This is a genomic window from Psychromonas sp. SP041 (assembly GCF_000470315.2).
GTDB lineage: Bacteria > Pseudomonadota > Gammaproteobacteria > Enterobacterales > Psychromonadaceae > Psychromonas.
On sequence record NZ_CBRF02000003.1, the window covers coordinates 115,344 to 173,014 of the forward strand.

Genomic DNA, 57,671 nt, shown 5'->3' on the forward strand with positions numbered 1-57,671 from the left:
CAATAAAATACTTAAGACATTAAGCCTTTTTAAAATAGTAAAAACACCAGGCCATTAAATGCATCACCATCAAAATACCAGTAACCCAAATAAATAGGATTAAAGTAACTTGTTGTACGGCTAACCAAGTACTGATGTTAAAACCTAAATAAATACTTAAACCGACAAGTAATAAACATAAATTAATGCCCATACATTGCTTACAACGCCCTAACTTCTTTTTAAAGAAAGTCCCAACACAAAGATCACAAGCCATATATCCTCCAATATTACTTATACTAACTGATACGCTAAAAGCCTATTTTCTTGTGTTCCTACTGAATTTTAATTATGGTCTGCTTATTATTTCCTGTAGAGCTAACAATATGACGTATTTTATAAGTATGTTATTACTTCTGATAACGCTTTCAAGCAATGCTGATTCAAACCAAGCTAAAAGTAACAAAGTAATAGAGTCAAAGCCAACAGTAGAAAAACCAACAACTCAAGTTCCACATAATAATGGTACTGGTGGCCTATTAAAAAATACAATAATAGAACCGATTGAAAACTTTAATAGCATTTCAAAAAAAACAATAACGCCTAAAGCAGCGATACCAAAAGCAACTACGTCAAAAATCGCTAGCAAAGAAAAACAACAAACAATATCTCACTCTGCAGCATTACCTACTCAACGCCAACAAAAAGTTGAGATTAAAACCAAAGAAAATATTAAAGAAAGCTTAACAACAGAAAAATAGTAAGCCTTCAACTACCTTTCTCTCGCATCATACTGCAACACAAAAAATCCCATAATATATACCCATTGCCAATCAAAATGCACTATTCAGTCGTTAACTCAGACACCAAGACAAGGCGTAACATGATGACAATGAGGAGTCCTTATCGAATGTTACAACACAGTATTAGTTTTAGAGTTAGCGTCCCACACGACTTGCGGAATTACATTTAAAATCATAAGGTTATATTTTTTACTAGTCAGTGCCGTTAATATTGCGTAGCTCAGGTAAATTATTGAAGCAATAACGGGTTATTGAGAGATAATTTAATGCAGAAATCCACGGAAATAGCGGTATTGTATCCCTTTGCTTATCCAGAACTGAGGTTAACTAGCCCTTCATTGATTAAATACTTAATTATCCTCATTAAACGATTTGACCTAAGGTGAGCTTTAGATATACTGATTATCCCCTTGAATTTAAGACGATGAATAATGAAATATATTGGTGCCCATGTAAGCGCAGCAGGCGGCGTATTTAACGCCCCGAAAAATGCCTATGACATTGGGGCAAATGCCTTTGCATTATTTACTAAAAACCAACGCCGATGGGAAGCAAAAGCGCTCGACGAAAATACGATTCGTAAATTCAAAGCAGCGTGTATACGTTACAAAATTGACTCAAAAAATATTTTACCGCACGACTCCTATCTCATTAATTTAGGTCACCCCGAATCCGAAGCATTAGAAAAGTCACGCATTGCTTTTTTAGATGAAATGCAACGTTGTGAGCAGTTAGGGTTATCCCTATTAAATTTTCACCCTGGTAGCCATTTAAAAAAGATCACAGAACAAGATTGTTTAAAACGTATTGCAGAATCAATTAACTTAGCGCTACAACAAACAACGTCAGTATCAGCGATTATTGAAAATACAGCCGGACAAGGTACTAATTTAGGTTATCGTTTTGAGCACCTCGCCACGATCATTGAACAAGTAGATGATAAGCAACGTGTTGGTGTATGTATCGATACTTGTCATACCTTCGTTTCGGGTTATGATTTACGAGGAGAAAAGGCAACAGAGGCGACCTTTAAAGCCTACTCTGATATTGTCGGATTTGAATACTTACGCGCAATGCACATTAATGACAGTAAAGTACCTTTTGCTAGCCGAGTAGATCGACATGCGCCTTTAGGGGCAGGTGAAATTGGTTGGGATTGCTTTGAGTTTCTAATGAAAGATCCACGATTTAACGGTATACCATTAATATTAGAAACAACCGATGAAACATTATGGCCAACAGAAATAAAACGTTTAAAACAATGGTCCAGTGCTGATTAAAGGCTATTTGTTACTTTTATAGTACTAAATACTTTGAAACTATCTACACAGCGATTATGCTATAAAAGTATCGACAAAATAAGGAAAGTAATATTCATGTTCCAAACACTAAAAGCATCTATTCAAACCTATATGACAGAAGAGCAATGTGCTTTTGTTGAACGCGCATACCATTATGCGTATGCGGCACATGATGGTGTGAAAAGAGCAAGTGGTGAACCTTATATTACTCACCCAGTAGCGGTTGCTGAAATTCTTGCAGGCATGAAGTTAGATTACGAAGCTATCTCAGCAGCGCTCATGCATGATGTATTAGAAGATACTGATACCACACATCAAGAACTAGCCGATGCGTTTAATGACAATGTTGCTCAACTCGTTGAAGGTGTCACCAAACTCGATAAATTTAACTTTGAAAATCGCGAGCAAGCACAAGCTGAAAATATTCGAAAAATGCTTATCGCGATGTCTAAAGACTTCCGAGTTATGCTGATTAAACTTGCCGATCGCATGCACAATATGCGTACGCTTGATTCACTGCGTTTAGATAAACGCCAACGCATTGCACAAGAAACCTTTGAAATATTTACCCCAATTGCAAATCGCCTTGGCTTACATTACCTAAAAAATGAACTTGAAGAGTTAGCTTTTAAAGCACAAAATTCAGCTCGTTATCATGTACTTAAAGAAGCTATCACTAAAGCACGCGGTAACAGAAAAGACTTTATAGAAAGTATTTGTGATGAGATATCAGAGCAATTAACCTCTATGTCGATTGACGCGAAAGTCATTGGTCGAGAAAAACACCTGTACAGTTTATACAAAAAAATGCGTAAAAAAGGCTGCCAATTCCATGATGTAATGGATGTTTATGCATTCCGTATTATTGTAAAAGATTTAGATACTTGTTATCGCGTTTTAGGTCAAATACATCACTTGTACCAACCTAAATTAGAGTATTTCGAAGACTATATAGCACTGCCAAAAACAAATAGTTACCAATCATTACATACTACTTTGATCACCCATCAAGGTGTCAATATCGAAATTCAGATCCGTACAGAAGATATGGATGCAGTAGCAAAACACGGTATTGCTGCGCATTGGAGCTACAAAGAAGGTAAGCAAAGTTCTAATATTTCAGCACAATTACAAACACGTAACTGGTTCCAAGGGTTAACTGAGCAAGAAGACAATAATACTAACTCAATTGTTTTATTAGAAAATATCAAACAAGAGCTAGGTAAAAATGATATTCATGTATTAACACCACAAGGCAAAATCATTGTATTACCAGCTTTCGCAACACCGGTTGATTTTGCTTATGCATTACACACCAACATAGGGCATCACTGTATTGGTGCGAAAGTAGATAATGAATATTCATTATTAAGCCAAAAATTAGAAAGTGGACAAACCATTGAGATCATCACAGCGAAAGAGCCTAATCCAAGCCCTGAATGGTTAAACTTTGCCGCCACGCATAGAGCAAGAAATAGCATACGTAATTACCTAAAGCAATTACCACAAACAGCGACTATTCCAATGGGTAGACGCTTATTAAAACAAGCGTTAAATGCGACGAACCTTACCGATATATCACAAGAGAATATTGATAAGGTCATTGCAGATCATCATTTAGATGGGTTTAACCACCTATTACATGAGATCGGTAGCGGTAAATTATTGAGCATTATCATCGCAAGACGTTTGCGCGGTAATGCCGGTGAATTAACAGAGTCACACCAAAAACAACAAATAAGACAAAGTGCCATCAAGGGAGCTGAAGATATTATGCTTTCTTATGCCAACTGTTGTAAGCCATTACCAGGTGATCAAATTGTTGCTCATACTAGTACAGGTAAAGGTTTGGTCGTGCATGTTAAAAATTGTCACAATGTAATTGGTTTTGAAAGTGAACTCGGTAAGTATATTGCTGTCGAATGGGATATGAACTTTATGAACCAGTATGAATACTCAAGTGACTTGATTATTCAAATGGTTAATCATAAAGCCGGATTAGCAAAAATGTTTAATGTAATAGCAAAAAGTAACGCTAACGTGCAGGATTTACAGACGACTGCGGTGACAAATCAGATTTATTCAATTAATGTGACATTAACAGTCATAAATCGAATACACTTGTCTCGCATTATGCGCCAAATTAAGAAATTAACTGGCGTTAAAAGTGTAAAACGAAGCAATAAAAAATAACAGATTCCGATTAAACTTGTATTAGATGCATTAAAGTATTGTAAAAGAACAAGTTGATTCGGTATTGTTAATATATTAAACATATACCCAATGGATTAGATCACTATGAAAACCGTTAAAATTATGATGTTGATGTTAAGCACCATAATACTAGGTGCTTGCACCGCTGAAACTCAAATTATCCCTCAAAAAGTAAACTTGTCTCAGCTGCAACATAATTGGAAGCTCACTCATGTTGATAATATCCAATTAGCAACGGTCATTAAAAGCACATTACAAATCAATGCTGACAATAAAAGCTCAGGTAATTTAAGTTGTAATAGTTTTTTTGGTGAAGCTAAATTCGTAGACAATCAATTGCGTATCGAAAAAATGGCTAATACACGAAAAATGTGTGACGAGCTAAAAAACAGTGTTGAGATGGATGTAAGCGAAGTTTTAAGTAACTGGGCAAATGTAATGATTGATAACGAAACATTAATTATCAGTAACAAAAAGCATTCATTAACTTATCAACTTGCTGACTCATTAAACTAATATTACTTAATGAAGATTTAATCCCGACTGAATAGTTTAACTATTATTCAGTCGAATATTTTGTAATACTTTTCTTCTATTCGTTTACCAACCACTCGATTATCTGAATATAGACCTGCTACCGTTCAAGGAGCTTTATTCAATTGTTAGTTTTGGAATTCAAATCAAGTCGCAACACTCCTTAAAATTAATACCAATTATATTAAGAGCGACATTAAATACCTACTCTGCGTTTTTTAGCCACTAAAATAGATTAATGATGCATTGTTATTGGTATAAAATCATATCGAATAAAACACACTTCAAATACTCTTTTTTAAAAATGACTACTTTCTGATTATCTTCCCTATTATATATATTTGAACATTTGCTCAAAAAAACCAGAGAAAAATAAGTCTAAATTCAATGAAAAAATACTCAAAAATATAGAGTTGCGTAACAATAATGTCATCATTATATGCTAATTTAACAGACTAGATATTGCTCGAAAAACAATCAAAATAATTTTCAGCAATCATTTAGTTATTTTTATCGAAAGCACCATCACTGGACATTATTTAAATTCAAACCTATAGAGGATTCGAAAATGAGTAATATACATCAACTTAATAGCTTACCGAAACAAACCACCATCAACCTGATTGCATCATACCAGGGCGACTTTAAGCATGATAATTTCAGTTATCACCAATTATTAGAAAAATTACAGCAAACAATTATGCGCAATCAATTTATGAATCAAGAAGATAATGCAGCTTGGATGAATCATAGAGGTAGTGATTATTTAGCAAACCCTAAATTATTTGCCCATGCACCTCTGACTTATTTATGCGTATTTTTAAGTGAAACCTTTAAGCATAATAAACTCAATCAAATTGAGCATAAAATACCGCCAAATGTATTTGAGGCGATATTAAAACGCTTAAATGATTTTAAATAATAACGGTTAATAATGGCTGGAATAATAAAGACAAAGTAATACCAATCATTTCACTCGAGATGGTTTGTGATTAGTACTCATTACATTACACTAGGCCTTACGATAAAAAACAAGAGCAAGTATGGATTCTTTAACTCAAATTGTTTTAGGGGCAAGTGTTTCTGGTGCTGTTGGTATCAAGCCTTTTGGACGTAAAGTATTAATCACAGGTGCATTATTAGGTACCTTGCCTGACTTAGATGTATTGCTGTCTTATGAAACCGCGATTGAAGACTTTACTCTACATCGCGGCTTCAGCCATTCATTATTTACTTTAAGTGCCTTAAGTCTATTTTTATATTGGCTGGCTTTATATTTTAAACCTACATTATCTGCACACAAAAAATCATTATTTTTAGTTATTTTTTTACCGTTAATCACCCACCCTCTTTTAGATGCTTTCACCACTTATGGAACGCAATTATTGTGGCCATTAGATATTCAACCTACTTCTTGGTCTAGCATCTTCATTATCGATCCTCTTTATACATTGCCATTAATACTTGCTGTTATTGGTCTATGGTTTCGAGAGAAAGCTGTAAAGTGGCAAAAAATAAACCGAATAATGTTAGCGTTCAGCTGTGCATATTTAGTACTTGGCCAAGTGCAATTTTGGAATATCCAACAAAGATTAACACACGATCCTATTGCAAAAAGTGGTCACTTATTCATTGCACCAACACCATTTAATACGCTGGTTTGGCAGGTACTTAGCTACCATGACGATAATTATTATGTAAGCTTTACAACAGCATTCAATAACCAACCTTTATCATGGCAAACATACGACACAGGAAGATCATTAATCAATAATTTTGATTCAACAGGGTTGCAACGGTTGGAATGGTTTAGTGGTGGTTTATTACAATTTAAAGAATTGGACAATCAGTTGATCGCTACCGATCTGCGTATTGGTTTAAGAGAGTATTATCCTTTTTCATTCAGGATAGCTGAGGACAAAAATAATTGGCAAGAAATTAAGTCTCAAAAAATGCCAGAGCCTGTTATTAATTTAAGCAAGCTAACTGAGTTAATGCACTTTTTAAGGAATACACAAAAATAGACTTATAATACCAATCACAATAAATAACTTATCTATTTTACTTGTTAGAACAGCTCACTTCCTCGTTGTAAATTTCGTAAAAGGAACAACCATTAAAGAATTAGCATCTTTTGGTTAATTCTCCGATAGACGATTAACGAAGTTAATTTTTGAAAGGCTCAATTTACGCCTTGAATTGAACTGTTTTTCCAGCTCAAAATTTAGACATTATATTTAATGTAATCGGTATAAAATAAAACTTAATGTTTAATTTCAGAGATTATTTGAGAACAAGTTATACCAATGGAATTAAATAAGTGATCAGAGATTGCGCAGGAAAAATTAACACTAATAAGGCGTGAGTTGTAGGAGATAGTTGTTTTCACTTCAAAACTCACAACGCAGTTAGGGGTAATTTTAACCAGCAAGAATGATCACCTTATTAATTCTTTTGGTATTAGTTTGAAAGTAGTATTAATTTAAGCTTAAACAATACCTTGGTACCTTTTACAAAGTATCAACGTATTGTTTAATTTCAGAGAGGAATTCTTCACCATACTTATCTAGCTTAATATGGCCAACACCCGTAATTGAAAGAAACTGAGAATCATTGGTAGGCATTAACTCACTCATCTCCGATAAAGATACGTCACTAAAAATAACGTAAGGAGGTAAGTTTTCTTGATCTGCTATTTTTTTACGTAAATGGCGTAACCTAGCAAATAATTTACTGTCTGCATTGGCAGAAACGCTACGACGTTTTTGTTTCGCAGTCGTTTTTACTAGTTGTAGTCTTGGCACCGCTAACATTAAGCTATTTTCAGATTTTAAGACGGTACGGGCCGCTTCCGTTAGCTGTAACGCAGAACCACGCGTTAAGTTTTGCATTAACAATCCACAGTGAATTAATTGTCTAGCGATACTAAACCAGTGTTCCGTTGATTTATCTTTACCTATCCCAAAAGTCGATAGCTGATCATGACCAAGGCTTTTGACACGGGCAGTTTGAGCGCCACGCAGTACTTCAACTACATGAGTGATCCCAAAGTATTGCCCTGTACGGTAAACACAAGAAAGAATTTTTTGAGCGTCTATCGTCGCATCATAACTTTGTGGCGGATCTAAGCAGATATCACAGTTACCACAGGCTTTAGGGCTGTATTCACCAAAGTAATTTAATACTACGCGACGACGGCAAGTTTGTGCTTCTGCAAAGGCAACCATGGTATTCAGTTTATGTAACTCAATACGAAGTTGTTCTTGGTTTGGGTTCTTTTCTAATAAGCTTCTTATACGCGCAGGATCTGCTGGGTCATAAAATAACATTGCCTGTGCGGGTAAACCATCGCGCCCTGCTCGACCTGTTTCTTGATAATAAGATTCTATATTTTTAGGAATTTCATAGTGCACAACAAAACGCACATTAGGTTTATCAATTCCCATTCCAAAGGCAACAGTCGCCACCACAATTTCGACTTCATCCTTAATAAATAAATCTTGTACGTTTTGACGCTCCTCTAAAGGCAAACCAGCATGATAACAGCGAGAGTTAAGGCCTTTAGCAGCAAGCTTTCCTGCTATCTCTTCTGTGCGTTTACGGCTGGTACAATAGATGATGCCACTTTCGTCTTTATGTTGGTCTAGATAATTAAAGAGTTGTGTTAATGGGCGATATTTTTCAATCAATAAGTATTCGATATTAGGACGATCAAAGCTACGAATTTCTATTAACGGATCCTGAAGCTTTAAACGCTGTAAAATATCTTGTTGCGTTGCGTGATCTGCCGTTGCAGTCAATGCGACTAACGGAATATTTGGAAAATATTCTTTTAGATTGCCTAACAGCGCATATTCAGGCCTAAAATCATGACCCCATGATGAAATACAATGCGCTTCATCTATGGCAAATAAATTGATTGGAAGGTGCTGTAAACGACCGATAAAATCAGGGCGTAATAAACGCTCCGGCGCTACATATAATAGTTTTAACTGACCACGATGTAGAGAATTAATGATGTCGTTTTGTTCTTGATAAGACAAACTAGAGTTAAGGTAAGCAGCTGCTACACCACAGGCTCTTAGTGTGTCTACCTGATCTTTCATTAAAGAGATTAAAGGGGAAACAACAATGCAAATCCCTTCTCTTACTAAAGCAGGAATTTGAAAACACAGGCTTTTACCACCACCTGTTGGCATCACAACTAATGCATCACGTCCTGCAATAAGGTCGTTAATGACCGTTTCTTGACCATCACGAAATTGCTTGTAACCAAACACATCAAATAAAACGTTATGTGCAGTACTCGTCATACTCTGGTTCAAAATATAGCAACCTATTGATAGTCTAAGCGGATAAAAGGGTATGCATTGTAAATCAGCGGCATAAATATTTCAGCCTAAATTTTCTGATTTAGAAGAGGCTATAATGCACTAAATTCCTTGCTAAATATATCCACTTTCTGCCAATCGGTTAATTCTAAGTCTTGTGTTTTATCAGTACTACCACCAGTCATCTTCATAATTAATTGAATTAACAGTGTTTGCCACCAATTATAACGAGAATATAATAAAGCACCTGCAAATACGCCTTTCAGCTGTGGTTGCCATTCTGATAGTTGATCAAACTTTTTCATATAAGCATTATTTTCAGGAATTGCTTTTTCAGGCTTGCGTGCAGTTAAACAAACCACAAAAAAAGCATTCGATATAGCGTCTAACTGTTGCTTATGTTCATTGACAAATTTGATGATATTCGGACGAAAATTACCGTAACGAACAGAAGCACCCACTAATACTTTTTGATACAAAGAGAAATCAATCTGTGTATTATCATCAATGTTTAATACCGTCACATCACCAAGAATAGACTGTTTGATATGATTGATAATTTTTAAAGTTTGCCCATCAACAGAAGAGTATAAAACTAAAGTGTTGTTAGAAATGGTTTCGCTAGGCGTTGCTTCGTTAGGCACTGCTTCACCAGTTATAGCGTCGTTAGATTTAGCTTCAATAGACATAATTTAATTTTTCCAAAATACAGGTGTAAATAATACTAATAAGGTAAAGACTTCTAATCGTCCAAATAACATGGCAATAATCATCACCCATTTAGAGGCATCACTGACATCATTAAAGTGTAACGCAACTTCACCGAGCCCAGGGCCAAGATTATTTAACATGGCAACGACAGAAGAGAAAGCACTGAGCTCATCCATCCCCGTCATCAATAAAGCCAACATACAAACAATAAACACTAAAGCATAGGTAGAAAAGAACCCCCAAACCGCTTCAACTACTCGGTCAGGTAAGGCTTTATTACCTAATTTTATTTTATAAACCGCTTTAGGGTGAACCAAACGTTTTAATTCTCGTTGCCCTTGTAAGTTAAGCAATAAGACTCGAATAACTTTTAAACCACCACCTGTTGAACCAGCACAGCCACCAATAAAACTGGCAAAAATAAGCAAGACAGGTAAAAACAAAGGCCAATCTGAAAATGAAGTCGTCGTAAAACCAGCGGTTGTCGCAATAGAAACGGCTTGGAACATTGCATGTGAAAAAGTTGTTTCGATGGAGTTATAAACATCATGATCTATCAAAACTAGAAAACAGATGCTAGTTAACAAGACTTGAATGAAGATAAAAGCACGTACTTCAGGATCTCGTCGATAAACTTCCAAGCTGAATTTTTTAGCTGAGAAGGCAGTAAAATGTAAGGCGTAATTAATACCGGAAATAATTAAAAAAACCACGGTAATGATATTAATTATTTCACTATCAAAGTGTCCCATACTCGCATCATAAGTGGAGAACCCCCCAATGGATACGGTTGAAAAACTGTGTCCAAGTGCATCAAACAAGCTCATGCCTGCAAGCCAGAAAGCCAACATACAAGCCACTGTTAAGCATAAATAAACATACCATAACGCTTTTGCTGTTTCTGCTATTCGAGGCGTCATTTTAGAATCTTTAACAGGACCTGGCGTCTCTGCTCGATATAACTGCATGCCACCGATCCCTAACATCGGTAACACTGCAACGGCTAATACAATGATCCCCATACCACCGAACCATTGCAGCATTTGGCGATAGAAAAGAATAGATTTAGGTAAATCATTGAGCTCTGCAATGGTCGTTGCGCCGGTAGTGGTTAAACCTGAAAATGACTCAAAAAAAGCCGTGGCCAAATTCATATCAACACTAGAACTCATTAAGAAAGGGATTGCACCGACACTGCCTAGAGTTGCCCAAAAGAGCACGACAATTAAAAAACCCTCCCGGGCTTTTAATTCGCTTTTATGACGTCTATTTGGAATCCAAAAGAAAAAACCAATGATTAAAGTAACAAAAAAAGCGGCCAAAAAGTCATTACCGCCGCCATCTTGGTAGATGTATGCGATAAATACAGGCGGCAGCATAGTTAAACTAAATAACCCAATCAGCATCGCGACGATCCTGATAATAGAGCGAATAGCCACTAGTTAGCCCAGCTCAACAACTGACGTATTAATTTTCTTTGCAATGACTTGTCCCTGCATCAATGATTGTAATTTTTGCTTAAAAATATCGACCTGCTCACTATCTACCTCTATTAACACGACAACTGATTGCTCGTAATTAGCGTTAATAATTCGTCCTGAATTTGATTCCAGTAGATGTTCTAAGGTTGCCATTTGAGAATATGAGCATTGTAACTCAAATCGCTCAAAAAAACGTTTTTCAGATGTAGGCATGGTAGGACACAATTGTTGTAAACCATTGCTATACGCACGCACTAAACCTCCAGTACCTAACTTAATGCCGCCCGAGTATCTAACGACTACCGCAACCAACTCTCCAACATGAGTCCCTTGTAATACGGCTAACATTGGTTTTCCAGCAGTGCCTTTCGGTTCTCCATCATCACTACACCCCATATTAACACTATCATCAGGGCTACCACCGATATAAGCCCAGCAATGATGACCTGCATCTCTATGTAATATTTTCATTTCAGCAAGGAACTTCATTGCAGCTATTTTTCCCTTAGCCGGACAGATAAAAGTTAAAAATCGACTTTTTTTAATCTCTTCTTCAAAAAAAACAGGTTTATTTAAGATAAAATAGGGTTTATTCACTTTCAATTAAAAACCCTTGTGATTGCCAAGCCAGAAAACCACCAGCAACTGAATGAACGTTTTGATATCCCATTTGTTGTAAAGAAGCAGCCGCTAAAACACTGCGAGCACCAGAACGACAAAGTAAATAAATCGGCAATTGCTCAGCAGAGGAGACTTCATTAATTAATGAGTTATAAATAGGTAAGTTACTCAACTGCATTTCTAACACACCACGCGGGACTAAATAACTTCCCTTTGCGTAACCAAGTGCTGTTTCTTCTGTTTCTCTGATATCAATAAACAATAAAGACTGATTGTTTTGTAAATGCTGGTTAACGGTTGCACATTCAACTTCATTAACTTGAGTACGAAATGATTCAACCAGCTCTTTTCCATCTAATAACATATTTATTCCTATTCTTTAGCAGATAAGCAAGTCAGTAATTCTTCAACTTGTGGGAGCGTTAGATTATGTCTATCGAGTTGTTTAATAAACACTTTAATGACTTTTTCATCAAAAGGCTCAATGCTTTTTCCTGTTAACTTATCTTTAGTTGCGAGAATTAACGTTTCATCCGTTTGTGTCACATTTTCAGATAACGAGCTTAATACACAATGGTAACGTAAGCGTGTCTCACTTAAGTGATCACTTAATACTTGTAATGATGCAGTGTTACTCAAGGATAGTATATTACCGTCAAAGGTAATTAAATTCGCAGCTTTAAATTCAACTAATAAGTCTAACACTCTTTTTTCAAGTGCTTCTGATGAGTCTTTTAAAAAATATTCAGCTTCAACAAATCCTAATAACTTAGTGATTAAATCAATTACTTGAATAATATTTATTTCAGCATCTTCACTACTTTTATTATTTAACTTTATTAATGCATAACTGAGCAATGACGGTAACGCAAATACATGTACCACTGTATTACGGTAATAAGTTAAATACGTACTTTGTTGGTGGTCACAACTCACTACATGATTAGATTCAGAAAACTTATTCATCGCTAATGCTTGTTGATAAATTAATTCAGGCGACAGTTTAGGGTAAGTAATTCCCGTACTTTCAGACATCTGAGCTAATAACTGCTGGTGTAACTGTAACAAGGTCAGCATGCGTTGTTTACCTAGTTGATAATTAGCGCTTGCTAATAAAATAGCAGCACATAAAGGCAGTGCATTAACCGCTGTTACTTGGTTAATTCCTTGCATCACATTATTAGCAAGGTGATTAACTTGCAGCTGAAACGCTTGTTCAGATAAAGCTTGCTCACGCCAACTAGGCTGTTGCTGATCAAAATATTGCTTTAGATTAATTGGCTCTCCAAAATTAACAAAAGCACGTCCAAAGTTTTGTAGCTTTTTGAAAATACCTAGCACTTGCCAAGCACTTTCTTTTTCTTTTTTCTGTCCAGAAAGCTCTTTCATGTAAGTGCTTACTTCCATGATATGGTCATAACCTATATATACTGGCACTATCATTACATTTCTTTCAGGCTGATCTAAAAAGGTTTGTACGCTCATCGCAAGCAAGCCCGTTTTAGCGGGCAATAAACGCCCTGTTCGACTACGTCCCCCCTCAGTAAAGAACTCAATGGGATAACCTTGTTTAAACAACATGGCAAAATACGCTTTAAACACCTTCCCATAAAGTGGGTTATCTTTAAAACTACGACGTAAAAAGAACGCGCCAGAACGTCTGAAAATACCACCAGCTGGAAAAAAGTTAAGATTCACTCCGGCTGCAACATGTGGAGGAACTAAACCTTCGCCGTATAACAAGTAAGAAAGTAATAAATAATCCATATGACTGCGGTGACAAGGCATATAAATAATTTCAGCACCGCTTTGTGTAGCATCTCGTACAGCTTGCGCATGGTTAACTTCTATACCTTGGTAAATACCATTCCAGACTTTACTTAAAATAAATCGGAAGACACGTAAAAATCGATATGAAAAGTTACTGCTAATTTCTTCTAAATAAGCATGGCTCTTTTTACGAATAACCGCTTCAGACTCATTACTTTCGATGCTTTGTTGTTTAATTATTTGCTGCATTTTCTCACTAGCAACAACTTGTTTAATCATTTTTTTACGATTAGGGATTTGAGGGCCACGACTAGAACGATGTTGAGTCGAAAAATAATGGAGTGCGACACGCGCTAATTTATAAGCTTGTTGTGTTGAATCGTTATTTTTGCCTAACAACATTTTGACCGAAATAGGCGCGTTGAAACGAATTAGGTGATCATTTCCGGCAGTGAGGATTGACCATAATTTTTGGAAAAAGCTAACATTACTATTGCCAGAAAATGCTTGTCGTGGGTTTTGTACTCCAGGGTTTCGCCCCCAGAAAAAAGTAACGGGAACCAGCTGTACATCAAGATTTTCGTACTTTAGATGTAGGTCGGATAGCTGTTGATATTGTTGTAAATAAGTAGATTGCTCTTGCTGTAATGGCTTTTTGGTAAAAAGGTACCCATCATGCAAATAAATAACCGCAGACAATGTAGTATCATGGACTTGTAAGGGCAGATAAGGGTCCGGTAACGCATGCTCTCGACATGCTTTTTGTAATGCTAATAAGTCATTCGCGCTATTTTGATCTAACACATAAACAATAGGACGCGATAAATCTAATTTTAACTCTATGAGAGGGTTTTGTGGCACAACCACACTCTTTACCCAAAATCGACTAACCATCCGCGACCAAAATGAACCTTTAGCTAACACATACTTTCCTTTTTTATTATTATTTTGTTACTTTATGATGCGAGTTTAACATACCACGCTAGAGCGTATAGGCGTTGCAAGTCGTTCTGCGATAACTAACAAATCATTATCATCAATACACAGCTAATTGATGACCAAACGATGTCTATTTGTTAAAGTGTCAAGCTTAAACCTACGCACATGAGATTACCGGTAAATGCAAAAAAACACTGGATTAAAACGAATATTTTTGGCCTTCGGTTATTCAATAAAAGGGATTAAAAGTGCCTTTAAACATGAAGCCGCTTTTCGCCAAGAAATTTTGTTGGCCGTTATTTTAATTCCTATTGCATTTATTTTAGAAGTATCTCAAATAGAACGTATTCTATTAATTTCACCTGTGGTACTTGTGATCATATTTGAAATAATTAACTCTGCCATTGAAGCCGTAGTTGATAGAGTTGGAACCGAATTCCATGAATTAGCTGGTCGCGCCAAAGATATGGGCTCAGCAGCAGTGTTAATTGCTTTAGCTTTAACCGCTTATATTTGGATAGAAATCCTGTTTTTTTAACCCACTTTACTCATTAGGATTTTAATATGGCGGATAAACCTGCTTTTACTAAACAAAAAAATAATATGAATTCTCCCATTAAAACTGTCCCTCATTCTTTTGAAGCAGAACAAGCGGTTATTGGAGGCTTATTATTAGATAACGATACTTGGTCTGATGTTTCTGAGCGTGTTGTAGATCGTGACTTTTACACTCGAGCACATCGTCTTATTTTTTCTACCATTGAAAAACTCAGCAGTAATGATATTCCTGTTGATATCGTCACCTTATCTGAAAAACTAGAAGATACTCAAGAATTAGAAGGTGTCGGTGGCATCGCTTATTTAGCAGAGCTATTACAAAACACCCCTAGTGCAGCCAACATCAATAACTATGCAGATATCGTACGTGAACGTGCCATTGTTAGAGAGTTAATCGGCGTTGCAAATGATATAGCAGAAGCCGGATATGATACTGAAGGGCGCGATAGTGCGGAGTTATTAGACTTTGCAGAAACTAAAGTATTCCAAATTGCTGAAGCCCGTAATAATCAAAATGAAGGTCCTCAACCTATTAAAGACATTCTCAAGGAGACTGTCGCAAAGATTGATGACTTATGTAAAAACCCACGTGACGGTATTACAGGCCTATCATCGGGTTATAATGATTTAGACCAAATGACCACTGGTTTCCAACCAGGCGATTTAATTATTGTCGCGGCACGTCCATCGATGGGTAAAACCACCTTTGCAATGAACTTAGCAGAGCATGCGGCTTTGAACGCTGACAAACCAACCATTATTTTCTCATTAGAGATGCCTTCAGACCAAATCATGAACCGTATGTTGGCTTCTTTAGGGCGCATTGACCAAGGTAAAATTCGTACGGGCCAATTAGATGAAAATGATTGGGCTTCTTTATCGTCAACTATGTCGATTCTATTAGATCGCGGAAAGATGTTTATTGATGATAGCTCTGGCCTAACTCCGACCGAGTTACGCTCACGTGCTCGTCGTATTGCTCGTGATCATGGTGGAATAAGCATGATCATGGTCGATTACTTACAGTTAATGCGTGTTCCTTCGTTAAGTGAAAACCGTACCTTAGAGATCTCTGAAATATCACGTTCTTTAAAAGCATTAGCAAAGGAATTACGTTGCCCTGTTATTGCCCTATCACAGTTAAACCGTGGTCTTGAGCAACGTGCAGATAAACGCCCAATTAACTCAGATTTACGTGAATCGGGCGCGATTGAGCAAGATGCCGATTTAATTATGTTTATTTACCGAGATGAGGTTTATCACGAAGACAGTGAACATAAAGGCATTGCTGAAATAATCATTGGTAAGCAACGTAACGGCCCAATTGGTAAAGTACGTTTAACGTTCCAAGGGCGTTATTCTCGCTTTGATGATTACACGGGTACGGCTTATCATGGTGATGAGTAACCTGTTAAAAACAAAATACTATCGTTAGAGTTAACGCCAAAAAATAGAGGCACGTAGCCTATAATGAGCAAGCTTAATAAAATATTTCACACCGCAAATATGCAATTAAGCTTGTATCGTTTTTCATTACCTTTTCAACACCCCTTAAATTTTAAAGGACATCATTTAACCGCTCGTGAAGGTTTATGGTTAGTCGGTCATCAAGCGGACGGACAATGTTTAATTGGTGAAGTTTGCCCTCTTCCCGGCTTTAGTAATGAAACACTAGAGCAATGCCAGCAATACCTATTAGGTGCACTTCAAACCGCCTCAAATCTACAAGAAATAAACATTCATCATTTCCCGCTGTTATCGAGTGTCCATTTTGCATTATTTTGTTTACAACAACAGATCCCATGGCATAAAGCAGAGAATAGTGATTTAGTGAACCTAACCAGTGTACCTTTGCTACAAGGCGATTATTCAGAGATACTACTTCGTTATCAACAGTTAACATACCCAACACTAATAAAGCTTAAAGTAGGCCGATTTACGGTTAAAGAAGAAGTGAATGTATTAAAAAAGCTTATTGAGCTTAATCCTAAAATACGTTTTAGATTAGATGTAAATCAACAATGGACTGAACAGCAATACGCGCAATTCTTAACCTTAGTAGACTCGCAATATATAGATTATATCGAAGAGCCTACCGCGTCACTTACTAGTAATATTAACATTTCGAAACAGTTTAACGTGTCGATAGCATTAGATGAAAGTTTATTAATGATTGACTCAATACCCATACATAATTGTATTAAAGCATTGATTATTAAGCCTACACTAATTGGTTGCCCAGAACGGATTGAAGAATTGCTAAAACATGCTCAGCAGCAACAATTAAGTGTTAGTGTCAGCGCTAGCTTTGAATCTCCTGTCGCAATTCATCAGCTTCAACACTTAGCGATAAAATGGCAACAGCAATATAATGTAAAAGTGAGTTTAGGATTAGATACATTACATGCTTTTACAGATAAGCCGAGTGATATAATCACTAAGCTAGAAAACTTACTAATACCTCCTCACCTTAACTCACCAATGCAAGTGACCTGCTTATGGAAATCTTAATAAACGATTGCCCTGTACGCTGGCAAGCTATCCATAATAACCAAGCCATTGCTATCGCATGTGAACAACGACAAATAACCTATCAACACTTAGATAACCTGTTAATTAATTTACAAAAACAGCTAACCGTTAACGTTAATAAAAAAGAAGATAGATTAGAAACAAACTCTTCATCGATAAGATTAGTTTGTATCGCCAGTAATGGCCTTGAATTATTGTTACTACAATTATTATGTATTCGCCTTGGGTGGTTATTTTGCCCTTTAAATCCTCGATTTACTGACGCTGAAATAGCACAACGACTCGCTATATTAAGTAGTTATTATTGCTGGGTTGCTGATGATTCAACACATTTACATTTTAAAACAGTCGATATAGATTTTTATTTACTAGAGAAAGAAACAATTGAAGGTAATGAACGATCAGAGATAACCATTAACCCAAGCCAACCTTGTAATATTATTTTTACTTCAGGTAGTAGCGGTTTCCCTAAAGCCATTATTCATCATTATGAGAATCATTTTTTTAGTGCTTTAGGCTCTCAAGCCCTCATTCCTTTAAACCACTATGACCATAATTTACTATCGTTGCCTCTCTTTCACATAGGCGGTTATGCAACAGTCATTCGCACCATTATTGCTGGCGCTTGTATCCATTTAACCTCATCGGCATTAAATGTATTGATGCTGCAACAACAAAAAATAACCCATTTATCGTTGGTTTCAACACAGTTAATACGCTTATTATCCGATCCTTTTTTTACTGCAAAAGAATGTCCGATAAAACATATTTTATTAGGTGGTAGTACTTTCTCTGATTCCTTATTAACATCATTAACTGCACGCGATTTTGACTATCACTTGAGTTATGGGTGTACTGAAATGGCCTCTCAAGTGGCGACGTCGAACAACAGTAATGATTTACAAGTATTACCTTATAGAGAAGTTAAAATACGAAATAATGAAATATATGTTCGAGGAAAAACTCGTTTATATGGATATTTCCAAGATAATAATATCGTTGTAGTAGATCCTAAAGAATGGATTCAAATGGGTGATATAGGAAAGATAACAGCTAATTACTTACAGGTTTTAGGACGAAAAGATCGGCAGTTTATTAGTGGCGGTGAGAATATTCAGCCAGAAGAAATTGAGCGTATTTGCTTACAACATAAAAGCGTTGAAAAAGTGTATATTTATCCGATTGAAGATCAGAAATATGGGCAACGTATTGCCATTTTTATTGAATTTGTTGAAAATGAAATAACGCGCTTTGAGCAACAAGCCCAAATACTTAAAGCGTATCTAGCAACACAGTTAACACGCTTTAAGCAACCAGATGTTTATTTAGCTTGGCCTCAAATCACTAACCAACAAAGCTTAAAAGTACCAAAAGAAGCTTTCATGGCACAATTAAAGCAACAAAAATTAATTTAATGAACGCTTTAAACGGTGCTCATAAACCAATTGCTCTGCATTTTTAATCAACGAAGATAAACTACTATGACTCCCTGCATTATATTCGACAATACCGGTATCAATAACTAAACGATATGCTTTATTCATTGTTGAATTAAACTTTTTAACATTAGCATCTAAACGAATAAACTTAGTATTATCAATAACTTCATATTCACTGTCATTCATTAACACAATAAATTCATCGTCACCGGTACGTGCAATAATATCCGTTTCTCTGAATGTATTTTTTAAAATATTAGCAAACTGAATTAATAACTGCTCACTCTCTTTCTTACCTTGTGTCTCATTAATTTTCTCCATACCAACTACATTCACATAAAGAGAAAAGTACGCTTTTTTAGCTCGCTGTGCTAAACGAAAATAATTATCCCCTGCGCTAATAAGCCCACGATAATTTGATACTCCCGTTAACTCATCCGTTAGCATTAAGGTATGGTTTTTATCTAACAGTGATTTATTAATAGTGATATCACATATTAGTTCGATAATTCCTTGTACCTTTTTATCAATGGAATAATAAGGTTGGTAGGTTACTTCATAGGTAAGTGCTTCACCAGATGCATTATATTTTATTGTTTCAACTCGTTGATTTAGTTTTAAAATTCTATTTTTATGCAACGAGCAAACATTATTATGGCATTCCAAACAATTAAATATCGCTTCGCAGTCAGCACTTAATAAATCGTTAACATTAAACCCGTTAAGACTTTTATACATTTTGTTAATGTAGGTTGTGCGCCCTTCTAAGTTAAAAATTCGAACACCTAAAGGCAAAATATCCATAAACTCTGTTTGATCAAACAATGATGACTTTAATGAATCGTTTAATAGTTTGTAATTACTGACATCTTCAATATAACCAACCACACCATGTTTTAAAGCGCCTTGTTGGGCAACTTCATAATAAGAAATCTTATAAATTGAATCATCATCTTTTTTCAAGTTATCAGATTCTATTTCAATACACCCGCCCGCTTCATTTATTTCTGAGATAGAGGTTTTAAGTTCATCAGGCTCATACTCATTATGTTGATCTCGCTCGAGCAATTGCTTTTTACTAATATTTAAAAAGCTATAAAACGCTCTATTAGCGCCAAAATATTGGTCGCGACTATCTTTTAAGAAAATAGGGAAAGGTAAAACATCCAAACACTGCTGGTAGGATAATTTCATTTTATAGATAGCAGTAGATTTGGAGATGGCATATAACAAGACTAACCCTAACATCAGTATTAGCATGATTGTAATCGTGTTAAATTCGGTACTTGAAATATACCATTTCATCGCAGGAATAAAGGTTAATACACCACCAACATTATATCCTTCAACATCATGAATAGGCATGAAAACAGCAATACCCTCTTGCCCTTCAACTTGAGCATTAATTGAGAATCGCTTTAATTGCATTAATCTAGATTCTTCTATTGAACTCAGGTTCTTTTTCAACTCCCTTAAATCGGTATCGCTTAAATTCGCTTCAATTAAATTAATATTTTTATTAACAAAGAAGCTGCTTGAAAACTCTGTTTCTTGATAAAATTTATTCTTGTATATTGATGCTAATAAAGGTCGTTTCGCTAACAAATATTGAGACTTTGCATTACTAATATTGCTTAATGCATATTGCACATTAGCCAATGGCATTGCTATTTCGACAACGGCAATGAATTCATTTGATGCATTAAAAACAGGAAAGAAATAACGATATAAATAACGGCCATTTCTTAATGATAACCCAAATGAAGGAGACTGGCTTTTAAGTACTTTACCTAAACCTGTAGTAAGTTGAGCTTCCTGAGCACCACTAGCTTGTTTACTACTATAAGCAGATTGAGCGTTATTTAATAAAAGGTCGCCATTAATTAAATATATTTTCTGCTCTGGAAAATATTTGCTGCTTACTCTAAATTGGGATTGTAATTGGTCGTGAAGCTGCTGTTGAATTAATTGTAAACTTTCAGAGGATTTTTTTGCTTTATTCGCATCGTCTAACAAAGATAAAATCGATTCATTAGTATATTGAAGTTCGAATAATAAAATAGCATTTGATTTAACTCGATCTAATGTAGACACAAAACTGTTGTATACCGTTCGTTCCGCTACATTACGTTGCTGCTGTTGATTTTCATCATCAGACATCAAAAAGAAGGTTGATAAAATTAACGCAAAAATAGCAATAAAAAACACAAAATCAACAGAATAAAAACGCTTTGCTCTTAACATTTAAAACCTAAATAAACCAAATAATATAGGGAATATAACAGGTACTAGAAAAGATTTAACTACAAAATAGTCATTTTCAATAATAGACGGTAGAATAATACTTCCAAAATATAGAGAGTAGTTTATGGATTCATATAAATTAAAACCTAGCTTCATTCACCCAAAGTATTGGCTTGCTTGGTTAGGTATTTTCATCCTTTTTTTAACATCTTTGTTACCCTACTCAACGCTAAATAGATTAGGTAAGTTGCTAGGGCGTATAGCAATTCCTTTCGCTAAAAGCCGTTATGACACAGCACGTCGGAATATTGAACTTTGTTTTCCAGAACTCACACCTGAACAAATAGATAAAAAAGTAAAAGCTAACTTTGAACATACCGGTATCGCATTATTAGAAATGGGTATGGCATGGTTTTGGCCGGCTTGGCGCGTACGTGGCTTATTAAATATTCGTGGACTTGAGCATCTACAACAAGCATCACGACAAGATAAAGGCATTATTTTATTGGGAGCTCACTTTCTTACCTTAGAAATGGGTGGCCGAGCAGCTGGATTATTCCATCCTAGTTATGCTGTCTACCGTAAAAATAGTAATGAAGTATTAGATTATTGGTTTTACCGTGGCAGAATGCGAGAAAATAAAGGAATGCTAGATCGTAAAGATTTTAAATCGATGTTACGTGTTTTGAAAACAGGACAAACATTATGGTATGCGCCAGATCATGATTACGGAAGACATAAAAGTAGTGTTTTTGCTCCTTTCTTTAACGTCGAGAAAGCAAATACGATATCAGGTACTAGTACGCTAGCACGTGTTAAAAATTGTGTTGTCATCCCTGTTTTTTTAAAACGTTTACCGAATAATAAAGGTTACGAGTTAGTTTTTTATGAAGCATTAAATGATTTTCCAAGTAATGATTTAATATTAGATACAACACGCACTAATCAACAAATAGAACGAATGATAAAAGAATGTGATGAACAATACATGTGGTTGCATCGTCGTTTTAAAACGCGTCCAGAAGGCGAGCCTTCATTTTATAATATGCAATAATGATTAATTGAGTGGTATTTTAGACAGTAAAAAAGTGAATTAATTTAACAAATTCACTTTTTTACTGTTATATCTACTCGCTAAACAATTGTTCCCAAACGTTAATAACAACCTTACGTTCTTCAGTAAACTGCTCTATTGCAGCAATACGAGTTTCTTTACCTAAAGATAAACGGTGCCCCGCATCTCGAATATGGCAATAGGCATTAATTAATTCAGTAGCTTGTTGCTGTGTTAATAGCCCTGCTTCCTGACATGCCGCAAAAATACGTAAATTATCTGACCATTTTGTTAATAATTCTGGAAATTTATCAGCATTAGCCAATACTAAATATTGTGCTATAAATTCGATATCAACCATTCCACCTGGTGACTGCTTAAGATCAAACTCATCTTTGGTTGCTCGATTTAAATGATGACGCATTTTCAATCGCATGTCTGATACATCTGTGCGTAATTTATCAACATCACGCTGTTGGCTTAATACCTGCGAACGTATTTCGACAAACTCTTCCGCCATTATTGAATCTATAAATACCGGACGAGTTCTGACTAATGCCTGATGTTCCCATGTCCAAGCATTCTCTTTTAAATAACGATTAAATCCCGCTAAACTGGCCACTAAAGGACCAGAATCTCCTGATGGACGCAAACGCATATCAATTTCATACAAAATACCTGAATTAGTCCGAGCGCTAAATAAGTGAATAATGCGTTGCGCTAAACGAAAGTAAAACAGCTGATTATCAATAGATCGCTCACCACTTGTAACGCCTAATATATTATTTTCATGTAAAAAAACCACGTCCAGATCCGAGTCATAACCTAACTCTAATCCGCCCATTTTCCCGTAACCAATGACCGCGAAGCCTTTTTTGTCGGTTCCTATCACGTTGCTAGGCAAGCCAAATTTATAGGTTATTTGTGCCCAAGCTATCTGCACCACATAATCTAAAATAGCTTCACTGAGACAAGTTAAATGGTCGCTCACTTGCGGTAATTTAATACCTTTCGCGATATCCGCAGTCGCAATATGTAAAAACTGCATTTGTTTAAACTGACGTAATGCTTCCATTTGTTGTTCCATATCGTCTTCTGGGATACGTAACATAAATAACTGCAACTCACTTCTATAACTACCTAACGCTGTAGGGTGATAAAGTTTTTGAGGGTCCAGTAGTTCATCAAGCAAAATAGGATGACGTGCTAATTGAGCAGAGACTCGAGGACTTTCAGAGCATAATTTTAACAGTTGCTTCAACGCCCCTTCATTTTCATTTAATAACTCTAGGTACGCAGTACGACTAACGATATTAAGTAATAAGTGATGAATACGTTCAAATAATTTTTCAGGCTGTGGATAATCACAAATCAATGAAATTAATCGAGGTAGCAATTTATCAATCGTTTCTTGTCCTCGAGGGCCTATAGGGCGTCGAGTTAGATCCGATTTTAATGACACAATCATTTTTGCAAAAGCACTGACTTGTTCTGAACTTACTTCATCACAATCAATACCTTCAGTTAACAATGGTTCTATTTCCTCGCTACTTAATTGTAATTCCCACATTTCTATAAATGTTTCTTCTGCTTCATTTTGTTGCTCTTCAGACTCACCAATAACCCAATTAAATTCATCATGCACATTGACCATGACTTGGCTCAAACGCATATAAAAGCTATCCCAGTCATCAAACTTCATGACTTTAATTAAACGTAATTTATCAAGTTCATTATCTGGTAACGTTTGAGTTTGTTGGTCTCCAATTTGCTGCAATATATTTTCAACAGCACGAAGGAAGTGATAAGAACTTAATAAGCAATCAACACGCTCTTGCGGTAATACATTAATATCTGCAATAACCTGTAATGTTTCTTGTAACCCTTTACATTGTAGTTCAACATTACGACCACCATGAATGAGTTGAAATGCCTGTGCAACAAATTCAATTTCACGAATGCCCCCCATGCCTAACTTAATATTGTCTTTTAATCCTTTGCGGCGAACTTCTGCACTGATCATTGCTTTCATCTTTCGTAATGAATCAATGGCACTGAAATCTATATAGCGTCTAAAAACAAAAGGTTTGAGCATATTTTTTAGCTCTTCCTTGTCTTCTCCTTCTTGTCCTAGCACCCGCGCTTTAACCATTGCATATCGCTCCCATTCACGTCCCTGGGTTTGGTAATAATCTTCTATAGAATTAAAGGTCGTCACTAATGGGCCAGATTCGCCAAAAGGTCGTAAACGCATATCAACTCTATAAACAAAACCATCAACGGTAATTTGGTGCAAAGCGGCAATCAGGCGCTGCCCTAATTTAGTGAAGAAGGCTGAATTTTCAATAACACGTCGTCCACCTTGGGTTGTACCGCGTTCAGGATAAGAAAAAATAAGGTCGATATCAGAAGAAAAGTTAAGCTCTTTACCGCCTAATTTACCCATCGCAAAAATAAACATCGTTTGCTGTTTACCTGACTCTCCGAATGGCGTGCCCTGCTCCTTACATTGCAGCTGATATAACCAATCCAGACCTTGTAGAATTAATTGATCTGCTAATAGTGAAATATGCTCAAAACTTTCTTTTAAAGAGCTTAGATTTAATAGCTCACGCCATGCAATCACGACCATATGTTTACGTCTAAATAGGCGTAAAGCATGGTGTAATTGAGGCTCAGTTTCGGTAACTGCTAATACTACTTTTAATTCATCGATTAAATGACTTTTACGATCTGTACTAACTAATAAGTCGCTCTCAAATAAGAGAGGAATAAGATCTGGCTGCTTTATTAATGCATTAGCAACAAAATCACTCAAAGAAAAGACTTGAAATAACGTTTCCTGTTGTTGCTCGTTCAACGTTGATAAATCAAAACGTTCGCTCAATTGTTGAATGTATTTTTGTGCAGCAGCTTTTAATAAAGGCATAAATTATCCATGCTAAAAATTAGACTATTCATTAACTTAACAGGAGTTTTAAATCCGATCAGTAATTTTTAACACTTAATCATTGAAAAGTGATTTAAAGACCGCATTATTGTAATACGAGTAATGAAATAAATACCGATAGCTCGTAATCTTAAATATGCGTACTCAGTAAAATTTGATTAAACTGTTACTCCATTGTTAAATTAGGTTTGTACAAATAAAAAACATAAACCCATTGACATATAATGCCATGGGAGCTAAATTAACACTCACAAGACATTTAATGTCACACGGTTAAGGGACAAGATGAATATTCATACTATTGCTACACATCTCAACAAGTTAGCAGACGATACCGAAACGGGCTTTAATTTTGACTGCACACCTATTGATGGTGAGATAGATGTACTACAAATAGAAATAATTGGTCGTGAAGAGATACCAATTTTTGTTTCTATTAGTGATAACCAAATTTTATGCATTGCCTACTTATGGGGTGAAGATGAAATCAAATCAGAACTAAAAGCAAATATGATGGAAGCGATGTTAGAAATGAACATTCCGATGCCATTATCTTCTTTTGCTAAAGTTGAAGACAAATACGTTGTTTTTGGCGCGCTATCAATCCACTCAAGCCTTGAAGATATTGAGCTTGAACTCGTCACTCTAAGCGATAACAGCCTTGAAGTGATCAGCGAAATGGATAGTTACTTAAATTAATTCGGAGTTTATAATGAGCATATTTAAAAAAATTATTACTGCCTTACGTGGTGGTGCAACTGAAGCTGGTGAAGCAATTGTAGATGCCAATTCAACAAGAATTTTTGAACAAGAAATTCGTGATTCAGAAAAACACGTTACGATTGCAAAACGTGACTTAACAGAAGTGATGGCGAAGCAAATGCAAGCGGCACGTGAGTTAGCACAGTTACAAGCAAGTATTAAAGAGCACGAAGGTTACGCGATGCAAGCCCTAAACCAGGGTAATGAAGCATTAGCGATTGAAGTTGCTGAAAAAATTGCTGAATTAGAAACAACGGCTGCTGAGCAACAACAAACAAACGAAAGCTTCTTAAAAAGTGCTGATCGTTTAAAAGGGCTGATCAAAAAGAGCGAGCGCCAATTAACTGAATATAAACGTCAGTTAACCATGGTAAAAACAACTGAAAGCGTTCAGAAAGCAACGTCTGCAATTACAGATAACTTTACGGCAAGTAACTCTAAGTTATTAAGTGCAAAAGACTCTCTTGAGCGTATTAAGAAAAAACAAGCAATGTTTGACGATAAATTAAAAGCAGCTGAGCAATTAGCATCTGAAACACCCGATCAAACATTAAAAAATAAATTACAAGAAGCTGGCATTGGTGAACAACAAAACAGTGCACAATCAGTATTAGATCGCTTAAAAAATAAATAATTTATCTTTAAAGTAATGAAAATACAAACACGACCAGCGGATGCTCGTCGTGTTTTTTGCGTTAATAACCATCATTTTTGTGTTGATAACTATCAGTTTTTTTGTGTTAATAACTATAAATAGTCGCCTGCAATAATAACGATACGGTCATATTCATTAAAATATGTTATTTTTCTACCTAATATTTCTATGTAGTATTAACTCAAGTAGTTAATACGGTTAGTTTAAGGATCTCTATGCGCTTTTTAAAATCGTTATTTAATAAAAAACCAGCCGTATCTACTCGTGTTTTAAGTGAACCTAAGCAATTGTTAAACCGTGATATATTCTGTTTCGGTGATAGTTTTGCATTACCAGAAGCGATGCGTAAGCAACAGTTACAAGTTAATGACATCACAACGATTGAGTTTAGTCATGAGCATTACATACAACTTATTAGCCAAGGTGTAAGTGATAAACTGGTTTATGTTAGCTTCCCTAAGAACCCTAAAAATCTGATTAAATGTAGTTTATTATTAAGTCGCGCTGACGTTGAAACATTATTTAATTTAGACGATTTTTCAGAGATTTTTGAAGCACCTGGAAAAGCACGATTAACACCATTAACTGAACAGCATAGTTATGGTGATATGTTAGCGACCGAATATATCCAACAAGATTTTGAAACACCAGGCTACATGCATCAGGCAGATTACCGAGATAGCAAGCCGCCAGAGTTTACCGACCAAGATCATGGTCGTGAGTTTCAATACTTCTCATTAGAAGGTAATAAAGGTTTACGTTTAATAGAAATATTTATTTTTGAAAATGGTGATACCGATGTTTATTTATCTAGCTTACGCCCAGCTAGTGACATTGCGGAATTATGGATAAAAGGAGAGTAATAATGCCCAATGGTGAATTACCTAAAAAATGGCAGCAATCAGCAAAAGTAGTCAAAGCGGTACAAATTGCTTTTGATATGGATAGTAAGCTGCAATATAGCATTCGCCGTAGTGCATTAGACGAAGGTATTAGCCCTTCTGAAAAGATTCGTGACTTATTAGAGTTACCAACGCATAAGAAGCCCAAACGCCCTCGTTTAACGGTTAGTTTGAGTGCCGATGACTATATTCAACTTGGTCTTCGTTATAATATTGCGGCAGAAAATCAGCTTGATATTAAGAAGTGTGTGATTGAAGAACTCACTAAGTTTGCAACTTACAGTGAATACTTTGAAGAAGAGTAATGAGCAATTACGTTATAGAGTTGATTAACTTTTCGTTCGCATAATAAAAAGCACTGGAAACCAGTGCTTTTTATTAATTTATCGTATTAAGTTTTAATGATGATGACTTTAATAACTCACAACTTACAATTACGATGCTTTAGTAAGTTGCATAGAATAACCTAGAATCTCTTCTGTCATTTCTGTCACTTCTTTCAATACAACGACCGAACCTTCAACCGTTTCTTTTACTTGTACTAAATTACTATTAATTTCATCAGCTACTGTCGCTTGTTCTTTTGAAGCTGAAGCGATTTGATAGTTAAGGTCTGAAATATGATTTACTTTATCCACAATATCAGACAATTTAATGCCCGCTTTAGTCACTTCCGTCACCCCTACTTCGGCTTCTTTAACACTACTATCCATTAAACCAACCGCTTGCTGTGCACTTTGTTGTAGCAATTCAATCATTCCTTGAATTTCAACGGTAGCATCTTGGGTGCGCTTAGCCAGATTTCGAACTTCATCAGCAACAACAGCAAAACCACGGCCCGCTTCACCTGCTCGAGCGGCTTCAATCGCAGCATTTAATGCTAATAAGTTAGTTTGGTCTGAAATGCTGCGAATGGTATCCACTACACTACCAATACTTTCAACTTTCATTTCTACATTATTAACAGCAGTCGCAGAGTCATCAATATTTCTTGATAATGTATTAATAGAAGAGATAGTTGCATCAACGGCATTGCGCCCTTCTTCAGCAACATTTGTCGCCTCCAAAGTAGAAACGGATGCACTTTCTGCATTCCCCTCCACTTCTTTTACAGCAGCTGTCATTTCATTCATTGCCGTTGCCAATGATCCAATTTGATCAAACTCTTCAGCAATTGATTCATTAACAATTTCCATACAAGTACTGAATTGCTCTATGACTTCGTGGAGTTTGGTCATTGTATTCGCATTTTGGTCAGTTTGATTTTTTGCGTTGGCGGCTTCTTGAGTCGCACACAAATACAATTCAGAAAATTCACCTTTTAATTGTTCTGGTTTAGATGATTGAGGCTCTTCAATATATTGCTTTAAAACTAGAACTTGTTTTTGATGGCAATAATGTTGCCAAACAACGGTTAAGCTCAATAAGGTAATAAGAATAAATACGGGAGTTAAGTTAAAAGAAAAAAACTGATTAAGTAATAATGTAAATATCGCTCCAATAATGAATAAAATAAAACCTTTCCCTAAAGCAGAAATGTTGACTAATTTTTGTTCTAAACCGTTCAGTTGTATTTGCACCATAAACTCACTCAAAAGAAGAAAATAAGAAAAAGATAAATAGACGTTACTTAACTTATCGACAAGACGAAAGAAAACATTAGTAATAACAACACTAAATATACCTATTTAAGGTTAAATGTAGAGGATTTGTGATCTATTACTCTCTACATTATTTTCTTTTGATAACTTGTTTCTTCTTTTTGGTACGCTTTAGAAAAAATATCCATTAATTTTCTGAATCAAGCCAATACATTTCATTCGCAATAGCACGTTGTTTAGATTGTTCAATCGCACTTAATAAAGAAAATTGTTTACGTTTAACCCATTTAAAGTATTCAGCCTGTACGACAATGTCTTCTTCATCAACAGCGAGTTCAGAAATAGCACCAAGCATCGAAAGCTCTTGAATACCCTGATAAATATCTAGCCACGGGTAACAGTACTCTGCACTTTTTTCTGCATCAAATAAGTTACCAAGGCTAAAACCAGTCATTAAGTTTGCCGTTAATAACCCTTGGTTTTGCAGTAAGTTATCGGTACTTAAAAGCACTTCCGAAGAAAGTGTCGCTTTTAATTTAGACCATCCCTCAGTCAACACCGTATCGGAAAATGTCAGTAATGAAGTTGAATCATTTTCTGTATGCGCTGTTTTCTCCAGTCCAATCAACCATTGCGTTAACCCTAAGACAAAATGGCAATAGCGCGAACTGTGTAAAATATTGAAAATATCTTCTTCGCTTGGGAGAGCTTGATCTGCTAAACGTAAATCTTTCTTTAATTGTTTTAATCGCGGCAATTTGCGAATGTAATAAGCTTTATTTTCTAATAACTTTCTAAAAACTAAGCGTTCATCGACCCACGAAAAGCTTCTCGCGAGCCATTGCAAGTCTTCAACCCATGCATAACCTAAAAATGAAGTACCCGCTTCTTTAAAAAGATGAATATTTTGATGTAAAAACATAATACTTTTCTGTAGTTCAACTAAAGCATCGAAATCCCCCCCTTCAAGATAACAATGTTCATGATATTGAAGATGTTTTAGACCGTGTTGAAAGTTAACAGAAAGCGCCTCGCGCAAAACCATTTCTGGATTCAAAGCTGAAAAATCAATCGGTTTAACTGAGAAATGAGCACTTTCAGTGAGCATATAACCACGTTGAGCTTTGCTCACATTACCTAAACGAACTTGAGGTAATGAGGCAATATCTTGCGCTAAAATAAATAGCTGAGCTTCATCTCCTTTCACTAATTCTAATTCGATTTCACAAATATCAGTCTCACCTTGATTGGCTATAATCTTTCCGCAATCATAAGCAACTTCAATTAAAGTGCCTTCTTGCATTTCCAACAACCAGTGTAAGCGTCTGAAATCTGTACTAAATAATGGTGCTATTTGTTCTTGTAGCTCGCTTAAATTACAACCTTTAGGCCAAATTTTATTGTTGAATCGAGTTAACTCAGGCTCTAAACCTTCAATGGGTTCATTATATTCAGGGCGTTGATGTAAGCCACCTATAACGCGACCAGATGTTTTAATAGTTTGAGTATATTGGTCATCAATACGGCGTACTCTTAAGCCCATATCCATCATTCTCAGTGCGCGTGAAGCCGTCTCGAAATAGACGTTGTACATCATTTGATCTTTATGAGAAATAACCGTGTGTTGGCTTATTTTATTCAGCAGTTCGTCGGCGAAGTGTGCATTAAAAAAAAACTTAATTTCTATCTCTGTTTCCATAATATATACCGCAAATTACCCTTAATTTAATAGCCTGGATCATTTTTAATCGTAAAATTTTCTCAATTATACTAAATTGATGTTCTATTGTGTGCAAAAGAAAGTTAACATGCGCCGCATATTAGATGTTCAACTGAACTAGAATGTGGTTACCAAACCATCAAAACCTAAGGTGAATCATGCCAGTTAATTCGATATTTGGAGTGTTTGCAAAATCTCCAATCAAACCGATCCAATTACACATGGACAAAGTAGCAGTATGTAGTGAGTTGTTATTACCTTTCTTTGAAGCCAGTTCAAAAAATGACTGGGTTGAAGCAGAGAAAGTGCGTAAGCAAATATCTCAATATGAAAAACAAGCAGATGAACTTAAACGTGAATTACGTTTAACGCTTCCAAAAGGTTTGTTTATGCCGATTGACCGAGCTGACTTATTAGAGCTTGTTAATCGCCAAGATAAAATTGCTAATACAGCAAAAGACATAGCGGGACGCATTTTTGGTCGTCAGCTACAAATACCAAGTGAAATATTTGTTGATTTTATGGCATACGTACAACGTAGTTTAGATGCTATTCAACAAGCAAAAAATGCAATTAACGAGTTAGATGAATTACTAGAAACAGGCTTTAAAGGCCGTGAAGTAGACATCGTCACTAAAATGATTGAAGTACTTGAAACGATTGAAGATGATACAGATTCATTACAAATCAAACTTCGTCGCAATTTATTAGCCATTGAAGATAATTACAAACCAGTAGATGTAATGTTTTTGTATAAAATTCTAGAATGGGTAGGCAGTCTTGCAGATCACTCTGAATTAATCGGCACCCAGTTAGAACTTATTCTAGCTAGATCGTAGCTCTAAGGACTTAAAGATGGATATTATAAATACATACGGCAGCATGTTAGTTATGTTTGCTGGCGCAGTCGGCTTTTTAATGGCTTGGGGTATTGGTGCAAATGACGTTGCGAATGCAATGGGAACTTCTGTTGGTTCAAAAGCACTAACGATCAAGCAAGCTATTATTATTGCAATGATTTTTGAATTTGCAGGCGCTTATTTAGCGGGTGGCGAAGTAACATCGACAATACGTAAAGGCATTATTGATGCTTCCTATTTTGTAGAGCAACCTGAGCTGCTCGTTTATGGTATGACAGCAGCCTTGTTAGCCGCTGGTTTATGGCTAATTATTGCTTCTTACTTTGGTTGGCCGGTTTCTACCACACACTCGATTGTAGGCGCTATTGTAGGCTTCTCAGCGGTAGGTGTGGGTGTAGATAGTGTGACATGGAGTAAAGTAGGAGGCATTATAGGTAGTTGGATAGTGACGCCGCTTATTTCCGGTATTATTGCTTACTTTATTTTTATGAGCTCACAAAAGCTGATATTTAATACTAAAGATCCAATAACGAATGCAAAACGCTACGTTCCTTTTTACATGTTTTTAGCGGGTTTCATACTGTCTTTAGTGACGATCACTAAAGGTCTTAAACATGTTGGTCTGCACTTTAGTACGATGGAAGCTATTATTTTAGCGATGATAGTAGGCGCTTTAGTCTCTATTGTCGGTAAAGTATTTGTTAATCGAGTAAAAATTGATCCTAAAGCAGACAAGCAAATGCATTTTGCTAATGTAGAAAAAATATTCTCTGTTTTAATGATTGTGACTGCATGTGCGATGGCATTTGCACATGGCTCAAACGATGTTGCCAATGCAATTGGTCCACTAGCAGCAGTTGTCAGCATTGTTGAACATGGCGGTCAAATTACAGCTAAAGCTGAATTAGCTTGGTGGATTTTGCCATTAGGTGGCGTTGGTATTGTATTAGGTTTAGCGATATTCGGTAAACGTGTAATGGCAACAATTGGCCATGGTATTACGCATTTAACACCTAGTCGTGGTTTTGCAGCAGAACTAGCAGCTGCTTCTACAGTTGTTATTGCATCTGGTACTGGTTTACCTATTTCAACAACGCAGACGTTAGTTGGTGCAGTATTAGGTGTTGGTATGGCAAGAGGAATTGCAGCCTTAAACTTAGGTGTAGTACGTAATATCGTCATTTCATGGGTGGTTACATTACCTATCGGTGCCGGTTTATCGATTATATTCTTCTATATGTTAAAGAGTGTTTTTTCTTAAAATTAATACTTCAAATCGAAAAAAGAGAGCTTAGGCTCTCTTTTTGCTTTTACTGAGCATCAATAACTTTTAGAATGATTGCTCAATTTATTTGCTAAAAGGTCTTTCTTTTGAAATCAATCAAATTACTTTTACTGTGTTTTTTATTTCCATTCAGTAGTTTTGCTGCGACACAATACGTCAGTGATGAACTATCTATCTACATGCACTCTGGCCCAAGTTTGCAATATCGTATTATTGGTACTATTGAAGTGGGCACTTCGGTGAATACTTTAAAATACAATGATCAAACAAAGTTTACCCAAGTAAAAACACCAACGGGTAGAGTCGGTTGGGTAAAAACCTCTGAAATTCAAAAACAACCACCAGCAAAATCATTGTTACCTGAAATACAAAAGAAGTTTCAAGCAAGCCAAGATAAGCTAAACACCATCAATAGTGATAATGCTAAAGCTAACTCAGATAAAGAACAGGCTATTATTGATAAAGACAGCCTAATTGCACAGCTTGATAGTGAAAAAAGAGATCTACGCGATACCATTGAAGATTTAAAAGAACGTAATATGGAATTAGATTTATTACAATCAACTAAAGATGAACGTATTAAAATGGAATGGTTAATGTATGGCGGCAGTGTTTTATTCTTCGGTATGTTAGTCGGTTTAATTCTTCCATTCTTACCTCGTCGTAAAAAGCGTACTGACAACTGGTAAAGAGCAAAAGTTAAGTAATACGTAACTGAAAATATAAATGGCTTAACGTCTACATGGCTTAGTATGTTAATGGCTTAAAAATAAAAACGCACATTAGTGCGTTTTTTTATAACTTCATTTTAGAATTTAACTTGTTAGCTTAGTTGTATAATTTAGTTATCATCGCTTAGTTGCATCGTTTAATTATGCAGCTTAACTTCCTAGCTTAACAAACGCTTTAAATACAATTGCCTAAAATATAGATTAACCCTTCCAATCCTGTAGTGATTCCAATGTAAAGCTTTGCTTACCAAGACGAAATATACTTTGACGAGGTAATATATCGACCAATTCTATTTCGCCAAGAGACTCTCCGACCCGTAAATCAACGCCATTGATGCGTATCCAACGATCTTTCGCTTCTGTTGAGTAGACATGTGAATCATAACGCATCACAGGTACTCTATATTGAAAGCGAGCAGGCATTGATGCAATATCAGAAGTGACTAACTCTTCATCTTTATCGACATATTCAGTAAAAGTAGTATTACTCTCTTCTTCTACCGCTAACGCGAAGCGTTGTTGTAAATCATCAGGCACATCATCAAGAGAGATATGATTAGTATCTTGCTTACTAGAAATAGATCTTTTGGGAACAGAACCATCAATAATTAATTGATCTGATTCAGCATTTTTTGCTACTGAATTTTTCCCCGCATTAACATTCGCTTTTACCGCAGGTGTCCATTCCATTTCAGTCTTTTGCGATACAGTCGGTAAAGGTGCAGTATTAAAGTCGACCTCACTCACTAAGCTATCGTAATGTGGATTTTTCTGTTCGGGTGCTGCGTGTATTAGTTCCGCTACCGAAGGGATATATGGTATTGGTTTAGCGGTTTCAACTGTCGGTTTAAATAACAAAAAAAACACTATCGTTAATAATATAACAATCACTAACAACGCAGCTATCATCATTAACTTCCAAGTAGTATCCGCTGATTTTTCGATAATAACAGATTGACTTTTTTGCTTATTTTTATCTAATGCTTTTAGTATGGTGGACATGGTGCCTCTACAATAATGAAGGTATTTTTGCATCTAATTGTTGTACTAACGGCATTAATGTTTGTCGACCAACAATGCCATCCGCGACTAAATTATTATCATTCTGGAACTCAACCACTGTATTTTTTAATTTCCAGTCAAAGCGGTTTTTAGGACTTTCAGATGAACCATACACACGATTTAACTGTTTAGATAACCACAAAACTCTATCGCCTTTTTCCCCAAATTTTAATGGTTTAGCGATATCAAAAGGAACTTGCCATAAAAGTGTTAATTCGCCAGTCCAATATTCGGTTAACCATGATCTATTCACTTCTATTTTTTGTGTTCCAATCAATAGCTCATACTTATTATTTATTTTATAAAGTACCGTATAAATAGAATCCTCGTCACTTGCTAGTTCAATAATGGCAGGATAATTTAATTGCTCTAATTTTTTTAATGAGGTGTTTTCCGAATAACATTGTAATGATGCTATATCACCTTCTGCGCAACTTGCATTATCTAAGCTAACCTCATAACCCCATACGGCATAAAGTGTTTTTAACGCATTTGAAAATTCGCCATTACTTAAATCTAACTCGGGGTAATTATCAAACCAAGATAAGTTATTGAAAGAAGAAGTACTAACTGCTCTAGACTGTACAGGTATAGTCTTAGATAAATTAAACTCACTTATCGTTTCAATTGATTCTCTTGGCTGATTAAAATTATGAAATATTTTAGGGGCCTGTATAGCAGTAAACGCCGTTAACACTAATAGCAGTAGAATTCGCCAACCTTGTTTAAATGATTTACCTTCATTTTTATCATTAAGACTTAAATCAATTTCTTTTACTGCTAAATCAATCATTTTAGCCGTTACTTTAGGAGAGTTTTGGCTATAAGCGCAAAGCATACTACGATCACAAATTAAATTGATTAACCTTGGTACACCTCGACTATACTTAAAAATTCGCTTAAGTAGCTTTGTTTCAAAGATAGGCGTACTTGCACCCGCTACATTTAAACGATGCTGAATATAAAATTCACTTTCTTGTAGGGTGAGCGGTAATAGATGGTAACGAGCAGTAATGCGTTGAGCTAATTGACGTAATTCATTTTCTTTGAGCTTTTGTTGTAACTCAGTTTGTCCAATTAAAATAACTTGTAATGGTTTTTTATTATTTGATTCAATATTAGTTAATAACCTTAATTGTTCGAGAACAGAAAAACTAAGATGCTGAGCTTCATCGATCAATACGATCGCACTGCGTCCTTTTTCTAAGTTATCAAGCATCCAACCGCTAATAGCATCAAATAACGTTTTTAAGCTCGCTCTATCGACATCATAAGCAATTTTTAGTTGGTCACAAATGGTCGCTAATAATTCAATCTCTGTTTGAGCTGGGTTAAGTATATAGGCAATATCTGTATCTTCAGAGATATCTTGCAAGAGAGCACGGCATACGGTGGTTTTACCTGTTCCCACTTCACCAGTTAGTAACACAAAACCACCATTACCTAATAAGCCATACATTAGGTGAGCTAACGCTTCTTTATGGCGATCACTTAAAAATAAGAAATCAGGATCAGGTGAAATCGAGAATGGTTGTTCTTTCAAAGAAAAAAATTCTTGGTACATTATAAACCTTAGACAAAATGTTGAGCCATATTAGTAACAATGGAAATAAATAACCGATAAATATTACTAACCATCATATTAGATCACATACTGATGGCAATTGTTATTAATGAAACAGACAAGCTTCTGCATATTTAGCTAGTTTCGGTATAATAACTAAATTATTCATTAAGGGGGCAAACAATGCGTGTATTTTTAGTTGGCGGCGCAGTTAGAGATCAATTATTAGGCATCGAAGTCAAAGACCATGATTTTGTTGTCATTAATAGCACCCCAGAAGCAATGTTAAACAAAGGCTTTACCCAAGTTGGTAAAGATTTTCCTGTCTTTCTTCATCCCAATACTGGTGAAGAGTATGCATTAGCTAGAACTGAACGTAAACAAGGTATCGGATATACTGGGTTTAGTTGCTATGCAGGGCAAGATGTCAGTTTAGAAGATGATTTGGCCAGACGCGATCTCACTATTAATGCGATCGCCCAATCTGAAGACAAGCAATTGGTCGATCCTTATTTCGGACAACAAGATTTAAAAAACAAAGTATTACGTCATATTAGCCCAGCATTCAGCGAAGATCCTTTAAGAGTATTAAGGGTTGCTCGATTTGCCGCTCGATTCGCTAAACTTGGTTTTTATATCGCACCAGAAACCCTCACTCTAATGAAAGAGATTTCAGTAAGTGGAGAGTTACAGAGTTTAACGCCTGAGCGTGTCTGGGTCGAAACTGAAAAAGCCTTGCAAACAGATAGCCCACAAGTTTATTTTCAAGTACTACGAGACTGTGGAGCATTAGCCGCTTTATTCCCTGAAATTGATAGCTTATATGGCGTGCCAGCCCCTAAACGCTGGCATCCAGAAATTGATACAGGCATCCATACTTTAATGGTGGTGGAGCAAGCTTGTTTATTGTCAGACTCTGTTGCTTTCCGTTTCGCCTGCTTAGTGCATGATTTAGGGAAAGCGTTGACACCAGAAAGTGAATGGCCGAGTCATAAAGGACATGGATTTAAAGGTTTATCAGTCATTAAAAAATTCTGTAAACGCCTTAAAGTACCAAATGAATACCGAGATCTCGCATTATTAGTGAGTGAGCACCACACCAATATTCACAGTGCTTTTGAGTTAAGAGCGAGCACGATGGTCGGTATCATGGATAAATGTGATGCATGGCGTAAACCACACCGCTTCCAACAAATGCTGCAATGCTGTGTAGCAGACTCTAAAGGACGTACTGGATTTGAGTTGTTACCTTACCCCACTGCAGATTATATGTGGCAAGGCTTTCAAGCGGCTTTAAAAGTAGATATCCAAGCGATCATAGCGCAAGGTTTTCAAGGGGCTGACATCAGACGTAAATTAAATGAACAACGTATCCAGTTAGTACAAATATTTAAAGAGACTCATCAACGCGATATTTAATGCTTATTAATATTAATAAGCAGGTTGAATAACTGCTTAGGTTGACTCACTTATCAAGCGATTTATTTTCGTTAAGCTATATTAACTAATATTGCCTAACGATATGTCTCGCTTTAGAACGCCAATAGGCCTAGCACATAAGTATCAAAGCTGATGATAAAACCACCTTTGATAGTTTAAATTAAATAACCTCAGTTTTGGATAAGCAAGGCGATACAACACTTAATAATCCTGTCTTAAAATATCTAACTTAACCAGCTAAAATATAAAATAAAGCCGTACCTAATATTAATCGATAGATAACAAACGGTAACATACCAACTTTATTTAATAAGATTAAAAACACATGAATGCATAAAATCGCACTAATAAATGAAACACCAGCCCCTAAAAATAAAGACGACCAATCAACATTCTCATCAGATAAAACAAACTTTAATAAATCATACCCCGATGCCATCGCAATAATTGGAATTGACATTAAAAAAGAAAAGCGAGCAGCAGCATTACGCGTTAAACCAAGCATTAAGCCAGCGGTAATAGTGATCCCAGAGCGAGATGTTCCAGGAATTAAAGCGAGAGCCTGTGCAAAACCTAAAATAATGGCGCCTTTTAACCCTGTTTGATATTCAGTTTTTACTTGTGTTGCTTTTGCATCTGCCCACCAAAGTAACAAACCGAAGACAATAGTAGTTATTGCAATGACATAACCACTACGTAAATATACTTCAATATAATCTTTACCTAAAAAACCAATCGCTGCAGCCGGAATAGTTGACCAAATAATCCACCATGCTAATTTGCTATCTTGGCTATGATTTTTATTTTTTATTGAATCAACCCAGGCAACAGACATATTATTAACTTCACGATAAAAATAGATCAATACAGCTGATAAAGTACCAATATTCAACATTAAATCAAAAGCTAAGCCTTGATCTTGCCAACCTAATAATACTGACGGTAAAATTAAATGTGCTGAACTGGAAATAGGTAAAAACTCAGTTAATCCTTGAATCAAAGCTAATACAACAATCTCTAAAATACTCATTTTTATCTCATCTGCTTATGTAGAATCACTGTATTAATTTAATATTGGCGATGCTACTTTCCATAATTTTTGTTTGCCCACTGGATATTGCGACCATAAAGAATGGTAACTAACACCTAAAATGGGGTGAGTTAATGTGGGTGCTAATTCAGCTAAAGGTTGAAGCACAAAAGCATTTTTGGTGATCTCTGCACGAGGGAGATCTAATGTACGATCTATTGTTTGATCATATAACAATAAATCTAAATCCAACGTCCTTGGAGCATATTTAATGGCTTTTTCAGGACGACCTAACTGCACTTCTATTTGCTTTAGTTTTTGTATAACCAGTGAGATTGATAACTCGCTATTTAGTTCCACGACTAAATTATAAAAAAGTCCTCCTTTAAACCCAACAGACTCACTTTCAAAAATACTGGATAACTTGAGCTCCCCGAAGGTATCTTTTAATAACAGTATCCCTTCTCGAATATTGTCTTGCCGATTGATACTAGAACCGACACCAACAAAAATATGAGCCACTACTTTATTCCACGCTCAATTTGTACACCTAAGCTCTGTGCATTAGCTAATGCGCCAGGTTTATGCAATGTTAATTTTATCCATGTCACCGAAAATTCTTTCATGATCAATGCCGCAACGCGTTCCGCCATCGTTTCAATTAATTCAAATTGATTTTGTTGTGCAAACTGGTTTACACGTTCAGAAACACTAAAATAATTCAATGCAAGGTTAATGTCATCATTATCAGCTGCTGGTTTATTGTTAAAAGCCATTTCTAGGTCAAAATACAACTTTTGCTGCACTCCTTTTTCCCAACCATAAACACCAATTTTACTAATCACTTGTAACTGTTTGATAAAAACAATATCCATTTTTTGAATCCTTTAACTATAGTTATTTTTATACAACGAAGCTTTTTTTTGTACTTGTTAGCGAGTAAACTCGACCGCTAAACTGAATATTATAATGAGTTAATAAAATTTTTATCTATATACCTATTATAATTGCACCGCATTTTACCTTAATAGGATGAAATAAGTACCATGATTATATTGGCAACACTTATTTTTAGCATATCTGCTTATTTTCTAGGTGCACTAAATGGTGCGATTTTATTATGTCGATTTAAAGGTTGGCCAGACCCAAGATTACATGGATCAAAAAACCCTGGTGCAACTAATATATTACGAATACATCACGCCCAAGCAGCCTGTCTAGTACTTCTATTTGACCTATTAAAAGGCACTTTACCCGTTTATTTAGCTTACTTTGTTGGCATTCCACCTATTGGTATTGGGCTGATCGGGATTGCGACTTGTTTAGGCCATATATTTCCTCCTTACTTTGAATTTAAAGGAGGAAAAGCTGTAGCAACAGGATTAGGTACATTGTTACCTTTGGGAATGGATATGACTGGGTTAGTTGTTATTACCTGGTTATTAACCGTTGCAATAAGTGGCTATGCTTCATTAGCAGCCATTGTAACTGCCATTGCCGCCCCCATTTTTGTAAACCACATCAAACCGGAGTTCACTTTGCCTGTTTTAATGCTTTCATGCTTAATCATTCTGAGGCATATCAGTAATATTCGACGCTTATTAACAGGTAAAGAAAATAAAATAGTGAACTGGAAACAATAATATCCATAAAGAGATTGGTAGTTAAAGGCAATCTCGTTATAATTAAAGAAATCACAGCAAATACACAATAATTACCAGGATTGGTAAAAATATTGGCATTTTATTAACACTTACAGGAGTTCATGTGACCCTTATTAAACGTCTCAGCCTATTTATCACTCTTTCAATAAGCCTGTTCAGCGTATCAAGCTTTGCACAAGATTTCTCTGATGAAGCGATTGCAAATCGTATCGCTCCTATTAGTGATGTATATATAGATGGTGAAATTGTCACTGCGAATACCGCTAGTGCATCAGATGAACCTGCAGAACCGCGTACTGGTGAACAAGTTTACGGTACATTTTGTATAGCCTGTCATGGCACTGGTGCTGCTGGAGCTCCAATCAAAGGAGATGCTGCTGCATGGGGACCTCGTATAGCACAAGGTGAAGAAACGTTAATTAAACATGCTCTTTCAGGCTTTAATGCAATGCCAGCCAAAGGAACTTGTAGTAATTGTAGCGACGATGAAATTATTGCAACAGTTAAATTCTTAACTCAAGGTTTATAATAAGCGCTAAAGCCTTTATTATTACATTTGTGCATTATAAAAAATGATAAAAAGACGAATTTAGATTCGTCTTTTTTTATAGCTATTTTCGACAAAGGACAAGTATTATGCGTTTATTACACACTATGTTACGTGTTACTGATTTGCAAAAGTCATTAGATTTTTACCAAAATGTACTGGATATGAAATTGTTACGCCAGTCAGAAAATGCTGAGTATAAGTATACGCTTGCATTTTTAGGTTACGGTGATGAGCTTGATACAACGGTTATTGAATTAACTTATAACTGGGGTACAGACGCTTATGATTTAGGTAATGCTTACGGCCATATTGCGATTGAAACAGATGATATTTACCAAACTTGTGAAAAAATAAAAAGCTTAGGTGGCGTTATCACACGTGAAGCCGGACCCGTAAAAGGCGGTACTACCGTAATTGCATTTGTAAAAGACCCTGATGGTTATATGATTGAATTAATCAATAAAAAAGATGCGGGTAAAGGGCTAGGCGAAAGCTAATTATTAGACTAATCACTTAGCTTGATGGGTCAGTAGCTTGATAAGTCAGTGTCGAATAGAAAACGGCATATTAAGATTAAATAAAAAAGGCTGATTCAATATCAGCCTTTTTTGTATCCATTTATTACGTCTTAGCATTGATTTAATAAATGTATTTATTTAGGTAAGAAGCCAACACGATCATACACTTTAGCAAGTGTTTCAGCCGCTCGTTCACGGGCTTTTTCAGCTCCCACTCTTGCCATTGCTTGCAATGCAGCTTCATCAGCACGTAATGCTTTAAAACGTGCTTGAATTGGCTCTAATAAGGTTACTACTGCATCAGCTGTATCTGACTTTAAGTGCCCATACATTTTATCTTCATATTCAGGAATCAAGCTTTCGATTGATTTACCAGTAGAGCATGAAAGTAATGTTAGAAGGTTAGAGACACCTGGCTTTTCAGTAGTATCAAAATAAATACGTGCTTGCTCGTCAGTATCCGTCATCGCACTTTTAATTTTCTTTGCTATTTTCTTTGGATCTTCTAATAACGCAATAAAGTTCTTTTCATTATCGTCAGATTTAGACATCTTCTTAGTTGGATCTTGTAAACTCATGATGCGAGCGCCGTGCTCTGGAATAGCAGGTTCTGGCACAACAAAAGTATCACCGTAAGCATTATTGAAGCGAGTCGCAATATCTCGTGCTAATTCAAGATGCTGTTTTTGATCGCTACCAACAGGTACGCTTTGTGGTCCATATAATAAAATATCTGCCGCCATTAATACAGGGTAGCTGTACAAACCCGCGTTAATATTGGTCACATTTTTTTGCGATTTATCTTTAAACTGCGTCATACGGTTTAATTCACCCATTTGTGTATGACAGTTTAAAATCCAAGATAATTCAGCATGTTCTGGTACTTGAGATTGAATAAACATAGTACTTTTTTGTGGGTCAATACCAACAGCTTGATACATTGCTAAACCATCATAAATCGCACTGCGTAACGCTTTTGGGTCTTGGCGAACTGTAATCGCATGTAAATCGACAAGGCAAAATAGACAGTCGTGCGTTTCTTGCATCACAACCCATTGACGTAATGCGCCCATGTAGTTACCGATAGTTAACCCACCTGAAGGCTGGCATCCACTTAATACAACTGGTTTAGTCATTGTTTATTTCCTTCACTGCTTTTAAAGCAATGTTAATAATTCATCAAAATGATTAATAAGATAATCTGGGTTCATATCTGCAATCGGATCACCGAAGTTGTATCCGTAAGTTAAAGCAATTGTTTTTACCTGTGCATTTTGTCCAGCTAAAATATCGTTACGAGAATCACCTACCATCACGGTTTGAGATTGACTGACATTGAAATGCTCACAGGCATGATTAACTTGCATTGGATCAGGTTTATTTTTAGCTAAGGTATCACCGCCAATTAATAAATCAAAACAACGATTTATTCCAAAATACTTTAGTAATTTAGGGAGGAATTGTTCTGATTTATTAGTGACCAAAGCAATTTTATAGCCTTTATCTTGTAATGAAAACAAAGTACTTTTTACTGCTGGGTATAAACCCGATTCTGTATTCAAAAATTGCTGGTAGTAATCTTCAAAGGTAGCTACTGCTTGAGTTAGTTCAGTATCAGATATCGCTTTATCTTGAACATGTAATAAGCAGCGTTCAACCATTTTAGGAATGCCATCACCCACCCATGTTTTAACGATTAAGCCATTTACATTTGGTAATGATAAATCGTCTAACATTGCATTCAATGCTAAACGCAAGTCAGGCACACTATTGACTAAGGTGCCATCAAGATCAAAACAAATTAATTTAATATCAGTAATTTGGGACATATTAACTCATCTCTATTTTACTTGAGCTAGCTGTTCACGCATATCGTCAATAACCGCTTTATAATCTGGTTGATTAAAGATAGCTGATCCTGCAACGAACATATCTGCGCCTGCTTCTGCAATCTCTTTAATATTATCCGTTTTAACACCACCATCGACTTGTAGGCGAATATCTCGGCCACTATCATCGATTAACTTACGTACTTGGCGTAGTTTTTCAAGTGTATGAGGAATGAATGATTGACCACCGAAACCTGGGTTTACTGACATTAATAAAACTACATCGAGTCTATCCATAACGTGCGTTAATTCTTCTAATGAAGAGGCTGGATTTAAAACTAATCCTGCTTTACAGCCATGATCTTTAATTAATTGTAACGAGCGATCAACATGCTTTGAAGCATCAGGGTGGAAAGTAATGATCGATGCACCAGCATTAGCAAATTCAACAATCATTGTATCGACAGGTTCTACCATGAGATGCACGTCGATTGGCGCTGTAATACCAAAGTCGCGTAACGCTTTACAAACCATTGGACCGATCGTTAAGTTAGGAACGTAATGGTTATCCATTACATCAAAATGCACTACATCAGCACCATCGTCTAATACTTTTTGAACATCTTCGCCTAAACGAGCAAAGTCTGCAGAAAGGATAGAAGGTGCAATTAAATAATCAGTCATGGTGGTTTGTCCCTAGATAGAAATAAGCTAAATAATGAAAGTATTATTCTACCTAAGCGACGCCTAACACACTAATTTTTATTTCTGATGTTTGCTCTATATTGATTTTTTAGCAGGGAAAAATGCAAATAGCTCTGCAACAGGTTTGCGATCTGTGGATTTACTACTAATCGTACGTGATACAAAAATTTTATCGCAATCAGCATCTCGGTATAACTCTTGCGTTAACGTTGTATCATGATTGCTTAACAGAACAGCGGCTTTACTTTCACGCGCCAATTTTGCTAACTGCGCTTGATCATCTAGGCTAAATCCTTGTGTTGCATAACTGGTAAAAGAAGCACTCTTACTTAATGGTACATAGGGAGGATCGCAGTAAAGTACATCACTATCACGCAGATATAAAAACAGCTTTTGATAAGGTTTACAGGTAAACGTTGCTTTTTTAGCTTTTTCAGAAAAATATAATAGCTCGTTCTCTGGAAAATACGGCTGTTTATAACGACCAAAAGGGACATTAAAACCACCACTTTTATTATAACGACACAAGCCGTTATAGCCATGACGATTCATATATAAAAATAACAATGAACGTAAGTAGACATCTTCACTTTTATTAAATTTCTCACGTAACTGATAATAAACATCTTCTTGATTATATTCAGGTTGGAAATAAACCTTCGCATCGTGAATAAACTGTTTAGGCTTACGTTTAATAATTTTATACATTTCAATTAGATCAGGATTGATATCATTGAGTATGTACTCATCAAAGTCACTATTTAAAAATACTGATCCTGCGCCTACAAAAGGTTCTATTAAACGTTTTGCTTCAGGTAAACGAGCATTAATCTGCTCTGTTAGTGTGTATTTACCACCTGCCCATTTTAAAAAGGCTCTATTTTTTTTATTCATTATTTAACCGCAAATCATTATGTACCGCTTGCCATGTTTTTATCCAAGTTGGCATACCTTTAAATGCTTCAGGTAAACTTTTAATTGCCAAATTTGCAGATTCTACCGAAGAATACTCACCATAAATAACTACAAACCAAGGTTTATTATTTCGAATTGTTTTATAGGAAAACACATTTTCTGTATTTGATTTATATTTTTGTTGGAAAGCAGCTAAATAGGGACGAGATGCCATTCCAGAAATTTGCACGGTGAAATTGTCAGGATTTTTAGACCGCAAAATATAAGAAGGTGTCAGTAAACTATCTTCTTTTTCCGTAGATGTTAAAGGTTTATCTTTTTTCACAACAGAAGTTGAAACATTTATTAGTAATTCGTCTACAACATTCAATATTTCTTCATCATTACTTTCAACTGTTGGCTTGATATCGCTATCAGTGATTTTCGTCACTTTTTGTTTTGTGGATATTAATTCACTTTCAGAAGATGAATCTAATAAATCACCTTTGTTAATTACGTTATCGTTAATAACGGCAGGAAGTTGTAATAATAAAGGCACCTGATGTTGTTCAGTATTGTTATTAGCAGGCTGATTAGTCGTATCACTTAATATTGTCAATTCAATTAACTGATTATCTGATATGACAACACGTTGTTCTGTGTTATCAGATAAACCTACCATTGACTGATTATTTTCAACACCAAGATCTAAAGTAGACCATGAACTAGCCAGGGATTCTTGTTTTGTCGACTCAGTAGAGGTTAGTCCTGTTATTTTATCTTCTACTAGTAAATCGTTATCTGACGCATTGATTTGTAACGAGTTTGGTACAAACTTAGGATAAAGATAAGCGGCTAGTAGACTGACAATAATGACTAACATAAGCATTAACAACACTGCAGGGAGTTTTGTTTTTATCCAAGAAGGAGGCACAGTTTCAAGTAAGCCTTGGCTTAAGTTTTCTGCGAGTATAATTATCTTTTGTGGATTACCATTACATAACGTTAACTGACGATTTAATGCATCTTGATGTTGTAATTTCGCTTGATAACCGACTTGTTGAAAATTATGCAATAGAAGCTCGTTCGCTTCTTGCACCCCTAATGGAGGTAGTGATAACTCAAGATGATTCAAAGTAGATTGGAGGCGACTCACTAAATGAGTCTCAAGATAGGTTATATAGTCTTGTGTCGTTTTTTCATCAGTCAGCAGTAAAACATTAAAAGTATTATCTTGTGCAACACTAGGCTCAGAAAATAACTCACATAATTCAATGATAAAACCAGCAGGTAAATATTGAGCGTTATCAATAATGATTAATTTGTTTTTGGTTTTCTTCTCTGATTGCTGTAATCGAAAGATAGTATCTAATAGCTTATCTTCAGCATTAAATAATGCCTTATTATACAACTGAGCCACAATTTTTTGGCGTAATGCATTTTCTGTCGGCTCATTAACTAATGATATATACACTTGCTGTAAATCACTCGGTAAAATATTGGAGAGATTTTCAGTCAGTGTACTCTTACCTGACCCAGCTTCTCCTGAAACGAAAGTAAGTGAAGAGGATAAATAGATAAGATGTTGCAGTCGTTCTATTAACTGCAACTGAGAAGGAAGAGAGATTAATGTTCTTTCTACCATAATCGATTACGATTCTATGACGTCACGAAGTACTTTCTCGCTAACATTATCAAATAATGCACTTGTTCCTACAGAAGTCGGTAAAACCAAACGTAATTGACCATTAAGCACTTTTTTATCTAATTGCATATGTTCAGCAAAATGCTTGTATTGCATATCAGCAGGCGCAGCCAACGGTAAATCAAATGCTTCAATTAAATCAATGATTTGTTCTACATCGCTATGGTCTACTAACCCTAGGATATAAGAAGTTTCAGCAGCTAAGACCATTCCAACAGCTACCGCTTCACCATGCAACCAGTTACCATAACCTTGTTCAGCTTCAATAGCGTGACCAAAAGTATGACCCAGATTTAATAGAGCGCGAATGCCATGTTCTTTTTCATCTAACGCTACAACTTCAGCTTTAATAGCACAGCAACGCTTAAGCATATAAACAATTGCCGTTGGATCAAGTGATTTAATAGCTTCTATATTTGACTCTAACCAGCTAAAAAAGTCTTTATCATAAATGATACCGTACTTAATCACTTCAGCCATACCGGCTGCAAACTCACGAGCAGGCAGTGTTTTTAAACACTCAATATCAATGATAACGGCCTGTGGTTGATAAAAAGCACCAATCATGTTTTTACCAAGCGGATGATTTACGGCCGTTTTACCACCGACTGAAGAATCAACTTGTGATAATAAGGTCGTTGGTATTTGTACAAATGCAATACCACGCTGATAACAAGCAGCTGCAAAGCCTGCCATATCACCAATAACACCACCACCTAATGCAACAATGGTTGTATCTCGCGCATGTTTTTTTTCTAATAATGCACTTAATATTATTTCGAATGTGTTTAATGTTTTATATTGCTCGCCATCAGGTAAAATAACTTCATCAATTTGATAATCTTTTAATGTGCTTTTACAAGCCTCTAAATACAGAGGTGCAACAACATCATTAGTCACAATCATGACTTTTTTGCCTTTTATCGCACTACTAAAAAGCGAAGTATCTGACAACAAATTTGAACCAATAGAGATTGGGTAACTACGATCACCTAGATCAACGAGTAATTTTTCCATTAAAAATCCAGTAGAGCAATAATTTGACTCGCAACAACTTTTGCACTTTGCTCGTCAGTTTCAATAGTATAATCCGCAGCTTCTTCATAAAGTGCGTTGCGTTTTTCTGCTAATGTTTCTAGTACAGATTGTGGATCGTCTGTCTGTAAAAGTGGTCTGCGTTTATCTTTTAGTGTTCTTGCAAGCTGCTTTTGAACACTTGTTTTTAAATAGACAACAATACCTCGAGCCGACAGATGAGTTCTATTTTCCTGTCTAATAACTGCTCCGCCGCCCGTCGCTAAAACAATACCATGTCTCTTAGTTAGCTCGTCTAACATCTCTTGTTCGCGACTTCTAAAACCTTCCTCGCCTTCAACGTCGAAAACCCAAGCGATATCAGCGCCAGTTTTGCGTTCAATTTCACTATCTGAATCAAGGAAATCTAAATGCAGCATTTGTGCAAGTTGACGGCCAATTGTGCTTTTACCAGCCCCCATTGGGCCAATTAAAAATATATTACGCTGTTCTGCCATGTTAAATTTTTACTCAAGTGGTTGATTACTGGGAAACCCCTTAAAAATTAAAGAGAAGTACCTTATTATCGCAATTGTTAACAATATATTGCAAGCCATAAAAAAATAAGCCTGAAGGTAAACTTCAGGCTTATTCAATACTAAACGAATTTAATACTTAATATTTTGTTTGCATAACAATACGCGGTGTAACAAAAATTAATAATTCTGACTTACTATTGTCGGTTACTGAATTTCTAAATAAGAAGCCAAGATAAGGAATATCACCTAAAAATGGCACTTTACTGACGGTATCTGTAATTTGCTGTTGATAAATACCACCCAAAACTAAGGTTTCACCATTATCGACTAATACCTGAGTTTGAATTTCTTGTGTATCAATAGAAACTGACTCACCATCATTTGTTATAATCGTTTCACCAACAGAGTCTTGAGTAATCACGAGATCTAGAATCAATTTATTATCAGGTGTAATTTGTGGCGTTACTTGCAAACTTAGTACCGCTTTTTTAAAACTAATTGATGTCGCACCTGATGATGAAGATTCTACAAAAGGAATTTCAGTACCCTGCTCAATATAAGCAGTTTGTTGGTTAAGTGTTGTAATACGTGGACTTGCTATAATTTCAGCTTTACTTTCTTGTTCCAAAGCAGATAGTTCTAGATCTAGAATATTACCATTCGCTAATCTAGCAACTTGAAATCCAAGTGTACCGGCTGCTGAAGGTAGAGGTAAATTAACATCTAAAGTATTCAAGGTGGTATCTTGACCAGTACTATTTGAAAGCCCCCAGGTAATACCTAAGTCTTCGCCGACAGAGTCACTAACGGTTACCATTCTAGCTTCAATAACAACTTGTCGCACGGCAACGTCTAAAACATCAATAATTTCTTTAACAGAGTCGATTACAGCGGCAGTATCTTTAATTAATAAAGTATTCGTACGTGTATCAACTGTTACATTACCACGTTCTGACAGTAAACTTGCATTTTGACCTGATAACATAGTTGCAATCGTAGCGGCCTTTGCATAATTAATTTGTATAAACTCAGAATATAGTGGAGATAAAGCAGCAACTTCATTATTAGATTCTAGTTGTTCCCTTTCTTTTGCAGCAAGTTCAGCAGCAGGAGCGATCATTAGAACGTTCCCATCCATACGCTTACCTAAGCCTCTCACCTTAAGAATAATATCTAACGCTTGTTCCCAAGGAACATCATCAAGACGTAAAGTGATATTACCGCTGACTGAGTCAGTAATAACTAAGTTAAAGCCATTAAAATCAGCAATTAACTGTAATACTGTACGTACTGGAATATCTTGGAAATTCAAAGAAATAGCTTTCCCTTCATAAGGAGTGTCGGCTTTATCTTCGGGCTTTTTAGAGACTTCAACCATAAACAAAGTATCTAGTTGGTCATAACGATAATTATATTCATCTTTAATGTTAAAAATAAAACGTGTTTTTCCATTTTCTCGGAACGTTTCTATTTTTTCCACTGTGGTGGCAAAATCGACAACATCCATGATGTATAAGAAGTCATCTGGGATATAAGTACTTTGAAATTCAACAATTAATTGTTGGTCACGACGCTGTATATCAACAGCAACACTTGAGTTATCTAAGTAAACAAACAGTTTACCTTGACCTTCTGAACCTCGTTTAAAATCAATATCTGAAATAGTATTAACATAACCTTTAGGTCTATCAATCAAGGCCGCTTTACGTGCTTTCTCAGCAGCTTCATTCAGTGTTCGTTGTGCAGTTTGGTCGCCTGTATTTTGAATAATTGCAGCCGCTACTGCTGACTCAGCTTCAGTAGCAACAGATCTTTTTTCAGTATCTCCGAAGCGAACTACTAAATTTCGGCCTTGATCAGAAACATAGTAAGGCATTAAATCGTCAATCATAATGACTAAGCGCAATCCACCATTCATGCGTATTGCTTCAACACTTTCGACACCGCTTTTATTGATATTGATAGGGTTTAATTCAAGTAATGAACTAGCATCTTGCACATCAATGACTAGTTTATTTGGACGATAATGTAATTTCTCTGTGTAAGTCGAGATTTCCTCATTGAATTCAAAATTTAACTCAAACTTCCCTTCCGAAAGAGGATTGACATTAAGTTTTATTAATTGTGACTCAGCAACTGAGAAAGAAGATACAAATAACAAAGCTATACCCACACTCAACAATATTATTTGTTTAAGATTTCTAAATTTCATGTTTTCCATTTCATCCCTGATTAACTTCATTCCGATACCAATGTCATTTGAGTAACACGCTCTTCCCAACAACCATTTCTATCTGGTGCTAACTCTAATAGATCTATTTTATCTTTGTTTATTTTTAGTACTTTTCCATAATTTAAACCAAGATAATTACCTGGTCTAACTTTATGGACTTCACTACCAGAAACTTGAACAAGAGCCCATAGCTCACCATCAATCGATAGCGTTCCTTTCATCTGCATTAACCCAAGCGAGTACAATTCCAAAGCTTGCTTTTTACGATCAAAATTAGGCTGAGGACAACTTTTAGGAGTATCCTTCACTTCAGTAACGACTTCAAGTTGTGGTTGTGAAAAAGGGTTTCTTTCACCTTCTTGAGTAAAGTTAAGGGTATCAATTTTTTTAAGTGTAGGTACTTCATTTTTTACAGGATAAACTTTAGATTCGGTATCATCAACAAATACATGTAAATCATCAAGATTTGCTTCCGCACAAGAAAATAGTAAAAACACCAATGATAGAGGCAATAGCTGCTTCATTATTTCTTCCCTTTATAACGATATGTTTTAGCAACGATATCTAACATTAGCGTATCTTTATCGTTATGCTTTAAACGCAAGTTATCTAATATAACAATACGAGGTAAAGCGGCAATGTCAGCAGAAAACTTCCCTAATTGCTCATAAGTACCAATAACTTTAATACTAATAGGCACTTCTTCAGCAAGTTCTAATTGTTTTTTTACACCCCAATTAAGACTTTTAAACTGCAAACCATTATTAGCACCAATAAAACCAACATCATCTAACAAACTAGCGAGTTCTTTTTTACTTGGTAGTTTGTTAACTAGCCCATCTAATATTACTGAAATTTCAATCATTTGTTCGCGATAAGCTTCAAGATTTGAAGACAATGCTGCTTTTACTTTGAATTCATTTTTTAGCGTTAATTCTTTTGCTTCTACTTTATCTAATTGCTTAAGTTGATCTTCAATAATGTAATAATAGAAACCACCAATCAAAAGACAACAGGTTATTATTACCACAATCGATTTATGAAGCTTCGGCCAACTGCCTATATTTTCTAGATCCATATCATTAATATGCATGACTATTTCCTATCTTCAGGAAGAACAATAAAGTTCATAGAGAAATTATATAACTTGATTGGTTTTGTTGGTCCGCTAACGATAGAAGGTAATGAAGCGTCTCCTAACCAACCAGAGCTATCAACATTTCTTACCATGTTACTTACTTGTCCCGTCGAATCAGAAAGACCTTTTACACTAATAGCGTCATTATTAAAATTAATCGAATTAACATAAACACCTGGAGGTGTTACAACAGGTAATGTATTGAAAAAACGAGTGATAATATTACGTTGTAATTCCAACTCTTGAATAAGATTTATTCGACGTACTAGTTCAGCTTTTTCTTTTTTAATGTTTTTTATTTCTGCAATGCGTCGGTCCAAAATAATAGTTCTAGTTTGTAAAAACTCATTTCGTTCATTTTGCGCACTAATCAAAGAATCTACATACATTTTTCCTGTAAAAGAAAAACCTAATGCAACTAAGCAACTACAGCCTAATAAAATAAAGAAAGCAATTTTTTTCTTCTTTTTATAATTTTCACGCCAAGGTAATAAGTTAATATTCGACATTATGAAAAACTCCTCAATGCCAAACCTAATGCCATCATATATTTAGGCCCAGATTCTTTTAATAATTTTTTGTCTAATTCATTCTTACATTCAAGTCCTAAAGAGGGGTTTGCCACTTCGACTTGTATATCTAACTCTTCTTGTAATTGCTTCGCTAACTCATCCATTAAGACTCCTCCACCTGTTAATATCAGTTTGCTAATATCAACTTTGTTAGGAGCGTTAGTAAACATACGTAAGTCGAAACGTAAATGATTGATAGTCATATTAACAAATGGAGTAATAACATCGACATCGCAATCAATAGGTAAATCGTTCTCAATTTTTACTCTTTCCGCTTCCGGAGCAGTTAAACCATAGCGCTCTGCAATCATTTGACTACACACGGCACCACCATGGTTCTTACTTCGAGTAAAGATAACGTTACCTTGATACAGAATATTGAGCATCATTTGAGAAGCGCCAATATCAACAATAGCAATGCCTTTATTATAATCATCAGAGGTGATAACAAGCTCTGCAGAGCGAGCTAATGCATGACTAGCAATATCCACGATAGTTGTATTTAAGCCACTTTCATCAACACACTGAGCTTGAGATAAGACACGCTCTTTCCGAGCAGCGCTCACGAGAATGTCATTTAAGGACGGGTCATTGCTGTTCGGTCCCATTATTTCGAAATCAATAAAGATTTCATCTAATGGAAAAGGAATACTGTTTTCAGCTTCAATTTCGACGCGCGATTCTAAATCTAGCTCACTAAGAGAGTCGTTCATTGTCATTACTTTTGTGATGACATCAGATCCCGTGACAGCGATTGCAACGTTTTTATAATTTGAAGGGAAACTTTTACGTAGTTGTTTTATGATCGCAGTAATTTTATCAATATCTTCAAATCGATTATCGACAATAAGCCCTTTTGCTAAAGGTGCTTCTGCAATACCATCTACATGGTATGTTCCTTGTCCTTTTGAGATTGCAATTGCTTTGATTGAATTCGAACCGAAATCAATACCAATAACACTACTCGAACCTAATTTTTTAAATCCAAAAAACATAATTTCCTTGCTGCATTAAGCATTAATAAGTTTTTTTTAAATTAATATACAATAATAAGTTTAAATTCGACAATTTCCAAGCTGATAAGTCACAGTTCACTCTTTAACTCATGATTTATAACTATATACTACATACTCAATATATCGAACATAAAAGTGACTTAGTCACTCTATCAATGGAATTATTTAAATATGATGAAATGGATCAAGCGACTTTTCATAGTAGCTATTATCTTTGCGTTATTAGGTATAGCAACAGTAGCGGTCATTTATTATCAACTAAAATCTGACTTGCCTGATGTAACTAGTATTCAAGATATACCGTTACAAGTTCCAATGAAGGTATTAAGCAAAGATGGTGAGCTAATTTCACAATTTGGTGAAAAAAGACGTATTCCATTAGTACGCGAAGATATACCAGATCAATTAGCTAACGCATTTATTGCAACAGAAGATAGCCGATTTTATCAACATGTCGGTATGGACCCTATTGGTATACTACGTGCCGCCAGTGTTTACATTATGTCTGGTAGCGCTAAGCAAGGTGCAAGTACGATCACACAGCAGGTTGCTAGAAATTTCTTTTTAACCAATGAAAAAACAATTATTCGTAAAGTTCGAGAAATTTTCATTGCCATTCAAATTGAGCAAATTTTAACGAAAGATGAAATATTAATGCTTTATCTTAATAAAATTGCACTGGGTCATCGTTCTTTTGGTGTCGGTGCTGCTGCACAAGTTTATTTTGGTAAAGCAGTTTCAGATCTTACGTTATCAGAAATGGCGGTGTTAGCAGGTCTTCCAAAAGCGCCATCACGTCTAAATCCTATTTACTCTCTCAAAAATGCAACTGAACGTCGTAATATCGTGTTAGTACGAATGTTAGACGAAGGTTACATTACAGATAAAGAGTATCAAGATGCACGCAATGAAGTCGTCATAAGTAATTACCACGGTGCTGAAATAACACTGTCTGCACATTACGTAGCAGAAATAGCACGTAATAAATTAATCGAATTATACGGCGAAGAGAAAAGTTATAACGAAGGCTTTAATGTTTACACGACTATAACGAAAAAAGCACAAGAAGCTGCAAATCAAGCTGTTACTGAGAATCTATACAATTACGATACGCGACATGGCTACCGTGGCCCTAGCAAAGTATTATGGGAAGACAGTGAAACACCATGGACAACAGAAAAAATTACTAAGGCTTTATCAAAAGAAAGCAACATAGCCGATTTACATGCTGCAGTTGTTGTCGCTGTTAATAAAAAAAGTATTGATGTCATCATTAAAGGTCAAAAACAGAAAAAATCAACTATTGAATGGGATGGTTTAAGCTGGGCTCGCCCATTTAAAACAGATTCAAGACAAGGATACCCGCCCAAAGAAGCAAAAAATATTGTAAAAGTAGGAGAACAAATCTGGGTTCGAGAAATTGAAGTAGAAGATAAAGAAAAATCAACGACCATTAAACAACTACAGTTGTCTCAATACCCGGCAGTAAGTGCAGCGTTTGTTTCTCTAAATCCACAAGATGGTGCCATTACTTCAATGGTCGGTGGTTTCAATTTTGCACAAAGTAAATTTAACCGTGTAACTCAAGCCAAACGACAAGTTGGTTCTAATATAAAACCTTTTATTTATTCTGCAGCACTTGATAATGGTTATACACTTGCAACATTAGTAAGTGATACACCGATTAGTCAATGGAGTGGTGATGAATCTTGGCGCCCTAAAAACTCGCCAGCAGTATATGCAGGTCCAATCCGTTTACGTCAAGCATTAGGGCAATCTAAAAATGTTGTTTCTGTACGTTTAGTAGAATACTTAGGACTTACTAAAGTCATCGATCAGCTTGTTAAGTTTGGCTTTAATGAAGATGACATGCCAAGAAGTAACTCTCTCGCATTAGGTTCGGCATCAATGACCCCTATCGAGCTTGCCACAGGCTATGCCATTGTTGCGAATGGCGGATATAAAGTAGAACCTTATATAATAGAGCGCATTGAAGATGCTTATGGAACGGTACTGTATCAAGCAGAACCTAAAATTGCATGTCCAGAATGTATCAGTATCTATAAACAACAAGAAGCAGAAACGGATCCATTAGCTACTACCACCATCATTGACGGTGAAGCAGAAGTTTGTGCTATTTCACCTATTGATAAGGCGCAAATTGCCCCGTCAGCAATATCTCCAGAAACGGCCTTTTTGACGCGAGAACTCCTGCGAACAGCCGTTTGGGGTGGTGGAAACCGAAAAAACAAAACTAACTGGAACGGAACAGGCTGGAGAGCAGCTCGTGCTATCGGCAGACAAGATATGGGCGGAAAGACAGGTACAACAAATGATTCCAAAGATGCTTGGTTCTCAGGGTTTGTTGGCAACATGGTCGCAACCTCTTGGGTTGGATTCGATGATTTTAGTCGAGAGTTAGGTCGTGCAACTTACAATAGCAATTTAGGTAAAAACCAAGTAGCAGGCGGTGAATTTGGTGCGCGAACAGCATTACCCGCTTGGAATTACTTCATGGATAAAACAATGGCTGACCAGCCCGTTTATAAACCAGCTCGCCCACGATCAATTTCTAGTGTACGTATCGATGGAGCAACAGGTCTATTATCGACAGCAAGAGATGAAACAACATTATTTGAGTTCTTTAGAGCAGGTACGATACCGACTAACTACGTACCAGAGCCAATGTTCAGTGATTCGGATTCACAAGAAGGTGGATCTATTTTTGGCAATGAATTATTTTAACTAACTATGTTCAGGCTAAAAGAACTCATTAAATTGGCAGATAGATGAAAAGCCCTGTATTAATTGTGCAGGCTTTTTACTATCTGGTTTATTAATACCAACAACATACTCCACTCCAGCGGATTGAGCTGCCACTAATATTTTTTCACTATCATCAATAAAAACTGCTCTCGAAAAATCAGTATTAAGTTGTTTTTTCACTATCGACCAAAAATGTTGACTCTCTTTTGCATGGCCAATTTCATGACTGGAAATAATTAAGTCTACATGTGATAACAATTGGGTTTGCTGATCTTTTAGTTTAATGCCGCTAGGATGAGCATTAGTTAAAATAACAATTTTCTTATTAAGCTCTTTTAGTGTTTTTAAAAACCATAGCGTATCTTCACGCCACTGAATTTTATGTTTAAATTGATGTTGCAGTTGATGGATATCTACACCTAATGTTTTTGTCCAATAATCATAACAATACCAAGATAACGTTCCCGATACTTTTTTACACTCTTCAAATACAATATCAATTGCTCGTTCAAGAGAAATTTTATGGATAATTGCATATTGTTTTGGCACTAATTCTATCCAAAAATGAGAATCATAATGCAAATCTAACAAGGTTCCATCCATATCTAATAACACAAGATCGATATCTTTTTCTAACAGCATAATTTTCCTAAAAGAGTTAAGGTTGAATGGTGAACAGTAAATAAATCACTTCCAATAGATTTTAGTATTTAATCTTTAAAACTCACCCAACTAGACCCACTAAACCTGTGTAAATAATGACTCATTTGATGGAAGTTATATCGAACAAATAAGAGTTATAAACACTCAGAATGACCCAGATATCCATTTGAATTAACATAATACAGTATCGTAGAGACAATAAGCATTGTAAGATAACCTTTATATATACTAATAAAATCATGAGGCACCTATGAGTAGTTCTTCACAAACACTCCCTGAAATTTTAAATAAAAGTGTTGCAGCTTGTAGTCGATTTTTCAAAATTGAAACACTACAACTGAGATTTAGTAATGGTGAACAACGTGAATTTGAACGGATGCAAGGTGGTAATCAAGGTGCAGTCTTAGTCGTTCCTTTTTACGATAAAGAAACAATCTTATTGATACGTGAATATGCAGCAGGTACACATAGTTACGAATTAGGGTTTCCAAAAGGATTGATTGATCCAGGTGAAACACCTGTAGAAGCGGCTAACCGTGAATTAAAAGAAGAAGTTGGTTTTGGTGCAAAAGAATTTACCGAGTTAAAAAAGGTAGTCATGGCGCCGAGTTACTTCAGTAGTGAAATGACGCTTTTTATGGCGAAGGACTTATATCCTGAAAGCTTAATTGGTGATGAACCAGAACCATTAGAAGTAATTAAATGGCCATTAAGCAAAGCTGATGAATTACTTAATCGAGATGACTTTCAAGAAGCACGTAGCATTAGTGCTTTGTTATGGGTAATGAAAAA

Annotated in this window: 53 protein-coding genes (1 of these 53 only partly in view); 24 read left to right on the plus strand and 29 right to left on the minus strand. The window is 35.8% G+C overall.

The genetic code is table 11. The features are described 5' to 3' along the window. Positions 1 to 19: 19 nt before the first annotated feature. On the minus strand, positions 20 to 256 hold the full coding sequence (locus SP041_RS02945; protein ID WP_025565514.1) for a DUF3624 family protein: 237 nt from the start codon (positions 254 to 256) through the stop codon (positions 20 to 22). Positions 257 to 365: 109 nt separating this feature from the next. Here SP041_RS02945 and SP041_RS02950 point away from each other — a divergent pair, with 109 nt between their 5' ends. The 6 genes from SP041_RS02950 (at position 366) to SP041_RS02975 (ending at position 6,855) form a co-directional block, all read left to right on the plus strand. Continuing rightward, positions 366 to 740, plus strand: a complete 375-nt coding sequence (locus SP041_RS02950) for a hypothetical protein (RefSeq protein ID WP_025565513.1) — start codon at positions 366 to 368, stop codon at positions 738 to 740. 473 nt (positions 741 to 1,213) lie between these two features. After that, positions 1,214 to 2,062 (plus strand): deoxyribonuclease IV, encoded by an 849-nt coding sequence (gene nfo / locus SP041_RS02955; protein WP_025565907.1) that lies wholly within the window; start codon positions 1,214 to 1,216, stop codon positions 2,060 to 2,062. 90 nt (positions 2,063 to 2,152) lie between these two features. Further along, positions 2,153 to 4,276 carry a RelA/SpoT family protein gene (locus SP041_RS02960; protein ID WP_025565908.1) on the plus strand — a complete coding sequence of 708 codons (2,124 nt, stop codon included), beginning with the start codon at positions 2,153 to 2,155 and terminating at the stop codon, positions 4,274 to 4,276. Between the two features lie 105 nt (positions 4,277 to 4,381). Then, a complete protein-coding gene (locus tag SP041_RS02965; RefSeq protein ID WP_025565909.1) occupies positions 4,382 to 4,813 on the plus strand; it encodes an META domain-containing protein in 432 nt (143 codons plus the stop codon). A 586-nt stretch (positions 4,814 to 5,399) separates the two neighbouring features. After that, the gene (locus tag SP041_RS02970; RefSeq protein WP_025565910.1) at positions 5,400 to 5,753 is read left to right on the plus strand and encodes a hypothetical protein; all 354 of its coding nucleotides are present in this window, start codon (positions 5,400 to 5,402) and stop codon (positions 5,751 to 5,753) included. A 121-nt stretch (positions 5,754 to 5,874) separates the two neighbouring features. Then, positions 5,875 to 6,855, plus strand: coding sequence for a metal-dependent hydrolase (locus tag SP041_RS02975; protein ID WP_025565911.1), 981 nt, complete (start codon positions 5,875 to 5,877; stop codon positions 6,853 to 6,855). A gap of 486 nt (positions 6,856 to 7,341) precedes the next feature. On the opposite strand, the gene recQ is transcribed toward SP041_RS02975, so the two are convergent. The 6 genes from recQ to plsB all read right to left on the minus strand — a co-directional run bounded on the left by recQ (position 7,342) and on the right by plsB (position 14,669). Then, entirely contained in the window at positions 7,342 to 9,144 is a 1,803-nt protein-coding gene (recQ, locus tag SP041_RS02980; RefSeq protein ID WP_025562527.1) for a DNA helicase RecQ, read from the minus strand. A gap of 110 nt (positions 9,145 to 9,254) precedes the next feature. Beyond that, positions 9,255 to 9,851 (minus strand): menaquinone-dependent protoporphyrinogen IX dehydrogenase, encoded by a 597-nt coding sequence (gene hemG, locus SP041_RS02985; protein WP_081695306.1) that lies wholly within the window; start codon positions 9,849 to 9,851, stop codon positions 9,255 to 9,257. Between the two features lie 3 nt (positions 9,852 to 9,854). Beyond that, positions 9,855 to 11,312: a TrkH family potassium uptake protein gene (locus SP041_RS02990; RefSeq protein WP_025562529.1), complete on the minus strand. Its 1,458-nt coding sequence runs from the start codon at positions 11,310 to 11,312 to the stop codon at positions 9,855 to 9,857. Between the two features lie 3 nt (positions 11,313 to 11,315). Then, on the minus strand, positions 11,316 to 11,951 hold the full coding sequence (locus tag SP041_RS02995; protein ID WP_025562530.1) for a YigZ family protein: 636 nt from the start codon (positions 11,949 to 11,951) through the stop codon (positions 11,316 to 11,318). Continuing rightward, positions 11,944 to 12,339, minus strand: coding sequence for a rhodanese-like domain-containing protein (locus SP041_RS03000; RefSeq protein ID WP_025562531.1), 396 nt, complete (start codon positions 12,337 to 12,339; stop codon positions 11,944 to 11,946). The genes SP041_RS02995 and SP041_RS03000 overlap by 8 nt, the downstream gene beginning before the upstream one ends. Before the next feature lie 8 nt (positions 12,340 to 12,347). Beyond that, positions 12,348 to 14,669 (minus strand): glycerol-3-phosphate 1-O-acyltransferase PlsB, encoded by a 2,322-nt coding sequence (gene plsB / locus SP041_RS03005; RefSeq protein WP_025562532.1) that lies wholly within the window; start codon positions 14,667 to 14,669, stop codon positions 12,348 to 12,350. Between the two features lie 196 nt (positions 14,670 to 14,865). On the opposite strand from plsB, the gene SP041_RS03010 reads away from it, so the two are divergent. The 4 genes from SP041_RS03010 to SP041_RS03025 all read left to right on the plus strand — a co-directional run bounded on the left by SP041_RS03010 (position 14,866) and on the right by SP041_RS03025 (position 19,189). Then, positions 14,866 to 15,222 (plus strand): diacylglycerol kinase, encoded by a 357-nt coding sequence (locus SP041_RS03010; RefSeq protein ID WP_025562533.1) that lies wholly within the window; start codon positions 14,866 to 14,868, stop codon positions 15,220 to 15,222. Positions 15,223 to 15,248: 26 nt separating this feature from the next. Further along, positions 15,249 to 16,649 (plus strand): replicative DNA helicase, encoded by a 1,401-nt coding sequence (gene dnaB, locus SP041_RS03015; RefSeq protein ID WP_025562535.1) that lies wholly within the window; start codon positions 15,249 to 15,251, stop codon positions 16,647 to 16,649. Positions 16,650 to 16,712: 63 nt separating this feature from the next. Then, complete coding sequence (gene menC / locus SP041_RS03020; RefSeq protein ID WP_025562537.1) at positions 16,713 to 17,753, plus strand: o-succinylbenzoate synthase; 1,041 nt, start codon at positions 16,713 to 16,715, stop codon at positions 17,751 to 17,753. Then, positions 17,741 to 19,189: an AMP-binding protein gene (locus SP041_RS03025; protein WP_025562538.1), complete on the plus strand. Its 1,449-nt coding sequence runs from the start codon at positions 17,741 to 17,743 to the stop codon at positions 19,187 to 19,189. The genes menC and SP041_RS03025 overlap by 13 nt, the downstream gene beginning before the upstream one ends. Here the strand turns inward: SP041_RS03025 and SP041_RS03030 are convergent. Continuing rightward, complete coding sequence (locus SP041_RS03030) at positions 19,181 to 21,457, minus strand: diguanylate cyclase (RefSeq protein WP_025562539.1); 2,277 nt, start codon at positions 21,455 to 21,457, stop codon at positions 19,181 to 19,183. The genes SP041_RS03025 and SP041_RS03030 overlap by 9 nt on opposite strands. Positions 21,458 to 21,581: 124 nt before the next feature. On the opposite strand from SP041_RS03030, the gene lpxL reads away from it, so the two are divergent. Next, the gene (gene lpxL, locus SP041_RS03035; protein WP_025562541.1) at positions 21,582 to 22,511 is read left to right on the plus strand and encodes an LpxL/LpxP family Kdo(2)-lipid IV(A) lauroyl/palmitoleoyl acyltransferase; all 930 of its coding nucleotides are present in this window, start codon (positions 21,582 to 21,584) and stop codon (positions 22,509 to 22,511) included. Between the two features lie 73 nt (positions 22,512 to 22,584). Here the strand turns inward: lpxL and glnE are convergent, their stop codons facing one another. Beyond that, on the minus strand, positions 22,585 to 25,440 hold the full coding sequence (glnE, locus tag SP041_RS03040; protein WP_025562542.1) for a bifunctional [glutamate--ammonia ligase]-adenylyl-L-tyrosine phosphorylase/[glutamate--ammonia-ligase] adenylyltransferase: 2,856 nt from the start codon (positions 25,438 to 25,440) through the stop codon (positions 22,585 to 22,587). 306 nt (positions 25,441 to 25,746) lie between these two features. Here glnE and SP041_RS03045 point away from each other — a divergent pair, with 306 nt between their 5' ends. The 4 genes from SP041_RS03045 to SP041_RS03060 all read left to right on the plus strand — a co-directional run bounded on the left by SP041_RS03045 (position 25,747) and on the right by SP041_RS03060 (position 28,085). Then, on the plus strand, positions 25,747 to 26,160 hold the full coding sequence (locus SP041_RS03045) for a YjfI family protein (protein WP_025562543.1): 414 nt from the start codon (positions 25,747 to 25,749) through the stop codon (positions 26,158 to 26,160). A 13-nt stretch (positions 26,161 to 26,173) separates the two neighbouring features. Then, positions 26,174 to 26,857 (plus strand): PspA/IM30 family protein, encoded by a 684-nt coding sequence (locus SP041_RS03050; protein ID WP_025562545.1) that lies wholly within the window; start codon positions 26,174 to 26,176, stop codon positions 26,855 to 26,857. 236 nt (positions 26,858 to 27,093) lie between these two features. Continuing rightward, the gene (locus SP041_RS03055; RefSeq protein WP_025562546.1) at positions 27,094 to 27,741 is read left to right on the plus strand and encodes a hypothetical protein; all 648 of its coding nucleotides are present in this window, start codon (positions 27,094 to 27,096) and stop codon (positions 27,739 to 27,741) included. A 2-nt stretch (positions 27,742 to 27,743) separates the two neighbouring features. Beyond that, positions 27,744 to 28,085 carry a hypothetical protein gene (locus SP041_RS03060; protein WP_025562547.1) on the plus strand — a complete coding sequence of 114 codons (342 nt, stop codon included), beginning with the start codon at positions 27,744 to 27,746 and terminating at the stop codon, positions 28,083 to 28,085. A 129-nt stretch (positions 28,086 to 28,214) separates the two neighbouring features. Here SP041_RS03060 and SP041_RS03065 read toward each other — a convergent pair whose 3' ends face one another. Both SP041_RS03065 and SP041_RS03070 read right to left on the minus strand, forming a co-directional pair. Further along, on the minus strand, positions 28,215 to 29,363 hold the full coding sequence (locus SP041_RS03065; protein ID WP_051368401.1) for a methyl-accepting chemotaxis protein: 1,149 nt from the start codon (positions 29,361 to 29,363) through the stop codon (positions 28,215 to 28,217). A 205-nt stretch (positions 29,364 to 29,568) separates the two neighbouring features. After that, positions 29,569 to 31,080: a CYTH and CHAD domain-containing protein gene (locus SP041_RS03070; protein WP_025562549.1), complete on the minus strand. Its 1,512-nt coding sequence runs from the start codon at positions 31,078 to 31,080 to the stop codon at positions 29,569 to 29,571. Positions 31,081 to 31,259: 179 nt separating this feature from the next. Between SP041_RS03070 and SP041_RS03075 the strand changes: the two genes are divergently transcribed. The 3 genes from SP041_RS03075 (at position 31,260) to SP041_RS03085 (ending at position 33,935) form a co-directional block, all read left to right on the plus strand. Further along, a complete protein-coding gene (locus SP041_RS03075) occupies positions 31,260 to 31,940 on the plus strand; it encodes a TIGR00153 family protein (RefSeq protein ID WP_025562551.1) in 681 nt (226 codons plus the stop codon). Between the two features lie 16 nt (positions 31,941 to 31,956). After that, positions 31,957 to 33,222, plus strand: coding sequence for an inorganic phosphate transporter (locus SP041_RS03080; protein ID WP_025562552.1), 1,266 nt, complete (start codon positions 31,957 to 31,959; stop codon positions 33,220 to 33,222). A 110-nt stretch (positions 33,223 to 33,332) separates the two neighbouring features. Then, entirely contained in the window at positions 33,333 to 33,935 is a 603-nt protein-coding gene (locus SP041_RS03085) for a TIGR04211 family SH3 domain-containing protein (RefSeq protein ID WP_025562553.1), read from the plus strand. 243 nt (positions 33,936 to 34,178) lie between these two features. On the opposite strand, the gene SP041_RS03090 is transcribed toward SP041_RS03085, so the two are convergent. Together SP041_RS03090 and SP041_RS03095 are read right to left on the minus strand one after the other, a co-directional pair. Next, a complete protein-coding gene (locus SP041_RS03090) occupies positions 34,179 to 34,979 on the minus strand; it encodes a general secretion pathway protein GspB (protein WP_025562555.1) in 801 nt (266 codons plus the stop codon). Between the two features lie 7 nt (positions 34,980 to 34,986). Further along, positions 34,987 to 36,603, minus strand: coding sequence for an AAA family ATPase (locus SP041_RS03095; protein ID WP_025562556.1), 1,617 nt, complete (start codon positions 36,601 to 36,603; stop codon positions 34,987 to 34,989). Between the two features lie 183 nt (positions 36,604 to 36,786). Between SP041_RS03095 and SP041_RS03100 the strand changes: the two genes are divergently transcribed. Further along, the gene (locus SP041_RS03100) at positions 36,787 to 38,022 is read left to right on the plus strand and encodes a multifunctional CCA addition/repair protein (protein WP_025562557.1); all 1,236 of its coding nucleotides are present in this window, start codon (positions 36,787 to 36,789) and stop codon (positions 38,020 to 38,022) included. 250 nt (positions 38,023 to 38,272) lie between these two features. On the opposite strand, the gene SP041_RS03105 is transcribed toward SP041_RS03100, so the two are convergent. From SP041_RS03105 to folB, 3 genes are read right to left on the minus strand one after another with little or no spacing between them, the layout of a single operon-like run. Beyond that, positions 38,273 to 39,073, minus strand: coding sequence for an undecaprenyl-diphosphate phosphatase (locus SP041_RS03105; protein ID WP_025562558.1), 801 nt, complete (start codon positions 39,071 to 39,073; stop codon positions 38,273 to 38,275). Between the two features lie 33 nt (positions 39,074 to 39,106). Then, the gene (gene folK, locus SP041_RS03110; RefSeq protein WP_025562559.1) at positions 39,107 to 39,595 is read right to left on the minus strand and encodes a 2-amino-4-hydroxy-6-hydroxymethyldihydropteridine diphosphokinase; all 489 of its coding nucleotides are present in this window, start codon (positions 39,593 to 39,595) and stop codon (positions 39,107 to 39,109) included. Further along, positions 39,595 to 39,948: a dihydroneopterin aldolase gene (gene folB, locus SP041_RS03115; RefSeq protein WP_137297364.1), complete on the minus strand. Its 354-nt coding sequence runs from the start codon at positions 39,946 to 39,948 to the stop codon at positions 39,595 to 39,597. Before folB ends, folK begins: the two co-directional genes overlap by 1 nt. Before the next feature lie 171 nt (positions 39,949 to 40,119). Here folB and plsY point away from each other — a divergent pair, with 171 nt between their 5' ends. From plsY to gloA, 3 genes are all read left to right on the plus strand, one after another. Further along, positions 40,120 to 40,716, plus strand: coding sequence for a glycerol-3-phosphate 1-O-acyltransferase PlsY (plsY, locus tag SP041_RS03120; RefSeq protein ID WP_137297365.1), 597 nt, complete (start codon positions 40,120 to 40,122; stop codon positions 40,714 to 40,716). A 124-nt stretch (positions 40,717 to 40,840) separates the two neighbouring features. Next, complete coding sequence (locus tag SP041_RS03125; protein WP_137297366.1) at positions 40,841 to 41,266, plus strand: cytochrome c5 family protein; 426 nt, start codon at positions 40,841 to 40,843, stop codon at positions 41,264 to 41,266. Between the two features lie 107 nt (positions 41,267 to 41,373). Then, entirely contained in the window at positions 41,374 to 41,784 is a 411-nt protein-coding gene (gene gloA, locus SP041_RS03130) for a lactoylglutathione lyase (protein ID WP_137297367.1), read from the plus strand. 155 nt (positions 41,785 to 41,939) lie between these two features. On the opposite strand, the gene trpS is transcribed toward gloA, so the two are convergent. The 12 genes from trpS to pilM all read right to left on the minus strand — a co-directional run bounded on the left by trpS (position 41,940) and on the right by pilM (position 53,429). Next, on the minus strand, positions 41,940 to 42,941 hold the full coding sequence (gene trpS, locus SP041_RS03135; protein WP_137297368.1) for a tryptophan--tRNA ligase: 1,002 nt from the start codon (positions 42,939 to 42,941) through the stop codon (positions 41,940 to 41,942). 21 nt (positions 42,942 to 42,962) lie between these two features. Next, positions 42,963 to 43,634, minus strand: coding sequence for a phosphoglycolate phosphatase (locus SP041_RS03140; protein ID WP_137297369.1), 672 nt, complete (start codon positions 43,632 to 43,634; stop codon positions 42,963 to 42,965). 12 nt (positions 43,635 to 43,646) lie between these two features. Next, positions 43,647 to 44,318 carry a ribulose-phosphate 3-epimerase gene (gene rpe, locus SP041_RS03145; protein ID WP_137297370.1) on the minus strand — a complete coding sequence of 224 codons (672 nt, stop codon included), beginning with the start codon at positions 44,316 to 44,318 and terminating at the stop codon, positions 43,647 to 43,649. A 96-nt stretch (positions 44,319 to 44,414) separates the two neighbouring features. Further along, positions 44,415 to 45,233, minus strand: coding sequence for a Dam family site-specific DNA-(adenine-N6)-methyltransferase (locus tag SP041_RS03150; RefSeq protein ID WP_137297371.1), 819 nt, complete (start codon positions 45,231 to 45,233; stop codon positions 44,415 to 44,417). Beyond that, complete coding sequence (locus SP041_RS03155; protein WP_137297372.1) at positions 45,226 to 46,878, minus strand: AAA family ATPase; 1,653 nt, start codon at positions 46,876 to 46,878, stop codon at positions 45,226 to 45,228. Before SP041_RS03155 ends, SP041_RS03150 begins: the two co-directional genes overlap by 8 nt. A 6-nt stretch (positions 46,879 to 46,884) precedes the next feature. Beyond that, entirely contained in the window at positions 46,885 to 47,955 is a 1,071-nt protein-coding gene (gene aroB, locus SP041_RS03160) for a 3-dehydroquinate synthase (RefSeq protein ID WP_137297373.1), read from the minus strand. After that, positions 47,955 to 48,470: a shikimate kinase AroK gene (gene aroK, locus SP041_RS03165; protein ID WP_137297374.1), complete on the minus strand. Its 516-nt coding sequence runs from the start codon at positions 48,468 to 48,470 to the stop codon at positions 47,955 to 47,957. The genes aroB and aroK overlap by 1 nt, the downstream gene beginning before the upstream one ends. A 157-nt stretch (positions 48,471 to 48,627) precedes the next feature. Then, on the minus strand, positions 48,628 to 50,733 hold the full coding sequence (locus tag SP041_RS03170) for a type IV pilus secretin PilQ family protein (protein WP_240791408.1): 2,106 nt from the start codon (positions 50,731 to 50,733) through the stop codon (positions 48,628 to 48,630). Next, on the minus strand, positions 50,730 to 51,248 hold the full coding sequence (locus SP041_RS03175; protein WP_137297375.1) for a pilus assembly protein PilP: 519 nt from the start codon (positions 51,246 to 51,248) through the stop codon (positions 50,730 to 50,732). The genes SP041_RS03170 and SP041_RS03175 overlap by 4 nt, the downstream gene beginning before the upstream one ends. Next, positions 51,248 to 51,817, minus strand: a complete 570-nt coding sequence (locus tag SP041_RS03180; RefSeq protein WP_137297376.1) for a type 4a pilus biogenesis protein PilO — start codon at positions 51,815 to 51,817, stop codon at positions 51,248 to 51,250. Before SP041_RS03180 ends, SP041_RS03175 begins: the two co-directional genes overlap by 1 nt. A 2-nt stretch (positions 51,818 to 51,819) precedes the next feature. Beyond that, positions 51,820 to 52,371 carry a PilN domain-containing protein gene (locus tag SP041_RS03185; protein WP_137297377.1) on the minus strand — a complete coding sequence of 184 codons (552 nt, stop codon included), beginning with the start codon at positions 52,369 to 52,371 and terminating at the stop codon, positions 51,820 to 51,822. Further along, positions 52,371 to 53,429: a type IV pilus assembly protein PilM gene (gene pilM / locus SP041_RS03190; RefSeq protein WP_137297378.1), complete on the minus strand. Its 1,059-nt coding sequence runs from the start codon at positions 53,427 to 53,429 to the stop codon at positions 52,371 to 52,373. Before pilM ends, SP041_RS03185 begins: the two co-directional genes overlap by 1 nt. Positions 53,430 to 53,621: 192 nt before the next feature. Between pilM and SP041_RS03195 the strand changes: the two genes are divergently transcribed. Beyond that, positions 53,622 to 56,195, plus strand: coding sequence for a PBP1A family penicillin-binding protein (locus SP041_RS03195; RefSeq protein ID WP_205961156.1), 2,574 nt, complete (start codon positions 53,622 to 53,624; stop codon positions 56,193 to 56,195). A gap of 15 nt (positions 56,196 to 56,210) precedes the next feature. Here SP041_RS03195 and yrfG read toward each other — a convergent pair whose 3' ends face one another. Continuing rightward, positions 56,211 to 56,858 (minus strand): GMP/IMP nucleotidase, encoded by a 648-nt coding sequence (yrfG, locus tag SP041_RS03200; protein ID WP_137297379.1) that lies wholly within the window; start codon positions 56,856 to 56,858, stop codon positions 56,211 to 56,213. A gap of 271 nt (positions 56,859 to 57,129) precedes the next feature. On the opposite strand from yrfG, the gene nudE reads away from it, so the two are divergent. Beyond that, positions 57,130 to 57,671: the 5' portion of an ADP compounds hydrolase NudE gene (gene nudE / locus SP041_RS03205; RefSeq protein WP_137297380.1), read on the plus strand. The gene runs 10 nt beyond the window's last position; the window shows 542 of its 552 coding nt (coding positions 1-542); the start codon lies at positions 57,130 to 57,132; its stop codon lies beyond the right edge, outside the window.

Excerpts from the sequence above, each read along its gene's own strand:
- hemG (WP_081695306.1), bottom strand. The coding sequence starts at position 9,851 with ATGTCTATTGAAGCTAAATCTAACGACGCTATAACTGGTGAAGCAGTG.
- SP041_RS02975 (WP_025565911.1), top strand. The coding sequence starts at position 5,875 with ATGGATTCTTTAACTCAAATTGTTTTAGGGGCAAGTGTTTCTGGTGCT.
- SP041_RS03170 (WP_240791408.1), bottom strand. The coding sequence starts at position 50,733 with ATGAAGTTAATCAGGGATGAAATGGAAAACATGAAATTTAGAAATCTT.
- lpxL (WP_025562541.1), top strand. The coding sequence starts at position 21,582 with ATGGATTCATATAAATTAAAACCTAGCTTCATTCACCCAAAGTATTGG.
- SP041_RS03175 (WP_137297375.1), bottom strand. The coding sequence starts at position 51,248 with ATGAAGCAGCTATTGCCTCTATCATTGGTGTTTTTACTATTTTCTTGT.
- SP041_RS02965 (WP_025565909.1), top strand. The coding sequence starts at position 4,382 with ATGAAAACCGTTAAAATTATGATGTTGATGTTAAGCACCATAATACTA.
- nfo (WP_025565907.1), top strand. The coding sequence starts at position 1,214 with ATGAAATATATTGGTGCCCATGTAAGCGCAGCAGGCGGCGTATTTAAC.
- menC (WP_025562537.1), top strand. The coding sequence starts at position 16,713 with ATGAGCAAGCTTAATAAAATATTTCACACCGCAAATATGCAATTAAGC.
- SP041_RS03010 (WP_025562533.1), top strand. The coding sequence starts at position 14,866 with ATGCAAAAAAACACTGGATTAAAACGAATATTTTTGGCCTTCGGTTAT.
- SP041_RS03030 (WP_025562539.1), bottom strand. The coding sequence starts at position 21,457 with ATGTTAAGAGCAAAGCGTTTTTATTCTGTTGATTTTGTGTTTTTTATT.
- SP041_RS03025 (WP_025562538.1), top strand. The coding sequence starts at position 17,741 with ATGGAAATCTTAATAAACGATTGCCCTGTACGCTGGCAAGCTATCCAT.
- SP041_RS02945 (WP_025565514.1), bottom strand. The coding sequence starts at position 256 with ATGGCTTGTGATCTTTGTGTTGGGACTTTCTTTAAAAAGAAGTTAGGG.
- plsY (WP_137297365.1), top strand. The coding sequence starts at position 40,120 with ATGATTATATTGGCAACACTTATTTTTAGCATATCTGCTTATTTTCTA.
- SP041_RS03080 (WP_025562552.1), top strand. The coding sequence starts at position 31,957 with ATGGATATTATAAATACATACGGCAGCATGTTAGTTATGTTTGCTGGC.
- SP041_RS03155 (WP_137297372.1), bottom strand. The coding sequence starts at position 46,878 with ATGGTAGAAAGAACATTAATCTCTCTTCCTTCTCAGTTGCAGTTAATA.
- SP041_RS03090 (WP_025562555.1), bottom strand. The coding sequence starts at position 34,979 with ATGTCCACCATACTAAAAGCATTAGATAAAAATAAGCAAAAAAGTCAA.
- SP041_RS03070 (WP_025562549.1), bottom strand. The coding sequence starts at position 31,080 with ATGGAAACAGAGATAGAAATTAAGTTTTTTTTTAATGCACACTTCGCC.
- SP041_RS03100 (WP_025562557.1), top strand. The coding sequence starts at position 36,787 with ATGCGTGTATTTTTAGTTGGCGGCGCAGTTAGAGATCAATTATTAGGC.
- SP041_RS02950 (WP_025565513.1), top strand. The coding sequence starts at position 366 with ATGACGTATTTTATAAGTATGTTATTACTTCTGATAACGCTTTCAAGC.
- SP041_RS03000 (WP_025562531.1), bottom strand. The coding sequence starts at position 12,339 with ATGTTATTAGATGGAAAAGAGCTGGTTGAATCATTTCGTACTCAAGTT.
- SP041_RS03195 (WP_205961156.1), top strand. The coding sequence starts at position 53,622 with ATGATGAAATGGATCAAGCGACTTTTCATAGTAGCTATTATCTTTGCG.
- pilM (WP_137297378.1), bottom strand. The coding sequence starts at position 53,429 with ATGTTTTTTGGATTTAAAAAATTAGGTTCGAGTAGTGTTATTGGTATT.
- SP041_RS03105 (WP_025562558.1), bottom strand. The coding sequence starts at position 39,073 with ATGAGTATTTTAGAGATTGTTGTATTAGCTTTGATTCAAGGATTAACT.
- SP041_RS03050 (WP_025562545.1), top strand. The coding sequence starts at position 26,174 with ATGAGCATATTTAAAAAAATTATTACTGCCTTACGTGGTGGTGCAACT.
- yrfG (WP_137297379.1), bottom strand. The coding sequence starts at position 56,858 with ATGCTGTTAGAAAAAGATATCGATCTTGTGTTATTAGATATGGATGGA.
- SP041_RS03060 (WP_025562547.1), top strand. The coding sequence starts at position 27,744 with ATGCCCAATGGTGAATTACCTAAAAAATGGCAGCAATCAGCAAAAGTA.
- aroB (WP_137297373.1), bottom strand. The coding sequence starts at position 47,955 with ATGGAAAAATTACTCGTTGATCTAGGTGATCGTAGTTACCCAATCTCT.
- SP041_RS03185 (WP_137297377.1), bottom strand. The coding sequence starts at position 52,371 with ATGTCGAATATTAACTTATTACCTTGGCGTGAAAATTATAAAAAGAAG.
- folB (WP_137297364.1), bottom strand. The coding sequence starts at position 39,948 with ATGGATATTGTTTTTATCAAACAGTTACAAGTGATTAGTAAAATTGGT.
- SP041_RS03065 (WP_051368401.1), bottom strand. The coding sequence starts at position 29,363 with ATGGTGCAAATACAACTGAACGGTTTAGAACAAAAATTAGTCAACATT.
- glnE (WP_025562542.1), bottom strand. The coding sequence starts at position 25,440 with ATGCCTTTATTAAAAGCTGCTGCACAAAAATACATTCAACAATTGAGC.
- SP041_RS03045 (WP_025562543.1), top strand. The coding sequence starts at position 25,747 with ATGAATATTCATACTATTGCTACACATCTCAACAAGTTAGCAGACGAT.
- SP041_RS03140 (WP_137297369.1), bottom strand. The coding sequence starts at position 43,634 with ATGTCCCAAATTACTGATATTAAATTAATTTGTTTTGATCTTGATGGC.
- SP041_RS03150 (WP_137297371.1), bottom strand. The coding sequence starts at position 45,233 with ATGAATAAAAAAAATAGAGCCTTTTTAAAATGGGCAGGTGGTAAATAC.
- dnaB (WP_025562535.1), top strand. The coding sequence starts at position 15,249 with ATGGCGGATAAACCTGCTTTTACTAAACAAAAAAATAATATGAATTCT.
- SP041_RS02970 (WP_025565910.1), top strand. The coding sequence starts at position 5,400 with ATGAGTAATATACATCAACTTAATAGCTTACCGAAACAAACCACCATC.
- rpe (WP_137297370.1), bottom strand. The coding sequence starts at position 44,318 with ATGACTGATTATTTAATTGCACCTTCTATCCTTTCTGCAGACTTTGCT.
- aroK (WP_137297374.1), bottom strand. The coding sequence starts at position 48,470 with ATGGCAGAACAGCGTAATATATTTTTAATTGGCCCAATGGGGGCTGGT.
- recQ (WP_025562527.1), bottom strand. The coding sequence starts at position 9,144 with ATGACGAGTACTGCACATAACGTTTTATTTGATGTGTTTGGTTACAAG.
- SP041_RS03075 (WP_025562551.1), top strand. The coding sequence starts at position 31,260 with ATGCCAGTTAATTCGATATTTGGAGTGTTTGCAAAATCTCCAATCAAA.
- SP041_RS03180 (WP_137297376.1), bottom strand. The coding sequence starts at position 51,817 with ATGCATATTAATGATATGGATCTAGAAAATATAGGCAGTTGGCCGAAG.
- trpS (WP_137297368.1), bottom strand. The coding sequence starts at position 42,941 with ATGACTAAACCAGTTGTATTAAGTGGATGCCAGCCTTCAGGTGGGTTA.
- SP041_RS03095 (WP_025562556.1), bottom strand. The coding sequence starts at position 36,603 with ATGTACCAAGAATTTTTTTCTTTGAAAGAACAACCATTCTCGATTTCA.
- SP041_RS03055 (WP_025562546.1), top strand. The coding sequence starts at position 27,094 with ATGCGCTTTTTAAAATCGTTATTTAATAAAAAACCAGCCGTATCTACT.
- gloA (WP_137297367.1), top strand. The coding sequence starts at position 41,374 with ATGCGTTTATTACACACTATGTTACGTGTTACTGATTTGCAAAAGTCA.